Annotated in this window: 49 protein-coding genes and 1 pseudogene; 28 read left to right on the forward strand and 22 right to left on the reverse strand. The window is 73.1% G+C overall.

All coding sequences use genetic code 11. From position 1 onward, the window contains the following. Positions 1-79 precede the first annotated feature (79 nt). Together ADL22_RS25670 and ADL22_RS25675 are read left to right on the forward strand one after the other, a co-directional pair. Entirely contained in the window at positions 80-1,078 is a 999-nt protein-coding gene (locus ADL22_RS25670) for a hypothetical protein (protein ID WP_079064419.1), read from the forward strand. A gap of 10 nt (positions 1,079-1,088) precedes the next feature. Beyond that, positions 1,089-1,433 carry a rhodanese-like domain-containing protein gene (locus ADL22_RS25675; RefSeq protein WP_066984465.1) on the forward strand — a complete coding sequence of 115 codons (345 nt, stop codon included), beginning with the start codon at positions 1,089-1,091 and terminating at the stop codon, positions 1,431-1,433. A gap of 212 nt (positions 1,434-1,645) precedes the next feature. Here the strand turns inward: ADL22_RS25675 and ADL22_RS25680 are convergent, their stop codons facing one another. From ADL22_RS25680 to paaA, 6 genes are all read right to left on the reverse strand, one after another. Next, positions 1,646-2,779 (reverse strand): acyl-CoA dehydrogenase family protein, encoded by a 1,134-nt coding sequence (locus ADL22_RS25680; protein ID WP_066984468.1) that lies wholly within the window; start codon positions 2,777-2,779, stop codon positions 1,646-1,648. Positions 2,780-2,948: 169 nt separating this feature from the next. Beyond that, entirely contained in the window at positions 2,949-3,995 is a 1,047-nt protein-coding gene (gene paaE, locus ADL22_RS25685; RefSeq protein WP_066984471.1) for a 1,2-phenylacetyl-CoA epoxidase subunit PaaE, read from the reverse strand. Then, the gene (paaD, locus tag ADL22_RS25690) at positions 3,995-4,489 is read right to left on the reverse strand and encodes a 1,2-phenylacetyl-CoA epoxidase subunit PaaD (protein WP_066984474.1); all 495 of its coding nucleotides are present in this window, start codon (positions 4,487-4,489) and stop codon (positions 3,995-3,997) included. The genes paaE and paaD overlap by 1 nt, the downstream gene beginning before the upstream one ends. Then, the gene (gene paaC / locus ADL22_RS25695; RefSeq protein WP_066984477.1) at positions 4,483-5,202 is read right to left on the reverse strand and encodes a 1,2-phenylacetyl-CoA epoxidase subunit PaaC; all 720 of its coding nucleotides are present in this window, start codon (positions 5,200-5,202) and stop codon (positions 4,483-4,485) included. The genes paaD and paaC overlap by 7 nt, the downstream gene beginning before the upstream one ends. Beyond that, positions 5,199-5,528 (reverse strand): 1,2-phenylacetyl-CoA epoxidase subunit PaaB, encoded by a 330-nt coding sequence (gene paaB / locus ADL22_RS25700; protein WP_066984480.1) that lies wholly within the window; start codon positions 5,526-5,528, stop codon positions 5,199-5,201. The genes paaC and paaB overlap by 4 nt, the downstream gene beginning before the upstream one ends. Continuing rightward, on the reverse strand, positions 5,525-6,511 hold the full coding sequence (paaA, locus tag ADL22_RS25705; protein WP_066984483.1) for a 1,2-phenylacetyl-CoA epoxidase subunit PaaA: 987 nt from the start codon (positions 6,509-6,511) through the stop codon (positions 5,525-5,527). Before paaA ends, paaB begins: the two co-directional genes overlap by 4 nt. Positions 6,512-6,676: 165 nt before the next feature. Between paaA and ADL22_RS25710 the strand changes: the two genes are divergently transcribed. Genes ADL22_RS25710 through ADL22_RS25720 form a run of 3 tightly spaced genes read left to right on the forward strand, consistent with a single transcriptional unit; the run spans position 6,677 to position 9,353 of the window. Continuing rightward, positions 6,677-7,348, forward strand: coding sequence for a DUF5819 family protein (locus ADL22_RS25710; RefSeq protein ID WP_066984486.1), 672 nt, complete (start codon positions 6,677-6,679; stop codon positions 7,346-7,348). Between the two features lie 8 nt (positions 7,349-7,356). Next, positions 7,357-8,691: an HTTM domain-containing protein gene (locus ADL22_RS25715; RefSeq protein ID WP_420711600.1), complete on the forward strand. Its 1,335-nt coding sequence runs from the start codon at positions 7,357-7,359 to the stop codon at positions 8,689-8,691. Next, positions 8,688-9,353 carry a TrmH family RNA methyltransferase gene (locus ADL22_RS25720; protein WP_066984492.1) on the forward strand — a complete coding sequence of 222 codons (666 nt, stop codon included), beginning with the start codon at positions 8,688-8,690 and terminating at the stop codon, positions 9,351-9,353. The genes ADL22_RS25715 and ADL22_RS25720 overlap by 4 nt, the downstream gene beginning before the upstream one ends. 38 nt (positions 9,354-9,391) lie before the next feature. Here ADL22_RS25720 and paaN read toward each other — a convergent pair whose 3' ends face one another. Beyond that, positions 9,392-11,074, reverse strand: a complete 1,683-nt coding sequence (gene paaN, locus ADL22_RS25725) for a phenylacetic acid degradation protein PaaN (RefSeq protein WP_066984495.1) — start codon at positions 11,072-11,074, stop codon at positions 9,392-9,394. A 148-nt stretch (positions 11,075-11,222) separates the two neighbouring features. On the opposite strand from paaN, the gene ADL22_RS25730 reads away from it, so the two are divergent. Both ADL22_RS25730 and ADL22_RS25735 read left to right on the forward strand, forming a co-directional pair. Continuing rightward, positions 11,223-12,743, forward strand: coding sequence for a 3-hydroxyacyl-CoA dehydrogenase (locus ADL22_RS25730; protein WP_066984498.1), 1,521 nt, complete (start codon positions 11,223-11,225; stop codon positions 12,741-12,743). Between the two features lie 2 nt (positions 12,744-12,745). Then, positions 12,746-13,336, forward strand: a complete 591-nt coding sequence (locus ADL22_RS25735; RefSeq protein WP_066984501.1) for a TetR/AcrR family transcriptional regulator — start codon at positions 12,746-12,748, stop codon at positions 13,334-13,336. Positions 13,337-13,394: 58 nt separating this feature from the next. Here the strand turns inward: ADL22_RS25735 and ADL22_RS25740 are convergent, their stop codons facing one another. Then, positions 13,395-13,931, reverse strand: a complete 537-nt coding sequence (locus ADL22_RS25740) for an Lrp/AsnC family transcriptional regulator (protein ID WP_066984503.1) — start codon at positions 13,929-13,931, stop codon at positions 13,395-13,397. Positions 13,932-14,156: 225 nt separating this feature from the next. Here ADL22_RS25740 and pdhA (ADL22_RS25745) point away from each other — a divergent pair, with 225 nt between their 5' ends. The 5 genes from pdhA (ADL22_RS25745) to ADL22_RS25765 are packed head-to-tail and all read left to right on the forward strand — an operon-like array spanning position 14,157 to position 20,397. Next, positions 14,157-15,332, forward strand: a complete 1,176-nt coding sequence (gene pdhA / locus ADL22_RS25745; RefSeq protein WP_066984506.1) for a pyruvate dehydrogenase (acetyl-transferring) E1 component subunit alpha — start codon at positions 14,157-14,159, stop codon at positions 15,330-15,332. Further along, the gene (locus ADL22_RS25750) at positions 15,329-16,363 is read left to right on the forward strand and encodes an alpha-ketoacid dehydrogenase subunit beta (RefSeq protein ID WP_066984509.1); all 1,035 of its coding nucleotides are present in this window, start codon (positions 15,329-15,331) and stop codon (positions 16,361-16,363) included. Before pdhA (ADL22_RS25745) ends, ADL22_RS25750 begins: the two co-directional genes overlap by 4 nt. Further along, positions 16,363-17,760 carry a dihydrolipoamide acetyltransferase family protein gene (locus ADL22_RS25755; protein WP_066984511.1) on the forward strand — a complete coding sequence of 466 codons (1,398 nt, stop codon included), beginning with the start codon at positions 16,363-16,365 and terminating at the stop codon, positions 17,758-17,760. The genes ADL22_RS25750 and ADL22_RS25755 overlap by 1 nt, the downstream gene beginning before the upstream one ends. 46 nt (positions 17,761-17,806) lie before the next feature. Beyond that, on the forward strand, positions 17,807-18,766 hold the full coding sequence (locus tag ADL22_RS25760) for an NTP transferase domain-containing protein (RefSeq protein WP_066984514.1): 960 nt from the start codon (positions 17,807-17,809) through the stop codon (positions 18,764-18,766). Further along, on the forward strand, positions 18,763-20,397 hold the full coding sequence (locus ADL22_RS25765; RefSeq protein WP_066984517.1) for a molybdopterin molybdotransferase MoeA: 1,635 nt from the start codon (positions 18,763-18,765) through the stop codon (positions 20,395-20,397). Before ADL22_RS25760 ends, ADL22_RS25765 begins: the two co-directional genes overlap by 4 nt. Positions 20,398-20,439: 42 nt before the next feature. Here ADL22_RS25765 and ADL22_RS25770 read toward each other — a convergent pair whose 3' ends face one another. Next, entirely contained in the window at positions 20,440-21,561 is a 1,122-nt protein-coding gene (locus tag ADL22_RS25770) for a potassium channel family protein (protein WP_066984520.1), read from the reverse strand. Between the two features lie 230 nt (positions 21,562-21,791). Between ADL22_RS25770 and ADL22_RS25775 the strand changes: the two are divergent. The 4 genes and pseudogenes from ADL22_RS25775 to ADL22_RS25790 form a co-directional block, all read left to right on the forward strand. After that, positions 21,792-22,529 (forward strand): annotated as a pseudogene (locus ADL22_RS25775) (potassium channel family protein); the annotation flags it as partial. 108 nt (positions 22,530-22,637) lie between these two features. Then, positions 22,638-23,615 carry an NAD(P)H-quinone oxidoreductase gene (locus tag ADL22_RS25780; RefSeq protein WP_066984523.1) on the forward strand — a complete coding sequence of 326 codons (978 nt, stop codon included), beginning with the start codon at positions 22,638-22,640 and terminating at the stop codon, positions 23,613-23,615. Positions 23,616-23,764: 149 nt separating this feature from the next. Further along, positions 23,765-24,595: a hypothetical protein gene (locus tag ADL22_RS25785; protein WP_159048722.1), complete on the forward strand. Its 831-nt coding sequence runs from the start codon at positions 23,765-23,767 to the stop codon at positions 24,593-24,595. Positions 24,596-24,918: 323 nt separating this feature from the next. Then, a complete protein-coding gene (locus ADL22_RS25790) occupies positions 24,919-25,476 on the forward strand; it encodes a bacterial proteasome activator family protein (protein WP_199836371.1) in 558 nt (185 codons plus the stop codon). 95 nt (positions 25,477-25,571) lie between these two features. Here the strand turns inward: ADL22_RS25790 and ADL22_RS25795 are convergent, their stop codons facing one another. Then, complete coding sequence (locus ADL22_RS25795; RefSeq protein ID WP_066984531.1) at positions 25,572-27,230, reverse strand: protein kinase domain-containing protein; 1,659 nt, start codon at positions 27,228-27,230, stop codon at positions 25,572-25,574. Positions 27,231-27,543: 313 nt separating this feature from the next. Here ADL22_RS25795 and ADL22_RS25800 point away from each other — a divergent pair, with 313 nt between their 5' ends. After that, entirely contained in the window at positions 27,544-29,214 is a 1,671-nt protein-coding gene (locus tag ADL22_RS25800) for a protein kinase domain-containing protein (protein ID WP_199836372.1), read from the forward strand. A gap of 41 nt (positions 29,215-29,255) precedes the next feature. Here the strand turns inward: ADL22_RS25800 and ADL22_RS25805 are convergent, their stop codons facing one another. The 3 genes from ADL22_RS25805 to ADL22_RS25815 all read right to left on the reverse strand — a co-directional run bounded on the left by ADL22_RS25805 (position 29,256) and on the right by ADL22_RS25815 (position 31,577). Beyond that, a complete protein-coding gene (locus ADL22_RS25805; protein WP_066984534.1) occupies positions 29,256-30,299 on the reverse strand; it encodes a phosphotransferase in 1,044 nt (347 codons plus the stop codon). 52 nt (positions 30,300-30,351) lie between these two features. After that, complete coding sequence (locus tag ADL22_RS25810; protein ID WP_066984538.1) at positions 30,352-30,768, reverse strand: pyridoxamine 5'-phosphate oxidase family protein; 417 nt, start codon at positions 30,766-30,768, stop codon at positions 30,352-30,354. 149 nt (positions 30,769-30,917) lie between these two features. After that, positions 30,918-31,577 carry a response regulator gene (locus ADL22_RS25815; protein WP_066984541.1) on the reverse strand — a complete coding sequence of 220 codons (660 nt, stop codon included), beginning with the start codon at positions 31,575-31,577 and terminating at the stop codon, positions 30,918-30,920. 324 nt (positions 31,578-31,901) lie between these two features. On the opposite strand from ADL22_RS25815, the gene pdhA (ADL22_RS25820) reads away from it, so the two are divergent. The 3 genes from pdhA (ADL22_RS25820) to ADL22_RS25830 are packed head-to-tail and all read left to right on the forward strand — an operon-like array spanning position 31,902 to position 35,602. Further along, a complete protein-coding gene (pdhA, locus tag ADL22_RS25820; protein WP_066984544.1) occupies positions 31,902-33,119 on the forward strand; it encodes a pyruvate dehydrogenase (acetyl-transferring) E1 component subunit alpha in 1,218 nt (405 codons plus the stop codon). A gap of 2 nt (positions 33,120-33,121) precedes the next feature. Beyond that, entirely contained in the window at positions 33,122-34,105 is a 984-nt protein-coding gene (locus ADL22_RS25825) for an alpha-ketoacid dehydrogenase subunit beta (protein ID WP_066984547.1), read from the forward strand. A 21-nt stretch (positions 34,106-34,126) separates the two neighbouring features. Next, entirely contained in the window at positions 34,127-35,602 is a 1,476-nt protein-coding gene (locus ADL22_RS25830) for a dihydrolipoamide acetyltransferase family protein (protein ID WP_066984753.1), read from the forward strand. Positions 35,603-35,707: 105 nt separating this feature from the next. Here the strand turns inward: ADL22_RS25830 and ADL22_RS35825 are convergent, their stop codons facing one another. Then, positions 35,708-35,884, reverse strand: coding sequence for a hypothetical protein (locus tag ADL22_RS35825; protein ID WP_199836374.1), 177 nt, complete (start codon positions 35,882-35,884; stop codon positions 35,708-35,710). A gap of 204 nt (positions 35,885-36,088) precedes the next feature. Here ADL22_RS35825 and ADL22_RS36880 point away from each other — a divergent pair, with 204 nt between their 5' ends. The 3 genes from ADL22_RS36880 (at position 36,089) to ADL22_RS25845 (ending at position 39,119) form a co-directional block, all read left to right on the forward strand. Next, positions 36,089-36,946 (forward strand): GNAT family N-acetyltransferase, encoded by an 858-nt coding sequence (locus ADL22_RS36880; protein WP_066984550.1) that lies wholly within the window; start codon positions 36,089-36,091, stop codon positions 36,944-36,946. Positions 36,947-37,080: 134 nt separating this feature from the next. After that, a complete protein-coding gene (locus ADL22_RS25840; protein WP_066984758.1) occupies positions 37,081-37,773 on the forward strand; it encodes a GntR family transcriptional regulator in 693 nt (230 codons plus the stop codon). A 92-nt stretch (positions 37,774-37,865) separates the two neighbouring features. Continuing rightward, the gene (locus tag ADL22_RS25845; RefSeq protein WP_066984756.1) at positions 37,866-39,119 is read left to right on the forward strand and encodes an MFS transporter; all 1,254 of its coding nucleotides are present in this window, start codon (positions 37,866-37,868) and stop codon (positions 39,117-39,119) included. A gap of 158 nt (positions 39,120-39,277) precedes the next feature. Here the strand turns inward: ADL22_RS25845 and ADL22_RS25850 are convergent, their stop codons facing one another. Next, on the reverse strand, positions 39,278-40,102 hold the full coding sequence (locus tag ADL22_RS25850; RefSeq protein ID WP_066984553.1) for a maleylpyruvate isomerase family mycothiol-dependent enzyme: 825 nt from the start codon (positions 40,100-40,102) through the stop codon (positions 39,278-39,280). 240 nt (positions 40,103-40,342) lie between these two features. Beyond that, on the reverse strand, positions 40,343-40,873 hold the full coding sequence (locus ADL22_RS25855) for an LURP-one-related/scramblase family protein (protein WP_066984556.1): 531 nt from the start codon (positions 40,871-40,873) through the stop codon (positions 40,343-40,345). Between the two features lie 64 nt (positions 40,874-40,937). On the opposite strand from ADL22_RS25855, the gene ADL22_RS25860 reads away from it, so the two are divergent. After that, a complete protein-coding gene (locus tag ADL22_RS25860) occupies positions 40,938-42,740 on the forward strand; it encodes an NHL domain-containing thioredoxin family protein (RefSeq protein WP_066984560.1) in 1,803 nt (600 codons plus the stop codon). Positions 42,741-42,791: 51 nt separating this feature from the next. On the opposite strand, the gene ADL22_RS25865 is transcribed toward ADL22_RS25860, so the two are convergent. The 6 genes from ADL22_RS25865 to ADL22_RS25890 all read right to left on the reverse strand — a co-directional run bounded on the left by ADL22_RS25865 (position 42,792) and on the right by ADL22_RS25890 (position 51,347). Continuing rightward, positions 42,792-43,439: a DUF4232 domain-containing protein gene (locus tag ADL22_RS25865; protein ID WP_066984563.1), complete on the reverse strand. Its 648-nt coding sequence runs from the start codon at positions 43,437-43,439 to the stop codon at positions 42,792-42,794. Positions 43,440-43,592: 153 nt separating this feature from the next. Further along, a complete protein-coding gene (locus ADL22_RS25870) occupies positions 43,593-44,456 on the reverse strand; it encodes a helix-turn-helix domain-containing protein (RefSeq protein ID WP_066984566.1) in 864 nt (287 codons plus the stop codon). 496 nt (positions 44,457-44,952) lie between these two features. Further along, positions 44,953-45,750 carry a DUF4232 domain-containing protein gene (locus tag ADL22_RS25875; protein WP_066984569.1) on the reverse strand — a complete coding sequence of 266 codons (798 nt, stop codon included), beginning with the start codon at positions 45,748-45,750 and terminating at the stop codon, positions 44,953-44,955. Positions 45,751-45,950: 200 nt separating this feature from the next. Then, a complete protein-coding gene (locus tag ADL22_RS25880) occupies positions 45,951-47,915 on the reverse strand; it encodes an AfsR/SARP family transcriptional regulator (RefSeq protein ID WP_066984572.1) in 1,965 nt (654 codons plus the stop codon). Position 47,916: 1 nt separating this feature from the next. Further along, the gene (locus ADL22_RS25885) at positions 47,917-49,212 is read right to left on the reverse strand and encodes a M18 family aminopeptidase (protein ID WP_066984575.1); all 1,296 of its coding nucleotides are present in this window, start codon (positions 49,210-49,212) and stop codon (positions 47,917-47,919) included. Positions 49,213-49,520: 308 nt separating this feature from the next. Further along, positions 49,521-51,347: an acyl-CoA dehydrogenase gene (locus tag ADL22_RS25890; protein ID WP_066984578.1), complete on the reverse strand. Its 1,827-nt coding sequence runs from the start codon at positions 51,345-51,347 to the stop codon at positions 49,521-49,523. 189 nt (positions 51,348-51,536) lie between these two features. Between ADL22_RS25890 and ADL22_RS25895 the strand changes: the two genes are divergently transcribed. The 4 genes from ADL22_RS25895 to aspS all read left to right on the forward strand — a co-directional run bounded on the left by ADL22_RS25895 (position 51,537) and on the right by aspS (position 56,484). Continuing rightward, positions 51,537-52,007 carry an SseB family protein gene (locus ADL22_RS25895; protein WP_016571781.1) on the forward strand — a complete coding sequence of 157 codons (471 nt, stop codon included), beginning with the start codon at positions 51,537-51,539 and terminating at the stop codon, positions 52,005-52,007. 150 nt (positions 52,008-52,157) lie between these two features. Further along, entirely contained in the window at positions 52,158-53,111 is a 954-nt protein-coding gene (locus ADL22_RS25900; RefSeq protein WP_066984581.1) for a pirin family protein, read from the forward strand. 158 nt (positions 53,112-53,269) lie between these two features. After that, on the forward strand, positions 53,270-54,409 hold the full coding sequence (locus ADL22_RS25905; protein WP_066984584.1) for an AI-2E family transporter: 1,140 nt from the start codon (positions 53,270-53,272) through the stop codon (positions 54,407-54,409). 287 nt (positions 54,410-54,696) lie between these two features. After that, positions 54,697-56,484 (forward strand): aspartate--tRNA ligase, encoded by a 1,788-nt coding sequence (gene aspS, locus ADL22_RS25910; protein ID WP_066984587.1) that lies wholly within the window; start codon positions 54,697-54,699, stop codon positions 56,482-56,484. Positions 56,485-56,579: the final 95 nt, after the last annotated feature.

Below are 56,579 nucleotides of genomic sequence, written 5' to 3' on the forward strand. Positions count from 1 at the left end.
GGCCGGGGGGGGGAGGGGGCCCCGGGGGCCCTGGAGGTGGGGCGGTGGCCCGGTCCGCTGCGCCCCGTACGCTGACCGGGTGACGAACTCGCACGCGGAGAACGCGCAGGACGGCCAGGACCGACCGGACGTACCGGGGGCACCCGGCGAGCCGGCCGCACCGCGGGCGGCGGAGGCCCGCGGGGAGGCGGCGGGCGCGGGCTGGAGCGGCGGGGATGCCGACGTTCCGGATAGCGCCTCGGACGGTGGCCCGGGTGGCGTTCCGAGCAGCGGCCCGCAGGGGGCCGGTGGTGGCGGTGCCGGGGACGAGGCGACGCGGCGGCTGGCGAAGGCGGTGCTGGCGGCGGAGCAGGCGCTGATCGAGTTCGAGATCGCGGTGGAGACCTTCCGGATCGAGGTGGAGAACTTCTCCCGGCTGCACCACCAGCGGCTCGGCCCGATGTACGCGCGGCTGGACGAGCTGGACGCGCAGATCGCGGAGGCCGTGGCCAGGCGTACCGGCGATCCCGAGGACATCCGCAAGGCGCGGGAGGCGCGCGCCTCGGTGCTGCCGATGCCGGAGGTGGAGGAGCTGTTCCACGGCTGGCTCGGGTCGGAGGGGCTGTTCCCGGAGGCGCAGGCGATGCTGACGGACCAGCCGGTGCGGCCGCCGACGAAGGTGCGGCCCAGCGAGGAGGCCCGCAAGGTCTACCGCGATCTGGTGCGCCGGGCGCATCCGGACCTGGCGCGGGACGACGCGGAGCGGGCCCGGCGGGACGGTTTCATCGCGCGGGTCAACGCCGCCTACGGGCGGGGGGACGAGGCCGAGCTGCGGGAGCTGGTGCGGGAGTGGGAGGCCGGTCCGGTGCCCGCCGAGCGGCAGCCGTCCGAGGCGGAGGAGCTGTACGCGCGGCTGGAGTGGCTGGCCGAACGGAAGGAGCTGCTGGCGTCGGTCGCGGCCGATCTGGAGGCGAGCGCCATCGGTGCGATGATCAAGATGGCGCCGGATGATCCGGACCGGCTGCTGGACGAGATCGCCGAGAAGCTGCTGGCCGATGTGCGGGAACGCGAGGAGCACCTCGCGCGGCTGGTCGGGTAGCGTCGGGGCCATGCAATTCGGTTCTGTGCCCACGGTCGGTGTCGACGCTCTCGCGCCCGGGGACTTCCTGCTGGACGTACGCGAGGACGACGAGTGGGAGGCCGGCCACGCCGAGGGCGCGCTGCACATCCCGATGAGTGAATTCGTCGCGCGTTACGGGGAGTTCACCGAGGCCGCGCCCGAGGGCGGCAAGGTCTACGTGCTGTGCCGGGTCGGCGGGCGGTCGGCCCAGGTGGCGCAGTATCTGCTCCAGCGGGGCATCGACGCGGTGAACGTCGCGGGCGGTATGCAGGCGTGGGAGGCCGCCGGGCGCCCGGTGTCGGACGGCAAGGGCGGCGCGGGGACGGTCATCTAGCCGTCGCCCCCGGCCGCCGGGGCCCGGCCGCCGGGCCCCGGCCGCCGGGGCCCGGTGCGAACGCCACACTCGGCCCCGGTACGAACGGCACGTCGGCCCCCGGCGCGAACGGCACAGCCGTCCCGGTGCGCCCCGCCGCCCGCGCCCACCCGCCCGCCTTGATCACCCCAGCCCAGCGCACCCCGCCGGCCCCCCGCGCCCCCGCGCCAACCTCACCCCGGCGCATGCGCCGCCAGCAGGTCGCCGAGCGCTTCCTCGTGAGCGGCGGCCGGCCCGAGGGAGAGTTCGAGGTGCTTGGCCCAGGCGTGGTAGCGGTGCAGCGCGTAGTCGGTGTCGGCGCCGAAGCCGCCGTGCAGGTGCTGGGCGGTCTGGACGATGCGGCGGACGCCTTCGGAGGCCCAGATCTTGGCGACCGCGATGTCCGCCGCGCGCGGCAGGGGGCCCGCCGCGCCGGGGGTGAGGCGCCAGGCGGCCTGCCAGAGGGTGGCTTCCATGGCGCGCAGGTCGATGTAGCGGTCGGCGGTCTGGACGGCGACGGCCTGGAAGGTGGCCAGGGGGTGGCCGAACTGCTCGCGGGTGGCGGTGTAGCGGCTGGTCATCTCCAGGACGCGGTCGCCGAGGCCGAGGGCGAGGGCGCAGGTGCCGGTGGTCAGCAGGTCGCGGAGGGTGTCCCAGGCGGCGGGGTCGGTGAGGACCTCGGGGGCCTCGGCGGGGACGGCGTCGAGGCGTATCTCGGCGTGGCGTTCGCCGGTGGTGGAGATCTGGTCGGCGAGGGCGATGCCGGTGCGGGTCCGGGGGACGAGGGCGAGGACGGGCTGCCCGGCGGGGGTGTGGGCGGGGAGCAGGACGCGGTCCGCGGTGGCGGCCCAGGGGACGGCGGTGTGGGTGCCGTCGAGGGTCCAGCCGGTGCCGTTCCGGTGGGCGGTGACGGCGAGCGGCGCGGGGGCGTGGCCGGTGCGGCCGGCGGACGCGGCGGTCAGCACGAGGTCGCCGGTCGCGATCCGGGGCAGGACGTCGGCGCGCAGGTCGTCGGTGGCGTGCTGCTGGAGGGTGTGCGCGGCGGCGTAGGTCTCCAGGAGGGGGACGCGGGCGAGGGCGGCGGCGGATTCCCGCAGGACGAGGCAGAGGGCGAGGGGGTCCAGGCCGGCGCCGCCGTGTTCGGGGGCGACGGGGAGGCCCAGCAGGTCGGCCCGGGCGAGGGTGCGCCAGAGGGGGCGGTCGAAGTCGTCGGCGACGGGGCCGTGGGTGAGGGCGGGGCTGGGGACGGTGTCGGGGGCGACCGCCGCGAAGACGGTGTGTGCCGCTTCGGCGGCGGCTCGCTGTTCGTCGGTGAAGGTGAAGTCCACTGGTCCGTCCTCCCGCGCGCCGGATTCCGCCGGGCACCGTTCCGTGACGGGGCGCCGAGTCACGGTCCCCGACGGATCGTTTCTGACGGTTCGTCAAGTTAGAGCAGGCGGCGGGAATTGGGAACGGTGCGAACGGCAGCGGGCGGCCGCGAACGGTGCCGGGCCCTCCTCAGCGGTCGAAGTCCAGCTCGACCTTCTCCGTGGCGGGGTGGGACTGGCAGGCCAGGACGTACCCGGCGTCGACCTCGTCGGATTCCAGGGCGAAGTTGCGGTCCATGCGGATCTCGCCATCGACGAGGAAGGCGCGGCAGGTGCCGCAGACGCCGCCCTTGCAGGCGTAGGGGGCGTCGGGGCGGTTGCGGAGCACGGCTTCCAGGAGGGATTCGCCGTCGTGGACGGGCCAGGTGCCGGAGCGGCCGTCGAGGGTGGCGGTGACCGTGCTGTGCGCGGGTGCGGGGCCTGCGGGGGCGGGGGCCGCCGCGCCGTTGGCTATGTGGAAGATCTCTTCGTGGATGCGGGCGCGGGGGACGCCGAGGGCGCGCAGGGCCCGTTCGGCGCCCTGGACGAGGCCGTGGGGGCCGCAGAGGAACCAGCCGTCGACGGCGGCGGTGGGCAGCAGCGCGGGTACGAGGGTGCGCAGGCGGTTCTCGTCGAGGCGGCCGGAGGGCAGGCCGGTCTGCCGTTCCTCGCGGGAGAGGACGGTGACGAGCTGGAAGCGCTGCGGGTAGCGGTCCTTGAGGTCGGCGACCTCCTCCAGGAACATCGTGGAGGCGGTGGTGCGGTCGCTGCGGATGAGGCAGAACTGGGCGTCCGGTTCCTCGGCGAGGAGGGTGGCGGCGATGGAGAGTACGGGGGTGATGCCGCTGCCGCCGACGATGGCCGCGAAGTGGCCGGGGCGCGGGGTGAGGGTGAAGCGGCCGGCGGGGGCCATGACGTCGACGGTGTCGCCGGGGGCGAGTTCCTTGAGGGCGTACGGGGAGAACGCGCCGTGCTCGACGAGGCGGATGCCGACGCGGAGGACGGGGTCGCCGGTGGCGGGGGTGCAGACGGAGTAGGTGCGGCGGATCTCCTGGCCGTCGATCGTCGCGCGGAGGGTGATGTGCTGCCCGGGGGTGTGGCGGAAGGCCGTGCGGAGTGCGGGCGGGACGGTGAAGGTGACGGCCACCGCGTCGTCCGTGAGCCGCTCGATCTCCTTCACCCGGAGCGGGTGGAACATCACAACTCCTTGAAGTGGTCGAAGGGTTCGCGGCAGGTCTCGCAGCGGCGCAGGGCCTTGCAGGCGGTGGAGGAGAAGCGGCTGAGCAGGGTGGTGTCGGTGGATCCGCAGTGCGGGCAGCGGAGGGTGAGGTCGACGGGGACCGGTCCGGTGCCGGTGGTGGGGCGGGGCGGGGCGATGCCGAACGCGGCGAGCTTGCGGCGGCCCTCGTCGGTGATGGCGTCCGTGGTCCAGGGCGGGCTGAGGACGGTGCGGACCTCGACGCGGGGGATGCCGTGGCCGGTCAGGGCGCGCCGTATGTCGGCGGCCATCGCGTCGAGGGCGGGGCAGCCGGTGTAGGTGGGGGTGAGGGTGACCTCGACGCGGTCGGGGCCGGTGAGGCGTACGTCGCGGAGGACGCCGAGCTCGGCGAGGGTGAGGACGGGCAGCTCGGGGTCGGGGACGGCGCCGGCCAGTTCCCGGAGTTCGGCTTCGAGGGCGGTGTCGGTCACCATGTCGCCCCCGGGTGGCTGCGGTGGAGGTGCTGCATTTCGGCGAGGAGCCGGCCGAAGGGCTCGGTGTGGATTCCCTGCCGTCCGCCGCCGGCGGTCCAGCCGCTGCGCTGAGGGCCTTCGGGGAGGGTGAGGGTGGCCCGTTCCAGGGTGGCGGTGATGCGGGTGGCCCAGGTGGCGCGAAGGTCCTGCCAGGGGACGGTGTCCAGTCCTTCGACGGGGTCGAAGAGTTCGCCGGTGAAGCGCCAGAGGGCGTCCAGGGCGCGCTGCATGCGGGTGCGGCTCTCGTCGGTGCCGTCGCCGAGGCGGACGGTCCACTGCTCGGCGTGGTCGCGGTGGTACGCGGTTTCTTTGACGGCTTTGGCGGCGAGGGGGGCGAGCTCGGTGTCCCCGGTGGCGAGGTGGGTGTGGAGGAGTTCTTGGTAGGTGGAGAAGTACAGCTGGCGGGCGATGGTGTGGGCGAAGTCGCCGTTGGGCTGCTCGACGAGCTGGACGTTGCGGAACTGCCGTTCCTCGCGGAGGTAGGCGAGGTCGTCCTCGTCGCCGGCGAGGGAGAGCAGGACCCGGGCCTGGCCGAGGAGGTCGAGGGCGATGTTGGCGAGGGCGACCTCTTCCTCCAGGACGGGGGCGTTGCCGGCCCATTCGCCGAGGCGGTGGGAGAGGATCAGCGCGTCGTCGCCGAGGGGGAGGGCGGGGGTGGCGGTGCGCGGCGTCACAGGTGCTGCACCCCCTCGGGGATGTCGTAGAAGGTGGGGTGGCGGTAGGGCTTGTCGCCGGCCGGTGCGAAGAAGGGGTCCTTCTCGTCGGGGGAGGAGGCGGTGATCTGGTCGGAGGGGACGACCCAGAGGGAGACGCCTTCGGAGCGGCGGGTGTAGAGGTCGCGGGCGTTGCGCAGCGCGAGCTGGGCGTCGGGGGCGTGCAGGCTGCCGGCGTGGGTGTGGGAGAGGCCGCGGCGGCTGCGGACGAAGACTTCCCACAGGGGCCAGTCGGCCGGGCCGGCGGGTGCGGCGCCGGTGGGCTCGGTGGGGTGCGCGGTGGTCATCGGGCCGCCTCCTGCTGGTGGGTGCCGGTGCGGGGTGTGCGGGCGGCGTGCTTGGCGGCGTGGGCGGCGGCCGCTTCGCGGACCCAGGCGCCGTCCTCGTGGGCGCGGCGGCGGCGGCCGATGCGTTCGTCGTTGCAGGGACCGTTGCCCTTGAGGACTTCGTGGAATTCGGTCCAGTCGATGGGGCCGAAGTCCCAGTGGCCGCGGTCGTCGTTCCACCGCAGGGCGGGGTCGGGGAGGGTGAGGCCGAGGGCTTCGGCCTGGGGGACGCAGATGTCGACGAAGCGCTGGCGGAGTTCGTCGTTGGAGTGGCGCTTGATCTTCCAGGCCATGGACTGGGCGGAGTGCGCGGACTCGTCGTCGGGCGGTCCGAACATCATCAGGGAGGGCCACCACCAGCGGTTGACGGCGTCCTGGGCCATGGCGTGCTGGGCTTCGGTGCCGCGGCTGAGGGTGAGGAGGAGTTCGTAGCCCTGGCGCTGGTGGAAGGACTCCTCCTTGCAGACGCGGACCATGGCGCGGGCGTAGGGGCCGTAGGAGCAGCGGCACAGGGGGACTTGGTTGGTGATCGCGGCGCCGTCCACGAGCCAGCCGATGGCGCCGACGTCGGCCCAGGTGAGGGTGGGGTAGTTGAAGATCGAGGAGTATTTCTGGCGGCCGGTGTGGAGCTTGTCGAGGAGTTCGTCGCGGCCGGTGCCGAGGGTTTCGGCGGCGCTGTAGAGGTAGAGGCCGTGGCCGGCCTCGTCCTGGACCTTGGCCATGAGGATCGCTTTGCGGCGCAGGGACGGTGCGCGGGTGATCCAGTTGGCTTCCGGCTGCATGCCGATGATCTCGGAGTGGGCGTGCTGGGCGATCTGGCGGACCAGTGAGGCGCGGTAGTCGTCCGGCATCCAGTCGCGTGGTTCGATCCGCTCGTCCGCGGCGATGGTGGCGTCGAACAGGGCTTGCCGTTGGCCCGTGTCCTCCGGCGCGATCGTCGTCATGTGGTGCCCCCTCCTCCCGACCGACCGATCGTTCGGTTCAATGGTGAGTGGCCGGACCGCGGGTGTCAAGCCTGTGGATAACCGGCGGAAGGTGTGCGGGGAGCGGCACCCTAGGTACCGTTCCGGGGCGGAATGGTCCGCACGAGGACTCGAAACGGGGCGGGAATGCAGTCATACGGGGACGAATCGCGGCCACTGTCCGCGCTGTCGCTGCCCTCGCGCATCGTCATAGGAACGGCGGCCGGCGGTATCGCGGTGGCCGTCCTGATCCATCTCGCGATGGTGTTCCTGCACGTCGCGCCGTCGAACACGGTCAGCAGGCAGCAGTCCGCGCTGATCAGCGACTACATCTACCCGGAGTACGAGCAGAACTGGAAGCTGTTCGCACCCAACCCGCTCCAGCAGAACATCGCCGTCCAGGTCCGCGCCCGCCTGACCGAGGGCGACGGCACGTCCCGGACCACCGGCTGGACCGACCTGACCGCCCGCGACGGCCGGGCCGTCCGCCACAACCCGCTGCCCAGCCACACCCAGCAGAACGAGCTCCGCCGCGGCTGGGAGCTGCTCTCCGGCACGCTGGACGCCAAGAACCGCACGACCGGCGAGCGCGGCGGGATGTTCGCGCGCTACTTCCGCCGGATCGTGATGCTCCGGATGTCCGGGGAGTGGACCCGCGGCGGCGCCCGGGTCGAGGAGATCCAGCTCCGCTCGCGGACGACTCCGGTGGTGCCGCCGCCGTGGTCCGCCGAGAAGGTCAGCGACAAGCCCGCCTACCGCGTCCTGCCCTGGTGGCCGATCACCGCGGGCGACCTCCCCGAGGGAGCGACGAACCAGTGACGTCACCGATGCCGCAGCAGCCGCCCGCCGCCCCTCGGGACACCGGCGCCCCCGCCGCCCCCGGGGAGCCCTCGGCCTACCAGGAGACCCGCATGGAACGCGTCATCGGGCGCGGCTTCGCCCGGGTCACCGCGCGGGCCCTGGCCCCGTACCAGACCGCGGTCATACGGATCGGCTTCGCCGGCACCTGGCTGCTGTTCCTGCTCCGCGAATGGCCGCACCGCCAGGAGCTCTACGGGCCCGCCGGCCCCTTCGACTTCACCATGGTCCGCCAGCTGCTCACCGGCAACCACGGCTTCTCGGTGCTGCTGTGGTCCGGCAGCGGCGGATGGTTCCAGCTGGTCTACGTCCTCGCCATCGCCGCCGCCGCGCTGCTGATGCTCGGCTGGCGCACCCGCACCATGTCGGTGCTGTTCATGGTGGGCGTGATCTCGCTCCAGAACCGCAGCGTCTTCCTCGGGGACGGCGGCGACAACGTCCTCCACCTGATGTCGATGTACCTCGTCCTGACCCGGTGCGGGCAGGTGTGGTCGCTGGACGCCCGCCGGGCCCGCCGGGCGGCCGCCGCCGGCATCCCGCAGAGCGGCCCGGACAGCCCCCGCGACCTGCCCGGCATCGTGCTGTGGGCGGTGCTCGGCCTCGCCCTCGCCGCGGCCCAGCTGGCCGGCGCCCCCGGGCTGACGTGGTTCGGCCACGGCCCGTTCCCGCACTTCGGCTGGAGCCTGGCCCTGTGGGGGCTGTGGGCGGCCCACGGCCTGTGGTGGGCGGTGCGCCGCTTCGCCCCCGGGGAGCCCCGGACGGTCCTGGACACCCTCGCCGTCCTCGCCCACAACGCCGGCCTGCTGGTGATCATGGTCGAGGTGTGCCTCGTCTACGCCACCGCCGGCTGGTACAAGATCCAGGGCACCCGCTGGCAGGACGGCACCGCCGTCTACTACCCGCTGCGCCTGGACTACTTCTCGCCCTGGCCGGACCTCTCCCACCTGCTCGGCGGCAACGGCCTGATCGTCATGCTGATCACCTACGGCACGGTGATCGTGCAGGTCGCCTTCCCGTTCACCGTCTTCAACCGGCGGCTGAAGAACGTCCTGCTGGCCGCGATGGTCTGCGAGCACCTCTCGATCGCGTTCCTGCTGGGCCTGCCGTTCTTCTCCCTGGCGATGATCACCGCGGACCTCGTCTTCCTGCCGACCGGCTTCCTGACGTGGTGCGAACGGCGCGGCTCCGCCCTGCGCCGCCGCCTCTTCCCGCCCCGCGCCGCCGCCCCGGACCGGGCGCCCGCCGGCCCCGCGCCGGAGGCCGCCGCCCGCTCCGCCGGCGAGGGCCCTACGCTCGTGGGGTGAGCAGCGAGAACACCGCCCCCGCCGAGCCCCTCCAGTACGACGAGGGGTACGGGCCCGCGATCGGCGTCGGCCCGCACCCCGAGCCCTGGCCGCGGGACGCCCGCTACGACCCCGAACTGCTCGCCCACGGCGACCGCCGCAACGTCGTCGACCGCTACCGCTACTGGACCCGCGAGGCGATCGTCGCCGACCTCGACACCCGCCGCCACGACTTCCACGTGGCCGTCGAGAACTGGAGCCACGACTTCAACATCGGCTCGGTCGTCCGGACCGCCAACGCTTTCCTCGCCAAGGAGGTGCACATCGTCGGGCAGCGCCGCTGGAACCGCCGCGGCGCCATGGTCACCGACCGCTACCAGCACCTGCGCCACCACCCGGACACCGCGGCGCTCACCACCTGGGCCGCCGCCGAGGACCTGCCGATCATCGGGATCGACAACCTTCCCGGCTCCGTGCCCCTGGAGACCACCGCGCTGCCGCGCCGCTGCGTCCTGCTCTTCGGGCAGGAGGGCCCGGGCCTGACCGAACAGGCCCGGGAGCACGCCTCGATGGTCTGCTCCATCGCGCAGTTCGGCTCGACCCGCTCGATCAACGCCGGGGCCGCCGCGGCCATCGCCATGCACGCCTGGATCACCCGGCACGCCCGGCTCCAGGACCTCTGAGCGGACGGCCCGGGCCGCCGGAGCCCGGGCCGGGAGCCTCACCCCTCGCGCCGCACCTCCACCGTCCGGAAGCGGTTCGCCACGAACGCGCCGTCGCACAGCACCGCGTTGGCCGCCGGATTGCCGCCCGAGCCGTGGAAGTCCGAGAACGCCGCCGTCTGGTTCACGTACACCCCGCCGGTCAGATTCAGCGACAGCTGGGCGCACTCCTCCAGGCAGGCGTCCTCGACCAGCCGCTCCACCTCCGGGGAGGTGGTGTACGCGCCGACCGTCATGGCGCCCTTCTCCCGGACCGTGCGGCGCAGCAGCGCCACCGCGTCGGCCACCGCGTCCACCGCCACCGCGAACGCCACCGGGCCGAAGCACTCCGACAGATACGCCGCCTCGGCCTCCGGATCCGACCCGTCCAGCTTGACGATCACCGGCGTGCGGACCGTGGCCTCGGGGAACTCCGGGTTCTTCACCTCGCGGGAGGCCAGCGCCACCTCGCCGAACCCGGCGGCCTCCTCGATCCGCGCCGCGACCTGCGGATTGACGATCGCGCCGAGCAGGGCGTTGGCCCGCGCGTCATCGCCCAGCAGACCGCTGACCGCGCCCGCCAGATCGCTGACCACCTCGTCGTACGACTTCGGGCCGGCGTCCGTGGCGATGCCGCCCCGGGGGATCAGCAGATTCTGCGGGGTGGTGCACATCTGGCCGCTGTAGAGCGACAGGGAGAACGCGAGGTTGGCGAGCATGCCCTTGTAGTCGCCGGTGGACTCGATGACGACGGTGTTGACCCCCGCCTTCTCGGTGTACACCTGGGCCTGGCGGGCGTGCTCCTCCAGCCAGTCGCCGAACGCGGTCGAGCCGGTGTAGTCGATGATCCGGACCTCGGGGCGGAGCGCCAGGGTCTTGGCCAGGCCCTCGCCCGGCCGGTCCACCGCCAGGCACACCAGGTCGGCGGGGAAACCGGCCTCGGCCAGCACCTCCCGGGCCACCTGAACCGTCAGCGCCAGCGGCAGCACCGCCCGCGGATGCGGCTTGACCAGCACGGGATTGCCGGTCGCCAGGGAGGCGAACAGGCCCGGATAGCCGTTCCACGTCGGGAAGGTGTTGCAGCCGATCACCAGGGCCACCCCGCGCGGCACGGGCGTGAACGTCTTGGCCAGCTCCAGCGGATCCCGCTTGCCCTGCGGCTTGGTCCAGGCCGCCTGCCGGGGGGTGCGGGTCTGCTCCTCGTAGGCGTACGCCACCGCCTCCAGGCCGCGGTCCTGGGCGTGCGGCCCGCCGGCCTGGAACGCCATCATGAACGCCTGGCCGCTGGTGTGCATCACGGCCTGCGCGAACTCATGGGTGCGCGCGCTGATCCGCGCCAGGATCTCCAGGCACACCGCCGCCCGCACCTCCGGCCCCGCCTCCCGCCACACCGGCAGCGCGGCCCGCATCGCCGGCAGCAGCACCGAGACGTCCGGATGCGGATAGGTGATGCCCAGCTCCGGGCCGTACGGCGAGACTTCCTCGCCCACCCAGTCGTCCGTACCGGGCTGGTCGAGGGCGAACCGCGTACCGCGCAGCGCCTCGAAGGCGGCCAGTCCGTCCTGCGGCGCGGTCTCGCCGTACGCCTTGGGGTGCTCGGGGTGGGGGGACCAGTACGCGCGGGTGCGGATCGCGTCCAGCGCCTTGTCGAGGGTCGGGCGGTGCTTCTCGACCAGCTGCGCTGCGGTCATTTCGGCGGTCATCGGTGACCAACTCCTCGTCGGCTGCGCGGAAAGAGAGAGAGGGAGGACTGGGAGTGACACGGCAACGGAGTTAGAGTAACCGAACGATCGGTCGGGGCAAGGGGGCCCGGCCAACCTGTGGAAAACTCGCTCGGGGAGGACGGCCGGCATGACGGCACTCGGCAGCGGCGACACCGTGGCAGTGGTGGGCACCGGCACGATGGGACAGGGAATCGCGCAGGTCGCGCTGGTCGCCGGCCACCGCGTACGGCTCCACGACAGCGTCCCCGGCCGGGCCGAGCAGGCCGCCGGCGCCATCCTGGGACGGCTGGACCGGCTCGTGGAGAAAGGCCGGATTCCGGCGGCCGCGCGGGACGCCGCCCGCGACCGCCTCTCCCCCGCCGCCGCCCTCACCGAACTCGCCGGCGCCGCCCTCGTCATCGAGGCGATCCTGGAGGAACTCCCCGCCAAACAGGAGCTCTTCCGCGCCCTGGAGGACATCGTCCCGGCCGACTGCCTGCTGGCCACCAACACCTCCTCGCTGCCCGTCACCGCCGTCGCCGGCGCGCTCCGCCGCCCCGGCCGCTGCCTGGGCCTGCACTTCTTCAACCCCGCCCCGCTGCTGCCCCTGGTCGAGGTCGTCAGCGGCGCCGCCACCGACCCCGAGGCGGCCGCCACCGCGTACGACACCGCCGCGGCCTGGGGCAAGACCCCCGTGCGCTGCGCCGACACCCCCGGCTTCCTCGTCAACCGCATCGCCCGCCCCTTCTACGCCGAGGCCCTGCGCCTCTACGAGGAGCGGGCCGCCGACCCCGCCACCCTGGACGCGGTCCTCCGCGAGGGCTGCGGCTTCCGGATGGGCCCGTTCGAGCTCACCGACCTCATCGGCCAGGACGTGAACGAAGCGGTCACCCGCTCGGTGTGGCACGCCTTCTTCCAGGACCCGAAGTTCACCCCCTCCCTGGCCCAGCGCCGCCTGGTGGAGGCCGGCCTGCTCGGCCGCAAGACGGGACGCGGCTGGTACGACCACTCCGAGGGCGCCGAGCCGCCCCGGCCGGCCACCGCCGCCCCCTGCCCGGCGCCCGCCGCGGTCACCCTCCACGGCGAGCTGCCCCGGCCCGCCGCCGTCCTGCCCGCGCTGCTCGCGGAAGCCGGTATCGAGGTCGTCCGCGCCACCGCCCCCGAGGGGCGCGCGGGCTTCCTCCGGCTGCCCGGCGGCGCCGCGCTGGCCCTGACCGACGGCGGCCCCGCCACCCGCCGCGAGGACGGCCGCGCCGTCCGCTTCGACCTCGCGCTCGACTACCGGGCCGCCACCCGGATCGCCCTCGCCCCCTCCGCCGCGGCCTCCGGGGCGGACGTGGCCGAGGCCACCGGCCTCTTCCAGGCGCTGGGCAAAGAGGTCAGCGTGCTCGACGACGTCCCCGGCATGCTCGCCGCCCGCACCATCGCGATGATCATCGACTTCGCCGTGGACGCCGCGGCCCGGGGCGTCGCCACCCCCGAGGACATCGACACCGCGATGCGCCTGGGGGTGAACTACCCCGGCGGCCCCCTGGAATGGGCCGAACGGCTCGGTGCCCCCTGGGTCCGCGATCTGCTGGACTCCCTGCACCGCCACAATGCCGGGGGGCGGTACGCGCCGTCCCGGGCGCTGCGGCGCCGTGCGGACCTCGAGGAATGGGTGCTCTAATCATGACCATGGCCAAGCGCGACGCCTACACACCCGATTCGCTGCTCGCGGTCTCCGTCGAGGTGTTCATCGAGCGCGGCTACGACGGCACGTCCATGGAGCACCTCTCCAAAGCGGCCGGCATCTCGAAGTCCTCGATCTACCACCACGTCCGCAGCAAGGAGGAGCTGCTCCGGCGCGCGATAAGCCGCGCCCTGGACGGGCTCTTCGGCGTCCTCGCGGAGCCCGGCGCCCAGGAGGGCCGGGCCATCGAGCGGCTGGAATACGTCACCCGGCGCGTCGCCGAGGTCCTGATGGACGAACTCCCCTACGTCACGCTCCTGTTGCGCGTGCGGGGCAACACCGACACCGAGCGCTGGGCCATGGAGCGCCGCCGCGAATTCGACCACCGGGTCGCCGGGCTCCTGAAGGAGGCCGCCGCCGACGGCGACCTCCGGGACGACGTGGACGTGCGGCTGGCCACCCGCCTGCTCTTCGGAATGATCAATTCCATCGTGGAGTGGTACCGCCCCGGGCGCGGCGACGCCGCCGGCCGCGACGAGGTCGCCGAGGCCGTGGTCCGGACGGCGTTCGCGGGGCTGCGGCGGGCTTGACGGGCCCTGGGCGCCTGCGGGCCGTACGGGCGCGCGAGCGGGCCGCGCGCGGCCGCCGCTAGCCCGTGCCCTCGCCCCACCCCTCCTCCAGCCCCAGGTCGGTCTCCTCGAAGACCAGCAGGGTGCGGGTGCTCAGCACCTCCGGGATGGACTGGATCCGGGTCAGGACCAGTTCCCGCAGTTCCCGGTTGTCCTTGGTGTGGACCAGCAGCAGCACGTCGAAATCGCCGCTGACCAGCGCGATGTGGGCGGCTCCGGGCAGCGCGGTCAGCTGCTTGCGCACGGTCCGCCAGGAATTCTGGACGATCTTCAGGGTGATGTACGCGGAGGCGCCCTGGCCTGCCCGTTCCTGGTCCACCAGGGCGCTGAAGCCGCGGATCACGCCGTCGTCGAGCAGCCGGTTGATGCGCGCGTAGGCGTTCGCGCGGGAGACGTGCACCTGCTCGGCGACAGAGCGTATCGAGGCCCGGCCGTCGGTGCGGAGCAGGCGCAGGATGGCGCGGTCGATGGTGTCCAGCGGGCGGGCGGCCGGAGGGGGCGGGGCGGGTGGTGCCGGCGGCTGCGCCCCCGGATTGGCCATCTGTTCCTCCGGCATGTGCTCCCGCCTCCCCTGGGTGGACTCCCTGCCTTCATCACAAGCTGTGGAGAACCGTTTGTCCACAGGCTGAACCCGCCTGTAGCCAAAATGCATCAGCGACCGAACAATCGGTAGGGAAGGGCGCACCCGCCCCGACCCGTTTCATCCTGCCCGCCCGTCGCCCGCCCCCCACCCCCATGAGGCGCATCGCGCCACCCCTTCGATGACGAGGAGGTGCCCGTCATGACGGTCCTTGAGCAGCCCGGCAGCCCCCGGCACACCAGTGGCCCGGCCGGCCCGCCACCCGCCTGGCGCCCGCGCGTCGACCCCGCGCCTCTCCTGCCCGACGCGGAGCCGTACCGCCTCCTGGGGACGGACGCCGCCCGCCGGCTCGACACCGGGCTCCTGAAGCGGCTCTACGCCGAGCTGGTCCGCGGCCGGCGCTACAACACCCAGGCCACCGCGCTGACCCGCCAGGGCCGGCTCGCGGTCTACCCCTCCTCCACCGGCCAGGAAGCCTGCCAGGTCGCCGCCGCCCTGGCCCTCCAGGAGCAGGACTGGCTCTTCCCCAGCTACCGCGACACCCTCGCCGCCGTGGCCCGCGGCCTCGACCCCGTCCAGGCCCTGACCCTCCTGCGCGGCGACTGGCACACCGGCTACGACCCGTACGAGCACCGCGTCGCGCCCCTGTGCACCCCCCTGGCCACCCAGCTCCCGCACGCCGTGGGCCTGGCGCACGCCGCCCGCCTCAAGGGCGACGACGTGGTCGCCCTGGCCATGGTCGGTGACGGCGGCACCAGCGAGGGCGACTTCCACGAGGCGCTGAACTTCGCCGCCGTCTGGCAGGCGCCGGTCGTTTTCCTCGTCCAGAACAACGGCTTCGCGATCTCCGTCCCGCTCGCCAAGCAGACCGCCGCCCCCTCCCTCGCCCACAAGGCGGTCGGCTACGGCATGCCCGGCCGCCTGGTGGACGGCAACGACGCGCCCGCGATGCACGAGGTCCTCACCGACGCGGTACGGCGCGCCCGCGAGGGCGGCGGCCCCACCCTCGTCGAGGCCGTCACCTACCGCCTCGACGCCCACACCAACGCCGACGACGCCACCCGCTACCGCACCGAGGCCGAGGTCGAGACCTGGCGGGCGCACGACCCGATAGCCCTCATGGAGCGCGAGCTGACCGACCGCGGCCTGCTCACCGACGCGTTCGCCGCCGCCACCCGGGAGAGCGCCGAGCAGCTCGCCGCCGCCCTCCGGGACCGCATGCACACCGACCCCCCGCTGGACCCGATGGCCCTGTTCGACCACGTCTTCGCCCGGCAGACCGGCCAACTGCGCGACCAGGCCGACCGGTTGCGCGCCGAGCTGGACGCCGAGGCCGAAGCGGCCACCCCCGCGCCCGCCCAGGAGGCCCGGCCATGACGACCACCGCCCGGCCCACCGCGCGCAAGCCGGCCACCATGGCCCAGGCGCTCACCCGCGCGCTGCGCGACGCCATGGCCGAGGACCCCGCCGTCCACGTGATGGGCGAGGACGTCGGCACCCTGGGCGGCGTCTTCCGGATCACCGACGGCCTGGCCGCCGAGTTCGGCCCGGACCGGTGCAGCGACACCCCGCTCGCCGAGGCCGGCATCCTCGGCACCGCCGTCGGCATGGCGATGTACGGGCTCCGCCCGGTGGTGGAGATGCAGTTCGACGCGTTCGCCTACCCCGCGTTCGAGCAACTGGTCAGCCACGTCGCCCGGATGCGCAACCGCACCCGCGGCGCGGTCCCCATGCCGCTGACCATCCGCATCCCCTACGGCGGCGGCATCGGCGGCGTCGAGCACCACAGCGACTCCTCCGAGGCGTACTACCTCGCCACCCCCGGCCTCCAGGTCGTCACCCCGGCGACCGTCGAGGACGCCTACGGCCTGCTGCGCGCGGCCATCGCCTCCGACGACCCGGTGGTCTTCCTCGAACCGAAGCGGCTCTACTGGTCCCGGGCCGACTGGTCCCCGGACGCGCCCGCCCCGGTCGCGCCCATAGGCCGCGCCGAGATCCGCCGCCCCGGCAGCAGCGCCACCCTCCTGACCTACGGCCCGTCCCTGCCCGTCTGCCTGGAGGCCGCCGAGGCCGCCCGCGCCGAGGGCTGGGATCTGGAGGTCGTCGACCTCCGCTCGCTCGTGCCGTTCGACGACGAGACGGTCTGCGCGTCCGTGCGGCGCACCGGGCGGGCCGTGGTCGTCCACGAGGCGAGCGGGTTCGGCGGCCCCGGCGGCGAGATCGCCGCCCGGGTCACCGAGCGCTGCTTCCACTACCTGGAGGCGCCGGTGCTGCGCGTCACCGGATTCGACATCCCCTATCCGCCGCCCATGCTGGAGCGCCACCATCTGCCCGGCGTGGACCGGATCCTGGACACCGTCGCCCGCCTCCAGTGGGAGTCGCGCTGGGCGGAAGGGCGTGGTGCGTGATGGCCGTGGTGCGCGAGTTCACCCTCCCCGACCTGGGCGAGGGCCTGACCGAAGCGGTGATCGTGCGCTGGCTGGTCGAGGTCGGCGAGGTGGTGGCCGTCGACCAGCCGGTCGTGGAGGTGGAGACCGCCAAGGCGATGGTCGAGGTGCCCTGTCCGTACGGCGGGGTGGTCACCGCCCGGTTCGGCGAGGAGGGCGCCGAGGTGCCGGTCGGCGCGCCGCTGGTGACGGTCGCGGTCGGCGCCGCGCCGGACGCCCTGCCGGATGGCGGCACGGTGCCCGGCGGCCCGTCCGCCGCCCCGGTTCCGGCCCCCGCCGCGCAGGCGCCGGAGGCCGCGGAGTCCGGGTCGGGGAACGTCCTGGTCGGCTACGGCACGAGCGGTGCCGCAGCCCGGCGCCGCAGGATCCTGCCGCCCGCCCCGGAGCCCGCCGCGACCCCCGGGTCGGCCGGTCATGTGCCGGACGCGCGCGGCCCCGCCCGCCCGGTCGCGGACGGCGGCGGCACGGTTGCTGTGATCTCCCCCCTGGTGCGCCGCCTCGCCCGGGAGCACGGCCTGGATCTGCGGGACGTCCGGGGCACCGGGCGCGACGGCCTGATCCTCCGGACGGACGTCGAGTCCGCGGTCCGCGCGCTGGCCGGGGCGGCACCCGGCGCCGCGCCCGCCGCCCCCGGGACCCGTACGGCAGCGTCCGCCGCCCCCGCCCCGGGGGAGGAGCGGATTCCGCTGAAGGGCGTGCGCGGCGCCGCGGCAGAGAAGTTCAGCCGCAGCCGCCGCGAGATCCCGGACGCCACCTGCTGGGTGGACGCCGACGCCACCGAACTCCTCGCCGCCCGCGCGGCGATGAACGTCCCCGGCGCCCCCAAGGTGTCACTGCTGGCGCTGCTGGCCCGGATCTGCACGGCCGCCCTGGCCCGCTATCCGGAGCTGAACGCCACCGTCGACACCGCGGCCCAGGAGATCGTCCGGCTGCCCGCCGTCCACCTCGGCTTCGCGGCGCAGACCGACCGCGGACTGGTGGTGCCCGTCGTCCGGGACGCCCAGGACCGCACGGCCGAGCAGCTGTCCGCCGAGATGGCCCGGCTCACCGAGGCCGCCCGCGCCGGGAAGCTCACGCCCGCCGAGCTGTCGCACGGCACGTTCACCCTCAACAACTACGGCGTCTTCGGCGTCGACGGCTCCACCCCGATCCTCAACCACCCGGAGGCGGCGATGCTAGGCGTCGGCCGGATATCGCCCAAGCCGTGGGTGCACGAGGGCGAGTTGGCGGTGCGGCAGGTGGTCCAGCTGTCGTTCACCTTCGACCACCGGGTGTGCGACGGCGGCACCGCGGGCGGCTTCCTGCGCCACGTGGCCGACTGCGTGGAACGGCCCGCGCTGCTGCTGCGCACCTTGTGACGGCCGCCGGCGGCGTTCCGGCGGCGCGCCCGGAGATACTCAAGGGGTGAGCGAGCACACCGACTACGACGCGATCGTGCTGGCCGGCGGGGCCGCCCGGCGGCTCGGCGGGGCGGACAAACCCGCCCTGCGCGTCGGCGGCCGGACCCTCCTGGACCGGGTGCTGGCCGCCTGCGCCGGCGCCGCGGTCACCGTCGTCGTCGGCCCCGCCCGCCCGACCGCCCGCCCGGTGGTCCGGGCCCGGGAGGACCCGCCCGGCGGCGGCCCGCTCGCCGCGCTCGACGCCGGACTGCGGCACACCACCGCGCCCACGGTGCTGCTGCTCTCCGCCGACCTGCCGTTCCTGACGCCCGCCACCGTCCGCGGCCTCCTCGCCGCGGCGGCCGGGCCCGGTGGGCCGGCCCGGGACGGCGCGCTGCTGTGCGACCGGGACGGCCGCGACCAGCCGCTGGTCGCCGCGTACCGCTCCGCACCGCTGCGCCGCGCCCTGGACGAGCTGCGGGCCGGCCACGGCGGCCTCGCCGGCCTGCCGCTGCGCCCCCTGCTGTCCGCGCTGGACCTCGCCCGGGTCCGGGACGCCCCGGCCGCCGCGTCGTTCGACTGCGACACCTGGGAGGACCTCGGCACGGCGCGCGCCCGGATCAGGGAGCATGGACACGTGTTGGACGAATGGATCACCGCAGTCAAGGCCGAACTCGGCATCGACCTCGATGTTGACACGGCGGCACTCCTCGACCTCGCGCGGGACGCGGCCCACGGAGTGGCCCGCCCCGCCGCGCCCCTGACGACGTTCCTGGTGGGCTACGCGGCGGCCCGGCAGGGCGGCGACGTGGCCGAACTCTCCCGGCGGGCCGCCGCCCTGGCCGACCGCTGGGCGGCGGAGGCCGCGGCCGAGGAAGCCGCGGCGGCGCGCGCGGCGGGCGGCGGCACGCCCGGCGGGGGCACCCCTGGCGGCAACGCTTCGGGCGGCGGCGCCTCGGGCGGCGAAGCGAAGTCCGCGGAATGACCGACGGGGAGCACGGCGACCGGTTCGGCGACGAGTTCGCCGACGCCCTCGCGCTGGCCAACGACACCGCGCCCCGCCGGGCGCCCGGCGCCACCGCGGCCGGCACGGACGGCACGACCGCGACCGGCACGTACGCCGCGTACGGCGCCGGCCCGGACGACCCGCACGACCCGCACCCGTCCGGCGGCCCCGCGCCCGGCGGCCCCACCCCGGAGCACCCGGCGGGCCCGGCGGCCGGGGCCTCGGACGGCACCGGCCGCCAGGCCCGCGCCGGCCACCGGGCCACCGCCCCGTCCGCGGCCGCCCCTGCCTCTGCCCGCACCGGCGCCCCGCACCACCGCACCACACCCTGGCCCGCCGCCCGGGACCTGGCCGCGCACGCCGTGGACGGGCCGCCCGGCCCCGGCACGGCCCCGCTCGGCGAGGCGCTCGGCCGTACCCTCGCCGCTCCCCTGACCGCCCTCACCGACCTGCCGTCGTTCGACACCTCGGCGATGGACGGCTGGGCGGTCGCCGGCCCCGGCCCCTGGCGCGTCGACCGGGTCGCCGCGGACGACGACGCCACCGGTCCCGACCACGGCCTGCTCGCCGGCCACAGCGCCGACGCGGCGCTCGTCGACGGCCACGCGGTGCCCATCGCCACCGGCGCCCGCGTCCCGCCCGGCGCCACCGCGGTGCTGCGCAGCGAGCACGGCGAGATCCTCGAACTCCCCGACGGCCGCGCCCGGTTGTACACGCCGCGGCCGGTCTCCCCCGGCCAGGACATCCGCCCGCGCGGCCAGGAGTGCCGCACCGGCGACCACCTGCTGCCGGCCGACGCGCTGGTCACCCCCGCGGTCCTCGGCCTGGCCGCGGCGGCCGGCTACGACGAGCTGTCCGTCCACCCCCGCCCGCGCGTCGAGGTCTTCGTCCTCGGCGACGAACTGCTGCGCAGCGGCCGGCCCGAGGGCGGCCGGATCCGCGACGCGCTCGGCCCGATGCTGGTCCCCTGGCTGCGCGCCCTGGGCGCCGAGATGGCACCGCCCCGGCACCTCGCCGACGACGCCGAGCTGCTCCACGAGGCCCTGGCCGGCTCCACCGCCGACCTGGTCGTCACCACCGGCGGCACCGCGGCCGGCCCGGTCGACCACCTCCACCCGACCCTCCGCCGGATGGGCGCGGAGCTGCTGGTGGACGGGGTGGCGGTGCGCCCCGGCCACCCCATGCTGCTGGCCCGCCTGGCGCCCCGCCGGCACCTCGTCGGCCTCCCGGGCAATCCGCTCGCCGCCGTCTCCGGTCTGCTCACCCTGGCCGAACCGCTCCTCCGCACCCTCGCCGCCCGCCGCCCGGCCGAGCCGTACCGCGTCCCGCTGGCCGCCGCCGTCCAGGGGCATCCGCGCGACACCCGGCTCGTCCCGGTCGCCTACCGCGACGACGACCGGCACGGCCTGATCGCCGCCCCGCTGCGCTTCCACGGGCCCGCGATGCTGCGCGGGATCGCCGCCGCGGACGCGCTGGCGGTCGTCCCGCCGGGCGGCGCGGAACGCGGCACCGAGGCCGAACTCCTCGAACTCCCCTGGCCCGCCGGCTGGTCGGCGGGCTGGCCCGCCCCCGGCACGGGCTACGACTCCGCGTCCGGCGGCCCCGCCTGACACCGCCGCCCGCCGGCCCGGCGCTCCCGGCCGACCGGGCCGTCAGCCCGCCGCGGGCTCCCCGGCCGGCACCCGCTGCACGGTGATCAGCCGATCCCCGGCCCGCAGAGTCCCGGCCTCCGGCTGCGTGTAGTCCAGCAGCCTGCCGCCGCGCACCACGGCCACCACCAGGTCGCCGCACGTGCGCGGGGAGCGCCCCACCTCGCCTGCCACCACCGGGCGTTCGGTCAGGTCCAGGCCGCTGCCGAAGGTCATCAGGCGCTCCAGGACGGCCCCCGCGCTGGGGCTGGCCATCGCCACGCCCAGCAGCCGGCCCGCCGAGCTGGAGCTCGTGACGACGGTGTCGGCGCCGCTCTGCTTCAGCAGCGGCAGGTTCTCGTCCTCCCGGACCGCCACCACGATGGTGGCGTGCTTGTTGAGCTGGCGGGCGGTGAGCGTCACCAGCGCGGCGGTCTCGTCGCGGTGGGTGGCGACGACCACCTTCGCGGCCCGGGGGAGTTCGGCCCGGCGCAGCGCGTCGGACCGGGTGGCGTCCCCGATGACCCCCACCAGCCCGTCGTTGCTCGCCGCGTCCACGGTCGGCTTCTTGGGGTCCACCACCACGATCTTCTGCTTCGGCACGCCCTGCCCGACCAGCGTCTGCACGGCGTGCCGGCCCTTCGTCCCGTAGCCGATGACGACGACGTGATCGCGCATGCGCGACCGCCAGCGGTGCACCCGCACCTGGTGCCGGGTGCGCTCGGTGAGCACTTCCAGCGTGGTGCCGACCAGGATGATCAGGAACAGCACGCGCAACGGTGTGATGACGAAGATGTTGGTCAGCCGCGCGCTGTCGCTGATCGGCGTGATGTCGCCGTAACCGGTGGTGGAGAGCGTCACCGTCGCGTAGTACGCCGCGTCGAGCAGCCCGACGTCGCCGCCCGCGTTGTCGTGGTACCCGTCGCCGTCCATCCACACCACGAACGTCGTCAGGGCCAGCACCACCAGCGCCATCACGAGCCGCCGCAGGACCTGCTGAAGCGGCGGTTTCACGCCCTGCGCGGGCATCACGACGGCCCGCCCGGCCTCCCCCTGCTCCTCGGCCTGGGACCGCGAACGCGACCACAGCGCCCGGAGGACGGAGACCTTGCCGGGCGCGCGGGGCGGCGTGTGCTCGTCGTTCATGCGGCCGGCTCCTCGGGTGCGGCCTGCGCGGTGAACGTCGCTGGATACGGCATACCGGTCATCCTCCGGGTTTCGGGCGCCCATGGTCTCCCGCCGGAAGTGTGTCAGGAGCCGGCGCCCGGTCCGGCCGGGACAGCGCGGGCCGGCCCGGTGCGCCGGAAAACCGCCTCCGGCGCTCCGGGATCGGTAGCGTCGGAACAGCCCCGTTCCCCGCACCCCGATCACGCCACCGCTGGAGAACCGCCTTGCGCGACCACACCGTCATCGTCGGCTACGGAACCAAGGGCCGGTCCGCCGTCCAGACCCTGTGCGCCACCGGCCTGCCCCGCGACCGCGTCGTCATCGTCGACACCGGCTCCAAGGTGATCGAGGCCGCGGTGGCCGAGGGGTTCGCGGGCGTGGTCGGCGACGGGACGCGCAGCGATGTGCTGCTCCGCGCCGAGATCCAGCGCGCGCACCAGGTCGTCATCGCCACCCAGCGCGACGACACCGCCGTCCTGGTCTCCTTGACCGCCCGTCAGCTCAACAAGGACGCCACCATCGTCGCCGCGGTGCGGGAGGAGGAGAACGCCCCGCTGCTGCGGCAGTCCGGCGCCGACGCGGTCATCACCTCGGCCAGCGCCGCCGGCCGGCTGCTGGGGCTCTCGGTGCACAGCCCCAGCGCGGGCGCCGTCATGGAGGACCTGATCCAGCAGGGCAGCGGCCTGGACCTGGTGGAACGGCCGGTGGTGAAGTCCGAGGTCGGCACGTCCGTCCGGGACGCCCGCGACCTGGTCGTCTCCGTCCTGCGCGGCCACCGGCTGCTGAGCTTCGACGACCCGGAGGCGAGCCCGCTCCAGACCGCGGACCGCCTGATCACCATCGTCCGGGCCGCGCCGGCCGGCGAACCGGACCCCGCCGGGCGGCCGTCCGCCAAGCCGACGCTGCCCGGTACGGCGGTGTCCGCCATGCGCCCCGCGGACGAATGACCGGGCGGGCGAGCGCGGCGCCACCGCCCGCTCCCGGCGCGCCGCCCGGTCCGCCGGCCGCGTACCGCCCTTTCGCCCCGCGGCCTGACGGCGAGTAGCCTCGCGCCCATGCGAGCGATCACCATCCCCGAACCCGGAGGCCCCGAAGCCCTCGTGTGGGCCGACGTGCCCGATCCGCAGCCCGCCGAGGGCGAGGTCCTGATCGAGGTCGCGGCCAGCGCCGTGAACCGCGCCGACCTCCTCCAGCGCCAGGGCTTCTACGACCCGCCGCCCGGCGCCTCCCCGTACCCGGGCCTGGAGTGCTCGGGGCGGATCGCCGCGGTCGGGCCCGGCGTGCACGGCTGGGCGGTCGGCGACGAGGTCTGCGCGCTGCTGGCGGGCGGCGGCTACGCCGAGAAGGTCGCCGTCCCGGCCGGCCAGGTGCTGCCGCTGCCGCCCGGCGTCGACCTCGTCACGGCCGCCTCGCTCCCCGAGGTCGCCTGCACCGTCTGGTCGAACGTCTTCATGATCGCGCACCTGCGGCCCGGCGAGACGCTGCTGGTCCACGGCGGCGCCAGCGGCATCGGCACCATGGCCATCCAGCTCGCCAAGGCGGTCGGCGCGCGGGTCGCGGTCACCGCCGGCGGCCCCGAAAAGCTGGCCCGCTGCGCCGAGTTGGGCGCCGACCTGCTCATCGACTACCGCGAACAGGACTTCGTCCAGGAGATCCGCAAGGCCACCGGCGGCCAGGGCGCGGACGTCATCCTCGACATCATCGGCGCCAAGTACCTCCAGCGGAACATCAAGGCGCTGGCGGTCGCCGGCCGCCTGGCGATCATCGGGCTGCAGGGCGGGGTGAAGGCGGAGCTGAACCTCGCCGCGCTGATCTCCAAGCGCGCCGCGATCACCGGCACCGGTCTGCGGGCCCGCCCGGTGAGCGAGAAGTCGGCCATCGTCGCCGCCGTCCGCGAGCACGTCTGGCCGCTGATCGGCAACGGCCAGGTCCGCCCGATCGTGGACCGGACGCTGCCGATGGCCCAGGCCGCCGAGGCGCACCGCGTACTGGACTCCAGCACCCACTTCGGCAAGGTCATCCTGACCGTCTGAGCCGCCGACCAGGCGCTTTCCGGGGCCTTGACGGCCCCCGCCCCTCTCCGTGCCGGCGGGTCACCCGGCCGACCTGCCCGAGATGCCGCGGTCATGCCGCCGTGTGACGCTGGGCACGTCACTCGACGGCTCGGCACGGGAGGGGCACCGTGGTCGCTCCAGGATTCCGTACGCGCATTGCCACAAGTCTGCTGGTGGTCGCCGCCGCCCTGCCCGTCTCCCTGATGTCCGGCACCGCGCTGGCCGTGGACCACCGGGCCACCCCGGCCGCCCGGCCCGGCGAACCGATGGACGACTACGCGGCGGACCCCCTGCTGACCGCGGACCGCTTCGGGGAGATGTACCCGGCCCGTCCCGGCGCGCCGGAGGGCCTCCCGGACTACCCCGGCACCACCGACTTCCGGGACCTCCCGGATCGCTTCCCCGGCTTCTCCGGCACCCTGCCGGCCTTCCCGCACCACCCCGGCGGGCCGTTCCCGCACGGGCGCCACCACCACCGGCACCATCCGTTCGGCCCGCGCTTCCCCTGGTCAGGGGCGTCCGCTCCGGACTTCGGTACCACCATCGCGGACGACGCCTCGGACGGGGACCCCGCCGTACCGTCCGCCCCACCGCGCACGCCGTCCGCCGACCCCGTCCAGCTGCCGTCCAGCCGGCCCGCCCCCGCGCCGCACGACAGCGCCCCGCGGCCGTCCCCGCCCGAGGTCCCGGACGCCGCCGATACGGAGCTTCCCTCCCCGGCCGCCCCCCGCGATCTCGCCGACCCCGCCGCCCCGAGCCCGTACCGGCAGGTGCCGTCGCCCGCACCCGAACAGCACCCCGGAACCACCGAGAACGAAGCCGGCCCGGACCCGTCGGCCGGCCCCTACTCCCTCGAAACCTCGGGCGACCACGTCGAACGGGTCCTGCCGATGGGCGCGGGGATGGCCCTCACCGGCCTGGGGCTCGCCTTCCTCGGCCTGCGGCTGCGGCGGCGCTGAGGGGCCGGAGACCATGTTTCACGTGAAACACGCGCGCACGGTTTCACGTGAAACACGGTGTGGCGGCCATGCGTGGTTTCACGTGAAACGCGCCCCGGCCTCGTGGTTTCCCGTGAAACACCGTGCGCCCGGGCCGGTGTTTCACGTGAAACATCGAGCGCCGAGCGACTGGTTTCACGTGAAACATCGCGGTACCGCCCCCGTGGTTTCACGTGAAACACGGGAAGGGCGCGGTTTCACGTGAAACATGCCCTCAACCTGGGTGGATCACCTTCTGTCAGGGGCACCACCGTTCTGGACCTGTCGTACGAGAGAATGGCGGCATGGATATGCCGATGAACGAACGGTCGCAGGAGAACCAGCACGTCCTGGTCGTCGGCCCGGACGGCATGGCGCTCGGCAGCGCCGGCTCCGGTGGCGGGGGAGAGGGCGAGGAGCCCCGTGAGGTTCCGGTCACGGACATGGTCGAGCAGCCTGCGAAGGTCATGCGCATCGGCAGCATGATCAAGCAGCTGCTGGAAGAGGTGAAGGCGGCTCCGCTCGACGAAGCGAGCCGGGTGCGCCTGAAGGAGATCCACGCCAGCTCGGTCAAGGAGCTGGAGGACGGGCTGGCGCCCGAGCTGGTCGAGGAGCTGGAGCGGCTCTCGCTGCCCTTCACCGATGAGTCGGTGCCGACCGAGGCGGAGCTGCGGATCGCCCAGGCGCAGCTGGTGGGGTGGCTGGAGGGACTCTTCCACGGCATCCAGACCGCGCTCTTCGCCCAGCAGATGGCCGCCCGGGCGCAGCTGGAGCAGATGCGCCGCGCCCTGCCGCCCGGCATCACCGCGGAAGGCCAGGAGCAGCCCGGCCACGGAGGCGCCCGCTCGGGCCCGTACCTCTGATCCCCAGGCGCCCGGCGCCTGCGAAACGGCCGGAGGGGCCGGCACGCTCGGTGCGTGCCGGCCCCTCCGCTGTCAGGTGCCGCGGTCGGCCGAGGTCAGTTGCTGCGGCCGGTGGAGATCGTCAGCTGGATGGTGTCGTTGCTGCTCGGGTTCCACCAGCTGATGGCGTCCGGGGTCTGGTTCGTGACGGTGTTCTTGCCCCAGATCGCGTCGTTCTCCTCCTTGACGATCTTGTACTTCCAGCCGGCCGCCCTGATGCACTGCTCGACCGACTCCAGGTTCTTGAACTTGAACGACGGGAACAGGATCTTGCGCGGGTCCACGGCGCTCTTGGCCGGGCTGGTGCACTCGGAGGTCTGGATCGTCGCCGTCTTGTCCTCCGGCCGGACGCTGGCCGTGGGCGACGGGCTGTAGGAGTACGCCCGCGTCGGGGTGTCGCTGCCGCCGCCACCGGTGTCGCCGCCGGCGCTCAGGCCGATGCCGATGGCGATCGCGGTGACCACCACGACACCCACCACCGCCGCGACGATGATCACCGGGCTGTTGTTCTTGCGCGGGCTCGCGGACGGCATCGGGCCGGTCACCGGGGGCGCCGGCGGGCCGGGGAACGGCGGCGGGGCCTGGAAGCCGACGTTGGCGAACGGCGCCGGGGTCGGGGCCGGCCCCGGCGCGGGCGTGGGATAGGCGTTGTTCGCCGGCGGCGGCGTCGGCGGTGCGAACGCCGCCTGCGTCGGCTGGTACGGCTGCTGGACGTTCGGCGGCGCCGGGGTGTGCGGGTTGCCGGCGGCGGTGGGGAAGACCGCGGAGGAGACCGAGGCGCCGCTGGTGCGGGCGCGCGGACCCTCGCTGATGATCAGCGGCGTCGCCCCGGACTGCCCGGAACCGGCGATCCGCAGGCATTCGTCCCGCATCGCCTCGGCGGTGGGGAAGCGTTCGTTGGGGTTCTTCCGCAGCGCCCGGGCGACCAGCGCGTCGACGGCCGGCGGCAGCGAGCGGTTGATGCTCGACGGGACCGGCGGCTCTTCCTGGACGTGCGCGTAGGCGATGGCCAGCGGCGAGTCCGCGTCGAACGGCAGCTGGCCGGTGAGCAGCTCGAAGAGCATGATGCCGACCGAGTACAGGTCGGAGCGGGCGTCCACCGCGCGGCCCAGCGCCTGCTCGGGCGAGAGGTACTGCGGCGTGCCGACGACCATGCCGGTCTGCGTCATCGACGTCACCCCGGACTGCATGGCGCGGGCGATGCCGAAGTCCATCACCTTCACGACACTGCGCTTGGTGATCATGACGTTGCCCGGCTTGATGTCCCGGTGGACCAGGCCCATCTCGTGGCTCGCCTCCAGCGCGGCGAGCACGTCGGCGGTGATTTTCAGCGCCTTTTCGGTCGGCATCGCGCCGTGCTGGGCGATATCGCTGTCGAGCACGGACCGCAGCGGCTGGCCGGCGACGTACTCCATGATGATGTACGGCACCATGCCGCCATCGAGCTCGTCCTCGCCGGAGTCGAAGACCGAGACGATGTTGGTGTGCGTGAGCTTCGCCACGGACTGCGCCTCGCGCCGGAAGCGCTCGCGGAACGCCTGCTCGCGGCCGAGCTCGGTGTGCAGGGTCTTGATCGCCACCTCGCGGTCCAGCACGCTGTCGTAGGCGAGGTGCACGGAGGCCATCCCGCCGGCGCCCAGAAGATCACGGAGCTGGTAACGTCCACCGCCGACCGAACGGCCCTCGAATTGGCCCTGAGCGCCGTCCTGGCTCATCGTTCCGCTTCCCCCTGGGGCGCACTGCCCGTATGTCTGGCGATCAGATCTGGAATTCCGCAGCCAAGTCTGCCCCAGGCCACCGGCACGTCAAGCTGTGTGCCCGTTCCGTGACCAGATGTGCAAGATCCGGGCACGGTCTGCCCGCGGCCCGGGCCGCGGCCGGGGGGTGGTGGACTTGCGACACTTGGTTCGCGGAAGGTTTGATGGCCGGTCCACGACGGACCGGCGGGTGCCGCGGAACCTGTAGCGTGCTCTAGCGAAGACCGAGACCTTACCGCTGCAACGCGGATCGATTCGACGGCGAGGACCGATGGCACCGACGCAGCGCCCCCAGGGGCCGTCCGATCCTGACGCCACCGGCTCCAACGTCCCCGACGCACCGGAGATGTGGGGCAACGGCGGACTGGTCGGCGACGGCCGCTACCGGCTCACGCGCCGGCTGGGCCGGGGCGGTATGGCGGAGGTGTTCGCCGCCGAGGACGTCCGCCTGGGCCGCACCGTCGCCGTGAAGCTGCTGCGCGCCGACCTCGCCGAGGACCCGGTGTCCAAGGCCCGCTTCACGCGCGAGGCGCAGTCGGTGGCCGGGCTGAACCACCACGCGGTGGTCGCGGTGTACGACTCCGGCGAGGACTACGTCGGCGGCAGCACCGTCCCGTACATCGTGATGGAGCTGGTCGAGGGCCACACCATCCGCGATCTGCTGCTCAACGCCGACGCCCCGCCGCCGGACCAGGCGCTGATCATCGTCTCCGGGGTGCTGGAGGCGCTCGCCTACAGCCACCAGCACGGCATCGTGCACCGCGACATCAAGCCCGCGAACGTGATCATCACCAACAGCGGCGCCGTGAAGGTGATGGACTTCGGCATCGCCCGCGCGCTGCACGGCGCGCAGTCGACCATGACCCAGACCGGCATGGTCATGGGCACCCCGCAGTACCTCTCCCCGGAGCAGGCGCTCGGCAAGACCGTCGACACCCGTTCCGACCTGTACGCCACCGGCTGCCTGCTGTACGAACTCCTCACCCAGCGGCCGCCGTTCACCGGCGAGACCCCGCTCTCCGTCGTCTACCAGCACGTCCAGGACATGCCGGTGCCGCCCTCCCAGGTCGCCGAGTCGGTGCCGCCGGAGCTGGACGGCCTGGTCATGCGGTCGCTGGCCAAGGACCCCGACGACCGGTTCCAGACCGCCGAGGAGATGCGCGGGCTGGTCCAGTACTCGCTGCAGATGCTGCACGAGCAGGGCGGCCACACCGGCACATGGAACACCGGCCCGGTCGCGCTGCCCGAGGGCGGCCACACCATGGCGCTGCGCGGTGGCGGCGCCGCCGAGACCACCGCGCTGCCCCACCCCGGCGCCGGGCAGACCACGGCGCAGCCGATCCTCACGCCCGGGATGCGGGACGACGACGGCGGTTACGAGGGCGGGTACCGCCAGTCCCGGAGCGGCCGCGGCAAGGTCTGGCTGATCGCGCTGCTGGCGCTGATCGCCATCGGCGTGGGCGTCGCCTTCGCGCTCCAGAACACCAATGGCCCGGGCCACAAGAAGCAGACCCCGGTCACCCAGTCCCCGTCGCCCTCGCAGTCCGACGAGACCACCGAGCCGCCGACGGACGAGCCGAGCAGCCCCGAGACGTACCCGGGCGGCAGCACCGGCGGCGGGAACACCTACACCCACCGGCCGAGCCACCAGCCCAGCACCCCGCCCTCGTCCGAGCCGCCCACCTCGCAGCCCCCGACCTCGGAGCCGCCGACCGGCACCACCGGCGGCACGACGACCGGCGGCACGGACACCGGCGGCGGCACGAACACCGGCGGCACGTCGGACGGCGGGACGAACACCGGCGGGACGAACACCGGTGGGACCAACAGCGGTGGCACGAATACCGGCGGCACGAACACCGGTGGCACGAACACCGGCGGCACGAGCAGCGGCGGCTCCACCAACGGCGGGACGCCGCTGGGCGGCACCACCGGCGGCTGACCGGCAGCGGGCCGGCCGCCGAAGGCCGCCGGCCCGGGCGGTCAGCCCGTGAACGCCTTCCGCACGGCCGGATAGGCGCGGGTCCACCACACCGCCAGCGCCGCCGCCGCGGGGAACTGCGGATCGGTGCGGCGGTCGCCGAGCCGGTAGCGCCAGGTCAGCATCCAGAAGTCGTTCAGCCGCTCCCACCACACCCGGTGCACGGCGGCGGCCAGCTCCTCGGCACCCGCGCCGCACACGCTGCGGTAGGCGCTCGCGTACGCGGCGACCTTGGCCAGGTCCAGGGTCCCGCAGGGGCGGACGAAGAAGATCGCGGCGGCGCGCACCGCCTCCTCGGCGCGGGGCTGGACGCCCAGCCGGTCCCAGTCGACGATCGCGGCCGGTTCGGTGCCGCGGTAGAGCACGTTCAGCGGGTGGAAGTCCCCGTGCACCCACCCCGCGGCCGGTTCCGCGCCGGGCGCCGGACGGCGGTGCGCCTGCCGCTCCAGCAGCGTCCGCCGCTCCAGGAGGCGGTGCTCGGCCAGCTCGTCGAAGCTGGTGCGCGGGCGGGCCTCGCGCGCCAGCACCAGCAGCTCCTCGATCGTCTCGAAGGTCCGCTCGGGGTCGGCGGCGGCGTCGGTGCCGGGCGGCCGCGGCGGGGCCGGCTCGTCGGCCATGACCTCCGCCAGTGTGGTGTGGACGAGCCCGAGCAGGGCGCCGAGCCGGCGCGACTGGCCCTCGGTGAGCTCGGTGCCGGTCAGGTGCCGGCCCTCGATCCAGGGGTGCAGGGCGTAGTACCGGCCGTCCAGCACGGTGACGGTCCGCCCGTCGTCGCCCGTCACGGGCGGGACGACCGGCAGGCCGAGCCCGGCGAGCCGGCGGGTGGCGCGGTGCTGGCGGGTGAGGGCGGCGCGGTCCCCGTCGAGGTGGTGCTTGAGGAAGTAGCGGCCGCGGGTGGTGGCGAGGAAGTAGCCGTGGTTGAGCAGGCCCTCGGCGACCGGCTCGCAGGACAGCGGCGCCCCGGCACGGCCGTAGTGGCGCAGCAGGGATCCGAGGGTGTCGCGGTCGGGCGTCACCGCCGACCGGACTACAGATGAGCGCAGCACGCGCCAGATGTTAGATCAACTTCGCCCAGTGGAGTGGGTGTGGCGGAAAGCCTTACAGAGGGTGCGCATAGGCGGCGACCGGTACGTCCGTGAGGTGGTGCAGGGTCACGAATTCCGGGTCGATCCGCAGGAAGACCGGGTCGAACGGGTCCCCGTCGGCCAGCCGCGGGGTGCGGCCGAACAGCTCCCGCTCGGCCGCGGCCGGTTCGGTGGTCCGGGCGGTGCCGGTGACCTGCACCGACCAGGTGTCGGGGGCCCCGCTGTTGGCGTTGTCGGCCTCGTAGGCGACCACGCTGCCGTCCAGCGCCCGGTGGTAGCCGTAGCCGCGGTGCAGCCGCAGGACCACCCGGCCGCCGGTGACGATGTGCCGGGTGACGGCGGTGAAGGGCAGGGCCCGCCGGCTGGCCGACACCCGGCCGTAGGGCGTGCGGCTCAGCAGCGCAAGGGCGCGGGAGTCGTCGCTGGGCATGGAGCCAGCCTGCCCGGCCGGCCGCGCGGGGAGTAGGGGCGGCGGCCCCGGACCGGCGGGACGTTGGTCCCGGCCGCGGCACCGTGGAATTGCCGATTCCGCGTTCGCGTCACGCCTATTCCGCCTGGTCAGCGCCGCTTATGGGCCGCTCAGCGCCGTTCGGCCTGCATCCGGGCGACATAGGCGGCGGCCTGCGAGCGGCGTTCCATGCCGAGTTTCGACAGCAGGCTGGAAACGTAATTCTTGATCGTTTTCTCGGCGAGGTGGAGCCGTTCGCCGATCGCGCGATTGGTCAGTCCCTCGCCGATCAGATCGAGGATCCTGCGCTCCTGGTCGGTGAGGTTCGCCAGCCGGTCGTCGCCCTTGGCGGCGTTGCCGTCGCGGAGCCGCTCCAGGAGGCGGGCGGTGGCCACCGGGTCGAGCAGCGACTTCCCGGCCGCCACGTCCCGTACGGCGGAGAGGAGTTCGTTGCCGCGGATGGCCTTGAGGACATAACCGGACGCACCGGCCATGATCGCGTCGAAGAGGGCCTCGTCGTCGGCGAACGAGGTGAGCATCAGGCAGCGGATGTCCTCGTTCTGCGACCGGACTTCGCGGCAGACCTCCACACCGCTGCCGTCCGGGAGCCGGACGTCGAGCACGGCCACGTCCGGACGGGTCGCGGGGATCCTGACCAGCGCGTCGGCCGCGGTGCCGGCCTCGCCGACCACCTCGATGTCGTCCTCGACCGAGAGCATTTCGTGGACGCCCCGCCGGACCACTTCGTGGTCATCGAGCAGGAAAACCGTGATTTTTCCGTCTTCGCGCACCTTCCCAGTCTCACACATCGACTCTTCCCGTGCTCCAGGTCACCGATATAACGTGCCGTTGTCCCGGCGGCCTGCAACGCTGTGACCAGGAGTTGTTCCCAGCCTTCGCGATTTACTTGGAAATCCAAGCAAAATCGCAGGTCAGCGCCATTTCCACTTCGGCTTTGACAATGGGTAACGTGCAATGAGCAGGCCACTCCGGGGCGCTTTGTTCCACCCGGATCCGGCCGCGTTCGCACACACCCCGTGCGCCGTATCGGATACCGGGTGAGCCGCAACGGCCACCGGCGGACCCCGGGGGCCGGACAGACGGAGGAGCAGCACGTGACCGTGGAAGGCACTGCCGAGCGGAAAACCGCCCGCGGCGGCAGCAAGCGCACCACCGCCAAAAAGGCGGCGCCGGCGAAAAAGGCGTCGCCGTCCAAGGACCGGAACGGCGTCCGGCCGGACGAGGCGGAGCACGACCAGCTCGTACAACTGCTGACCCCGGAAGGGAAGCGGGTCGAGCACCCGGACTACGCGATCGACCTCACCCCCGGGGAACTGCGCGGTCTGTACCGCGACATGGTGCTGACCCGGCGGTTCGACGCCGAGGCGACCACCCTCCAGCGCCAGGGGGAACTGGGCCTGTGGGCCTCGCTGCTGGGCCAGGAAGCCGCGCAGATCGGCTCCGGCCGGGCGCTGCGCGACGACGACTACGTGTTCCCCACCTACCGGGAGCACGGCGTGGCGTGGTGCCGCGGCGTCGACCCGACGAACCTGCTGGGGATGTTCCGCGGCGTCAACAACGGCGGCTGGGACCCCAACAGCAACAACTTCCACCTCTACACCATCGTCATCGGGTCGCAGACGCTGCACGCGACCGGCTACGCGATGGGCGTGCAGAAGGACGGCGCGGATTCCGCGGTCATCGCGTATTTCGGTGACGGCGCCTCCAGCCAGGGCGATGTCGCCGAATCCTTCACCTTCTCCGCGGTCTACAACGCCCCGGTCGTCTTCTTCTGCCAGAACAACCAGTGGGCGATTTCCGAGCCCACCGAGAAGCAGACCCGCGTCCCCCTCTACCAGCGCGCCCGGGGCTACGGCTTCCCCGGCGTACGCGTCGACGGCAACGACGTGCTGGCCTGCCTGGCGGTGACCAAGGCGGCGCTGGACCGGGCGCGCTCCGGCGAGGGCCCGATGCTCATCGAGGCGTTCACCTACCGCATGGGCGCCCACACCACCTCCGACGACCCGACGCGGTACCGCGCCGACGAGGAGACCCTGGCCTGGGAGGCCAAGGACCCGATCCTGCGGCTGCGGCGGTATCTGGAGGCCGAGGGCCTGGCCGACGAGGGGTACTTCACGGCGGTCGACGAGGAGAGCGAGGCCCTGGGCAAGCGGGTCCGCGAGGCCGTCCGGTCGATGCCCGACCCGGACCCCATGTCGATCTTCGACAATGTCTATGCCGACGGGCACGCGCTCGTCGACGAGGAGCGCGCGCAGTTCGCCGCGTACCAGGCGTCGTTCGCCGACGCCGATGCCGCCGCGGAGGGGAACTGACCATGGCCGTCCACGAAAAGATCACCATCGCCAAGGCGATCAACGCGTCGCTGCGGGCCTCCATGGAGGCCGACCCCAAGGTCCTCGTCATGGGCGAGGACGTCGGCAAGCTCGGCGGCGTCTTCCGCGTCACCGACGGGCTGCAGAAGGACTTCGGCGAGGAGCGGGTGATCGACACCCCGCTGGCCGAGTCCGGGATCATCGGCACCGCGATCGGCCTGGCCCTGCGCGGCTACCGCCCGGTCGCCGAGATCCAGTTCGACGGCTTCGTCTTCCCCGCCTACGACCAGATCGTCACCCAGCTCGCGAAGATGCACGCCCGGGCGCTCGGCAAGGTCAAGGTGCCGGTCGTCATCCGCATCCCGTACGCGGGCGGCATCGGCGCGGTCGAGCACCACTCCGAGTCCCCCGAGGCGCTGTTCGCGCACGTCGCGGGCCTGAAGGTCGTCTCGCCGTCGAACTCCTCGGACGCCTACTGGATGCTCCAGCAGGCCATCGCCGGGGACGACCCGGTCATCTACTTCGAGCCCAAGCGCCGCTACCACGACAAGTCGCGCCTGGACACCGAGTCGATCCCGGACCCGCTGCACAAGGCCCGGATCACCCGGCCCGGTTCGGACCTCACGCTGGCCGCCTACGGCCCGATGGTGAAGGTCTGCGAGGACGTCGCCAAGGTCGCGGCCGAGGAGGGCAAGTCGGTCGAGGTCGTGGACCTGCGCTCGATCTCCCCGATCGACTTCGACACCGTGCAGTCCTCGGTCGAGAAGACCGGCCGGCTGGTCGTGGTCCACGAGGCCCCGGTCTTCCTCGGCTCGGGTGCGGAGATCGCCGCCCGGATCACCGAGCGCTGCTTCTACCACCTGGAGGCACCGGTGCTGCGGGTCGGCGGCTTCCACGCCCCCTACCCGCCGTCCAGGGTGGAGGACGAGTACCTTCCGGGACTGGACCGGGTGCTCGACGCCGTTGACCGCGCGCTGGCGTACTGAGGGCTGAGGAGAGTCGTGACCATGACTGCAGGGACCGCCGGCGCGGCGAACACGCAGCGCATCCGCGAGTTCAAGATGCCCGATGTGGGCGAGGGCCTCACCGAGGCAGAGATCCTCAAGTGGTACGTCCGGCCCGGTGACACCGTCACCGACGGCCAGGTCGTCTGCGAGGTCGAGACCGCCAAGGCCGCCGTCGAACTCCCCATCCCCTACGACGGGGTGGTGCACACGCTGAACTTCGACGAGGGCACCACCGTCGACGTCGGCACGGTCATCATCTCGGTCGACACCGACCCGGGTGCCGGACCCGTCCAGGAGGGGGCCGCCGCGGCGGCGCCCGCCGGACCGGCCGAGGAGGACGCCGAGCCGCAGGGCCGGCAGGCGGTGCTGGTCGGCTACGGCGCCGCGCCGTCCTCGACCAAGCGCCGGGCGCGCAAGCCGCAGCCGGCGGTGGCCGCGGGCCTCCAGGCGGAGCTGAACGGGCGGACCGCGCCGGCCCCGGCGGCCGCTCCGGTGGCGCCCGCCGTGCCCGCCGTCTCCGTACCCGCCCCGGCCGCGCCCACCGCGCCGACCCCGCCGGCCGCCGGACGGCCGCTGGCCAAGCCCCCGGTCCGCAAGCTCGCCAAGGACCTGGGCATCGACCTGGCGACGGTCGCCCCGACCGGGCCGGACGGCACCATCACCCGCGACGACGTGTACGCGGCCGCTGCGCCGGCCGAGGCCGTGCCGGCCACCGCTCCCGCCGGAGCGCCCGCTCCGGCCGGAACCGCCGCACCCGCGGGCGGCTTCGACGCGTCCCGCGAGCGGCGGGTGCCGGTCAAGGGCGTCCGCAAGGCCACCGCTCAGGCGATGGTCGCCAGCGCCTTCACCGCGCCGCACGTCACGGAGTTCCTCACCGTCGACGTGACCCGCACCATGAAGCTCGTCCAGGAGCTGAAGCAGGACCCGGACCTGGCCGGGCTGCGGGTCAACCCGCTGCTGCTGGTCGCCAAGGCGTTCCTGGTCGCCCTCAAGCGCCACCCGGAGGCCAACGCCGCCTGGGACGAGGCCGCTCAGGAGATCGTCTACAAGGACTACATCAACCTCGGCATCGCGGCGGCCACTCCGCGCGGCCTGATCGTCCCGAACATCAAGGACGCCGGGGTCAAGACGCTGCCGCAGCTCGCCGCGGAGCTGGGCGAGCTGGTGGCCACCGCGCGCGAGGGCAAGACCTCTCCGGCGGCGATGTCCGGCGGCACGGTCACCATCACCAACGTCGGCGTCTTCGGGGTCGACACCGGCACGCCGATCCTCAACCCGGGGGAGTCGGCGATCCTCGCCTTCGGCGGGATCAAGCTCCAGCCGTGGGTCCACAAGGGCAAGGTCAAGCCGCGCCAGGTCACCACCCTCGCGCTCTCCTTCGACCACCGCCTGATCGACGGTGAGCTGGGGTCCAAGCTGCTCGCGGACATCGGGGCGATCCTGGAGCGGCCCAAGCGGCTGATCACCTGGGGCTGAGCCGCCCGGGCCGGCCGATGAGGCCGGCCCGCGACGGCAGCGGGGGCGATGTTTCACGTGAAACGGTCGGTGCGTTTCACGTGAAACATCGCCCCTCGCCGTTGCTCAGCCCCGGATGAGATCGACCACGCGGCTCAGATGCGCCACCGGGCCGGTCGGCGCGGACGGATCGGGCTGCCCGGCGCCGCGGATGACGGCGGCGCCCGCCCAGACGGTCGCGGCGATCAGGGCCAGTACGACGGCGTGGCGGGTGCGGCGGCCGGTGTTCGTCCTGGTCTGCATGGTCAACTCCCCTAGTCCTGCTGGCGCTCACGGCTCCCTGGCTCCATTCACCCATGGAATTCCGGGCGTTCCCTACGCGTCAGGTACGGACTCGGGTCCACCTTGAGTCGGACCGCGACTCCCTCTCGGGTCCCCCTTTCGTCAGAGGGGCACCACCCGGCAAAGGGTTTGCCGCCGCCGTCCCGGCTGCTTACGGTCGGCGGAATGAGCAGCGAAACGATCATCCGGCGGTACCACGAAGCCGACCGGGACGCGGTGTGCGACCTGTGGTCCAGGGCGTCGAAGCAGGCCCATCCCTTCATCGAGGGTGAGGGCGAGGGAGAGCGGGCCCGGGTCCTCCGCGAGGTCTACCTCGTCCAGGCGGAGAACTGGGTCGCCGAATGCGAGGGGGCCGTCGTCGGGCTGCTGGGGATGCTGGACGGGCGGGAACCCGACGGCGGGGTCGAGATCGGCGGGCTGTTCGTGGCGCCGGAGGCGCAGGGCGCGGGCATCGGCCGGCAACTGGTGGAGCACGCGGCCGCGCGGTACGGCGCGCTGCGGCTGGAGGTCTTCGAGGAGAACGACCGCGCCCGCCGCTTCTACGCCCGTCTCGGCTTCACCGGATCCGGGCGGCGGATCGACGAGCAGACCGGCCGGCCGCTGCTCGCCGTGGAGCGGGAGGCGCCGCTGCGGTCGGTGGCCTGGCTGCATGTGCGCGACGGGCGGCTGCTGAGCGTGCGGACGCGGGGCAACGACACCTTCTACCTCCCGGGCGGCAAGTACGAGGCGGGGGAGACCGCGCGGGAGGCGCTGTCCCGTGAGCTGTCCGAGGAGCTGGGGCTGCGGATCCCTGCCGGGGACTTCACCGAGGCGTTCGTCGTCCACGACGTGGCGCACGGCAAGAACGGCCGGCGGCTGCACATGACGTGCTTCACCGGCGGCCCCCAGGACATCGACCCCGTTCCCGGCCGGGAGATCGCCGAGTACGCCTGGTTCGACCGCGAGGAATGCCGTACGCGCTGCGCGCCCGCCCACCGCCAGGTGGCCGACCGGCTGGTCGCCCAGGGCCGGATGCGCGGCTGACCACGGGCCGGCCGTGCCCCGCCGGGGCCTCGGTCGGCCCCCAAAACGTCTCTACCAGGACAAACGCACCTGTTGATCGTCCGCATCCCGGAATGACGTGTCGGTCGCATACCTGTTGTATCTATCCTGTGCGCATGCCATCAGCGTCCCTGCCCGCCGTCCCCACAAGGGAGACCGGTACCGTCCCCGCCAAACAGCCGCCCGCCGCCGAGCGGGTCTACACCCACATCAAGGACGCCGTCCTCCAGCGTCGCTACGAGGGCGGCATGCTGCTCACCGAAGGCGAGCTCGCCGACGCCGTGGGCGTCTCCCGCACCCCGGTGCGCGAGGCGCTGCTGCGGCTGGAGGTCGAAGGGCTGATCAAGCTCTACCCCAAGAAGGGCGCCCTGGTCCTGCCGGTATCCGCGCAGGAGATCGCGGATGTCGTCGAGACCCGGCTGCTGGTCGAGAAGCACGCGGCGGCCAAGGCCGTCCCCGCGCCGGAGGCGCTGATCGGCGAGCTGAGCCGCCTGGTGGAGACCATGCGGGAGCAGGCCGAGGCGGGCGATCTGGCCGCCGTGTCGGTCACCGACCGCGCGTTCCACGCCGCCATCGTGCGCAGCGCCGGCAACCAGATCCTGGACCGGCTCTACGAGCAGCTGCGCGACCGCCAGCTGCGGATGGGCGTCGCGGTCATGCACGCCCACCCCGACCGGATCGCCAAGAACATCGCCGAGCACACCGAGATCCTGGAGGCGCTCCGGGCCGGTGACGCCGAGGCGGCCACCGAGGCCGTGCACCGCCACGTCAGCTGGGTCCGCCACCTGGCACAGGGGGATGAGCGATGAGCGGCAGTGCCGAGCGCGCCGCCGGGAGCGGCGGCATAGGCGGGGGCGGCGCCCGGCTGCTGCCCTCGGATCCGCCCGGTGGCCGCAAGGCCATGGCGGTCTGGGGCATCGGCGTCGCCGTCTACTTCGTCGCGATCACCTACCGCACCAGTCTCGGCGTGGCCGGCCTGGACGCCGCGCACCGCTTCCACATCAACGCCTCCGCGCTGTCCACCTTCTCGATCCTGCAGCTGCTGGTCTACGCGGGGATGCAGATACCCGTCGGCCTGCTGGTCGACCGGCTGGGCGCAAAGAAGGTCCTGACCCTCGGCGTGGTCCTCTACACCGCCGGCCAGTTCGGCTTCGCGTTCTCCGAGTCGTACGCCATGGCGCTCGGCTCACGCGCGCTGCTCGGCTGCGGTGACGCCATGACCTTCATCAGCGTGCTGCGGCTGGGCGCCCGCTGGTTCCCTGCCCGCCGCGGGCCGATGATCGCGCAGATCGCCGCCCTGGTCGGGATGGCCGGCAACCTGATCTCCACGCTGGTCCTCGCCCGGCTGCTGCACACCTTCGGCTGGACGACGACCTTCGCCGGCAGCGCCCTGGGCGGTATCGCTGTCCTGGTCCTGCTGCTGCTCTTCCTCAAGGACCACCCCGAGGGCTTCGCCCCGCCGCCCGCGCCGCGCGAGCACAGCGGCGCCGGCTTCGTCCGCCGACAGATCGCCGACGCCTGGCGCGAGCCCGGGACGCGGCTGGGCATGTGGGTGCACTTCACCACGCAGTTCCCGGCGATGGTCTTCCTGCTGCTGTGGGGGCTGCCGTTCCTCGTCGAGGCGCAGGGACTCTCCCGGGGTACGGCCGGTGAGCTGCTGACCCTCGTGGTCCTCTCCAACATGGCCGTGGGCCTGGTCTACGGGCAGGTCATCGCCCGCCACCACGCGGCCCGCATGCCGCTGGCGCTGGGCACCGTCGTGGCGACCGCCCTGCTGTGGGCGCTCACCCTGTGCTGGCCGGCCGCGCACGCGCCGATGGGGCTGCTGATCGCGCTCTGCCTGGTGCTGGGCGCCTGCGGCCCCGCGTCGATGATCGGCTTCGACTTCGCCCGGCCGGCCAACCCGCCGGAGCGCCAGGGCACCGCCTCCGGCATCGTCAACATGGGCGGCTTCACCGCCTCGATGACCACCCTGCTCGCCGTCGGCGTCCTGCTCGACGCGACCGGCGACAACTACCGGATCGCCTTCGCCTCGGTCTTCGTGCTGGAGGTGCTCGGCGTCTCGCAGATCCTGCGGTTGCGCCGGCGCGCGGCGCGGCGTGAGCGTGAGCGGCTGATCGTCAGCAGGGTCGAGGCGGTTCACGTCCCGGCCTGACGCGCCGAAGAGGGCGGGCCGAGCGATGGTTTCACGTGAAACAGGGGGCGATGTTTCACGTGAAACCACGGCACATGTTTCACGTGAAACCAAGGATCGATCCCGTTTCACGTGAAACAGGGAACTCCTCGGCTCACCGTCCGGCCCGGCGGCTGCCGTTACGGCGTCACCGCGAGGTTGTCGAGGATCGCCTGGGCCAGCTCCTGGTCACCGTCGATCTTGATCTGCTCGGCAAGGGCCGCCGGGCGGATCCGGCCGCAGGCCAGCCGGTGGAAGGCGTCCCAGTCCATCGCGAGCGTCACCGTCGGGCCCAGGGACACGCTGCCGTCGATGGTGGCCTTCCCCTCGGCGTCGATCCGGACCGTGCGCATGAACTCCACCGGGCCGCTGATGTCGAAGACCACCGTCGAACGGGCCGGTGCCTTCGCCCTGTTGGCGACGACGCCGGGCAGCAGCCGCACCAGCAGATCGCGGGTCACCAGCGCGCCGGGCGAGTCGAGGTTGCCGGGCTTGCCGAGCGCCCGGCGCAGGTCCTGCTCATGCACCCAGACGTCGAACGCCCGCAGGTCCAGGACGAATTCGAGGGTGCGGTCCTCATCGAGCGGGCTGCGGATGATGGTGTCCGGCTGCCGGGTTTCGTTCCGCAGCTGCCGGGAGCGGCGGATGATGGTGTATTCGAGCTCGCTGAGCATCTCCGGCGCGGTGTGGTGCCGGCGGACGTCGACCTGGACCTCCATCCGCCGGGCCGACTCGCTGCGTACGTGGTAGAGGTCGCGCGGCAGCGTGTGGATCGGCCGAGGGTCGCCCAGCATCTCGCATTCCAGACCGATGACATGGGAGACGATGTCGCGCACGGACCATCCTGGCAGGTCCGTCGCCCTGTTCCACTCGCCCTCGACGAGCGGCGTCACCAGCTCGGTTATCGCTTCTATGGAATGCGTCCAGGCGTCGATGGAGGACTGAAGGCTGGGATGGACGGTCACGGGACCCCTCGAACGGTTCGTACGCGGGCTGCTGTCTGTGCAGTTAAGTTACGCTGCGCACGGGCACCCCGGCAGTGCTTTCGGGTGACCATCGTAGGCGGATGTTCGACGGCCGAGCCGTTCGAAAGCGCTGCCGGTGGTAGTGTGCGCGATTCGCCGCCACCGATTGGTGCGGAGCCGGTGAAACCGGTCAAATTCCGCTGTCCGCAAGGCGTTTGGCGGCCCTCTCCGGAGCCTGCCTCAGTCGCCCTCGCGCTCCCGCTCCGCCATCCGGATCACCGAGACCGCCACGGCGATCAGCAGCGCCGGGTCCGCGTCGTCCCGGATGACATTGACGCCGTAGGTGTCGCGGACGGTCAGCCAGCGCCGCGAGATCTCGGCGAGCAGTTCGCCGTCGTACTCGACCGCGAACTCGCGGTCCAGGATCTTGCCGCTCACGTCCAGCTCGGTGCCGTCGACCAGCTCGACGCGGTAGTGGTGGCGCAGCAGCGACAGCCGCTTGCGCCGGATGACGGCCAGCGGCGCATCGTCCCGCTCGATGGTCATCGCGTCGCGCAGGCTGAACATCTTCTTGCGGATGGTGATCAGCACCCGCCGCTCGGTGTCCTTGAGCTCGAAGGTCTCCCGCAGGCGCAGCGCCTTCCCGTCCACGAGGAACGCGTGCCGCCCGTGCTCGTCGTCCACCCAGTAGTCCTCGCCGATGCCGAAGATCCGGTCGTGCACGACGTACTTGCGGGAGCGGGGAGGGGCGTCCCCGTGGGTTTGCAGCATGGGTGACGTGTTCCCCGTGACCCCTGTGGAATGCGTGCGCACCGGAGTGACGTTGAATGTCCACATGGCTTCACGTGCGCGCGTCCGGGCCCCCGAGCTGATCGGCAAGGGCGGCTGGCTCAACACCGGCGGAACTGACCTCACCCTCTCCGACCTGCGAGGACGCATTGTCATCCTCGATTTCTGGACGTTCTGCTGTGTGAACTGCCTGCACGTCCTGGACGAGCTGCGGGAGCTGGAGGAGCGCCACCGCGACACCGTCGTGATCATCGGTGTGCACTCCCCGAAGTTCGTCCACGAGGCCGATCACCAGGCGGTCGTGGACGCCGTCGAGCGGTACGGCGTCGAGCACCCGGTCCTCGACGACCCCGAGCTGGCGACCTGGAAGCAGTACGCGGTCCGCGCCTGGCCGACCCTGGTGGTGATCGACCCCGAGGGGTATGTCGTCGCCCAGCACGCGGGCGAGGGCCATGCGCACGCCCTCGGCACGCTCGTCGAGGAGCTGATCACCGAGCACACCGCGAAGGGCACCCTGCGCCGCGGCGACGGCCCGTACGTCCCGCCGGAGCCGGTCGCCACCGACCTGCGCTTCCCCGGCAAGGCGGTGCGGCTGCCCGGCGGCACCTTCCTGGTCTCCGACACCACCCGGCACCAGCTGGTGGAGCTGGCCGACGACGGCGAGCGCGTGCTCCGCCGCATCGGGACCGGCGAGCGCGGCCTGGGCCCCGACACGTTCAACGAACCGCAGGGCCTGGCGCTGCTGCCGGACGGCCGGGTCGCCGTCGCGGACACCGTCAACCACGCCATCCGCGTCGTCGACCCGGCGACCGGCGCCCTGGAAACCGTGGCCGGCACCGGCAAGCAGTGGTGGCAGGGCTCGCCGACCGCCGGCCCGGCGCGCGAGGTCGACCTCTCGTCCCCGTGGGATCTCGCCTGGTGGCAGGACCGGCTGTGGATCGCGATGGCCGGTGTGCACCAGATCTGGACCTACGACCCGGCCGACGGCACGGTTGCGGTGGCGGCCGGCACCACCAACGAGGGCCTGGTCGACGGCCCCGCCGCCGAGGCGTGGTTCGCCCAGCCCTCCGGGCTCGCGGCGGCCGGCGACCGGCTGTGGATCGCCGACTCCGAGACCAGCGCGGTCCGCTGGATCGAGCGCGCCGAGGACGGCGGCTATGCGGTCCGTACGGCCGTCGGCACCGGCCTCTTCGACTTCGGGCACCGCGACGGCGCCGCTGAGCAGGCCCTGCTCCAGCACCCGCTGGGCGTGACCGCCCTGCCCGATGGCTCGGTCGCCGTCGCCGACACCTACAACCACGCCCTGCGCCGTTTCGACCCGGCGAGCGGCGAGGTGACCACGCTCGCCACGGACCTGCGGGAGCCGTCCGCGGCGGTGCTCGCCGACGACGACATCGTGGTGGTGGAGTCCGCCCGGCACCGGCTGACCCGGCTGCGGCTTCCCGAGGAGGCGGTCCGCGTCGAGGCGGTGGCCCACCGCACCCAGCGCGCCGCCACCGATATCGCCCCCGGCACCCTCCGCCTGGACGTGGTCTTCCAGGCCCCTGCGGGCCAGAAGCTCGACACCCGCTACGGCCCCTCGACCCGGCTGCTGGTCAGCGCCACCCCGCCGGAACTCCTCGCCGGGGGCGCGGGTGCCGGCACGGATCTGGCGCGGGACCTGGTCCTCGCGGACGGGGTGGCCGAAGGCGTGCTGCACGTCTCGGCGATGGCCGCGTCCTGCGACGACGACCCGGACATCGAGTACCCGGCCTGCCATGTCCACCAGCAGGACTGGGGCGTCCCGGTCCGGATCACCGAGGACGGCACGGCCCGGCTGGGCCTGGTGCTGGCGGGTCTGGACGCGTAGCCGCGCCCAGCGGTGCCGGCCCCCGCGCCAGGCGAGGGGCCGGCACCGGGGTCAGTTGCCGACGCCGGCCTGCCTCTTGGCCGTGGAGAGCAGGCCGTACCAGTAGGTGATCTGGCTCTGCCCGACCGAGACCGTGGAGTACTTCTTCGCCAAGTCGTAGGGCAGCGGCTGATCGGGCGTCCGGCTCCCCAGGTGCCCGCCCGGGAACTGCACGCCGACCTCCTTGTGCTCGGTGCCCCTGGCGGCCGGGGTGGTGGTCGGGATGACCGCGTACGCGACGCCCTTGGGCCGGAGCGTGAGGACGTTGCCGCCCTCCCCCTTCATGAGCGGCACCGGGGACTTGGACTTGCTGAAGTACAGCAGCGGGCCGTCGTAGAGCACGCAGCTGAGCGTGCTGGACGCGTTCCTGTACCGCACGCTGACGTAGCCCTTCGGCCCGGAAGGCTGGGAGAAGCTGAGCCGGGTCGTGCTGACGGGGCAGGGCGGTGTCCGGCGGGTGGCCGCCGCGCCCGCACCGGCCCCCGCCGCCGCGGTCCCACCGCCGATGATCTTCCGCTTTGTGCTCTTGGACGACGAGGAGGACGAACTCTTCTTCGACTTGGCGGAGCCGTTGCAGCCGGTCAGAGCCAGCGATCCGGCCAGGCCGAGGGCCAGCGCTGCATACGCGGCGGAGCGGCGTCGGGTGCGGCGTGCGGTCATGGAAGGCTCCCCCAGTAGGTCCTGCGGTCAGTGCGGTGGTTCTGTCATGGCGCGGCCACCCTAGCGACTGCCGCTCCGGGCACCGCCGCCGGTGCGCGGGCCCGCGCGGCCCCGGTCGTCTTTCCGCGGCCCGCGCGGTCAAACCCGGCCCGGTCACATCCGGCATCGGGGCAGCGGCGCGTCGAGCTGTTCCGGGCGGACGCGGATGCCCGGCATCCAGGCCGGCCCGCCGGGGTGCTCGACCCGGAACCAGATGCTGCTGTGGCCGCCCGCCTCGTCCGTGAGGGAGACCCCGTCAGCGATCTTGCAGACCGCGCGCAGCACCTCGCCGTGCCAGACCCGGCCCACGACATTGGGCCGCAGATACGGCGCATAGGGGTCGCGCGCCAGGCCGAGCGCGCAGTAGTCGGTACGGCTGTGCCGGCAGACCTGTTCCACGTTGTTCACGGTGATCCGGATGGATCCGGTGGCCGCGCCCGCGCGCGAGGCGACCGCCTCCCGGCCGCCGCCGTCCCCGTGGCCCTTTGAGGTGTCCGGGCCGGTCAGCGCCAGGGCGGCGAACGCGGCTCCGGTGAGCACGGCGGTGGTGCCGGCCCCGGCGAGCAGCAGCCGCAGCCGGCGCCGTGCGGGCGGCGGGGCGTCCGGCGCCATGGCCACGGGGCCCGGTCCGTCCTCCGTACGGGATTGCGGTGCGGGTGCCGGGGCTTCGTCCGCTGCCTCCTGGGCGCGGTGCAGCAGCTCCACCAGCGCGGGCAGCCGGTCCTCGCCCGTGAGCGAGAGCGTGCACCACTGCACCAGCAGCCGTTCGTCCGGCAGGCTCTGGCCGCGCAGATAGCGGGAGAGGGATGAGCGGCTGGCGGGCAGTCTGCCCGCCAGCTCCTGGAGGCTGTAGCCCAGTTCTCCGTGCATACGGCGCAGCGCGGTGGTGAAGTCCCGTACCGGGCCCGACAGTTCGGCGGGGAGCGGGGCCAGAGGTTTGCGGCGGATGTTGGTGGCGCGGTGTTCATGGCCAGGCACATGCCGATTGCAGCACAGCGGACCGGCCCGCGGCGAGAGGCACTTCCGCTCCCCTGCGACGGAAGTGCCTCTCGTGACGTGATCCGGAACGAACGCGGATCCTTCGGTGATGTTTCACGTGAAACAACCGACCGATGTTTCACGTGAAACATCGCCGGGCGGGTGCTGTCCACCCGCTCCGGCGGCCATGGAGACCATGGTGGGGCACACTGCGGGAGCCGGGCCGCCGTTCCCCGCTCCGTGGGATGCGGCTGCCGTCCCGCAGAGCGCTGACCTGCGGCGTTGGTCCGGTCGGCGGAGGATCGCGGGACACCGGCAGGGGGCCGGTGGGACGTGACGGGACAGCGGCGGCCGGGTCGTGGCGCGCTGGCCCTGCCCGGGGCGGTGGCGGACGGATGCCGGGCAGACGAAAGGGCGCCCGCTGGGGGAGTCGCGGGCGCCCTGCTTCAGGGGCGGTCGTCAACCGGGCCGCCGCCGGGATCACCCGGCGGGCGGACTACCAGGACGCCGCCGTGTTCGGGTCCGTCTGCCAGTACGTCACCCGCGCGCTGTCATCCAGGTAGGCCGACCCGCCCGGCAGGGCCACCTTCGCCGACCCGTCGGTGCTGCCCTGCCCGTCGCGGCGGGCGAGGTAGACGGTCAGCGAGGTCACCGTGCGGCCGTTCTCGGCGCCGTCCGCGCCGGACAGCAGCACCCCTGCGTAACCCGACTCCCCCGGCTCCAGGCTCACCACCGCCTGCGGCTTGCTGTCCGGCAGCTCGGCCACCGGCGACTGGGCCTCGTCGAACCGCAGGGCCGGCGCGGCGTACAGGTCGCAGCGGACGCCGGAGGTGTTGGTGGCCACCAGCATCAGGTGGTTGATCGGCCGGGTCAGCGGCTTCGCCGTGATCCGGATCTTTGTGACGTCGCAGGCCGTCTGCCGGGCCCCGGTCCCCTTGCCGCGGCCGGTGGCGGCCGGCGCCGCGCCGCCCTGCTTGCCCGCGACCGGCGCGCCGTCCGCGACCGGCGCCGAGCCCGTGCCGCCGCTCTTCCCGGCCGTTCCGCCGCTGCCCTGGTCCGCCGAGGAGGCGCCGCCCTTGCCGTCGCGCAGGGCGTTGGCGGCCGGGTCGTTGGCGTCCTGGGGCGCGGGGTTGAACGGCTTGGCGTCGCTGGTCTTCAGCGGGTCGCTCTGGCCGCCGCACGCGGTCAGCGTGAGCGCGGCGACCGCGGTCAGCCCGGCCGCGGCGATCCGCAGCGTACGGCGGCGAACGGCACGGGACGAGGTGCGGGCGGTGGCGGCGTCGGTGCGCGGCATGTCGGGTCCCCCGGTCTGACGGGCGCTGGGTGCGCTCTCCGGCCCGGGTACGGCTTCGGCCGGCCCGGTCTGTCCTGCGGTACGTCCACCAGACTGCCGACCGCCGCTGCCGTGCGGCTAACGCTTGCCTAACGCCCGTCCGTTGCCCGTCCCCCGCGTCCGTCCCGGCCCGTCGCCCGCCGGCTCATCTGCCCGCCCGGTCAGCCACCGCCCGGGCGCCCGCCCGGCTCGCCGGACTCCGCCGCGTCCCCGCTCTCCCGGCGTGGTCCCGCGCCGTCCTGGTCCCGGGCGAACAGCTGGGTCAGGGCGCTGATCGTGTAGACGTCGGTGGCCTCCTCGTCCACCAAGTGCATCTCCGCGAGCCGTTCGAGCCCGTCCTGGGTGCGCTCCTGGTCGTATCCGGCGAGCGCCGCCGCGGCCGACGCGTTGAGATGCCCGTCCGGACTGTTCGCCAGCGCGCGGAGCAGCCGGGCGTCGTCCGCGGACAGCCGGGCCACGGACATCCGCAGCGCCGCCGCGATGCCGGTGTCCTCCGCCGACAGCAGCGCCAGCCGCCGCCGCTCGTCGCGCAGCGCGGAGGCCAGCCGGGCCAGCCGCCAGCGCGGCCGGGCGGTCAGCTGGGCGGCCGCGGCCCGCAGCGCCAGCGGCAACCCGTCGCACAGATCCACCAGTTCGCGGGCGGCGGCCGGATCCTCCGCGACCCGGTCGGGCCCGAGCATCGCCCCGAGCAAGGCGGTGCCCTCGTCGTGGCCCAGCGCCTGGAGCCCGACCGGACGGGCGCAATCGGTGGCGACCAGCCCGTCGAGCCGGCTGCGGCTGGTGACGACCGTGGCGCAGTGCGGGCCGCCGGGCAGCAGCGGCCGCACCTGCGCCGAACTCCGCGCGTTGTCCAGCACGACCAGCAGGCGCCGTTCGGCGACCAGCGAGCGGAACAGCGCGGAGGCGGCCTGCGCGGAGCCGGGCACCCGGTCCGGGGGCGTGCCGAGCGCCTGGAGGAAGTCGCGCAGGATCTCGGCCGGCGCCGCCTCGTCGCCCTCGCCGAAACCGCGCAGATCCGCGAAGAGCTGCCCGTCCGGAAACGCCCCGGCCCGCAGGTGCGCCCACTGCACGGCGCACGCGGTCTTGCCGACCCCGGCCGGGCCCGCCACCACCGCCAGCGGGCTCTCCCCGGTCGTACGGTCCAGCAACGCCTCGGTCAGCGCGGCCAGTTGGCCCTCCCGGCCCAGGAAGCGGGCGGGCGGCCTCGGCAGCAGCCGCGGCGCCGCACCGGCCCGGGGCCGACCGGATCGCGCGCCGGCCTCCGCGCCGGACGGTCCCGGCTGCCCGGCACCGGACGGCTCCCCGGCGCGATGTTTCACGTGAAACGTCTGCCCGTCCGCCGGCCCGCCCCGGCCCCCGCGCCCGGACGCCGGACCGCCGTCCGTGGCCTCCGCCCGCAGGATCTCCTCGTACGCCGCGCGCAGCCGCTCGCCGGGGTCGACGCCCAGTTCCTCGCTGAGCAGCCGCCGGGTGCGGTGGTACCACTCCAGCGCGTCGGACTGCCGCCCGGTCCGGAACAGCGCCCGCATCAGCGCGGCGATCAGCCCTTCCCGCAGCGGATGGCTGACCGCCGCCGAGTAGAGCACCGTCGCGGCCTGCTCGTGCTCGCCGAGCGCGCCGTACGCCCGGGCCAGCGCCTCGACGGCGGTCAGCCGGCGCTCCTCCAGGGCGTGCGCGGCGGCGGCGAACGGCGGGCTGGTGACCGTGCCGGTCAGCGCCGGCCCGCGCCACAGCCCCAGCGCCTCCCGCAGCAGCGGTACGGCGTCGGCCGGCGCGGCCTCCGGCCGGGCCAGCGCCACCAGTTCACCGAACCGGTGGGCGTCGATCAGTTCTTCCGGCAGCCGCAGCAGATAGGCCGAGCCGTGGGTGGCCAGCTCGATTCCGTACGCCTCGGCGCCGCCCGCGGCGAGGGTGGCGCGCAGCCGCGAGACATGCCCCTGGACGACCGTGCGGGCGTGCTCGGGCGGCTCGTCCTCCCACAGGGAGTCGATCAACTGCTCCAGTGGAACGGTGGTGTTGGGCTGCAGGAGCAGCAGTGCCAGCACACTGCGCCGTTTGGCGGGCCCGAGCGACAGCTCCTGCGAGCCGTTCGTCACGCAGATCGGGCCGAGCAGCGAGAAGTCCAACTCAGCTCTCCAGGAAGGCCGTCAGGGCGTTCGCGAGCAGATACGGGTCCTCGGCGCCGCACAGCTCGCGGGCCGAGTGCATGGACAGGATCGCGACGCCGATGTCCACCGTCCGGATGCCGTGCCGGGCGGCGGTGATCGGACCGATCGTGGTGCCGCACGGCATGGCGTTGTGGGACACGAAGGACTGCCACGGCACCCCGGCCCGCTCGCAGGCCGCGGCGAAGACCGCCCGGCCGCTGCCGTCCGTCGCGTACCGCTGGTTGACGTTCACCTTCAGGATCGGCCCGCCGTTGGGCATCGGGTGGTGCCCCGGCTCGTGCCGCTCGCTGTAGTTGGGGTGCACGGCGTGGCCGGTGTCCGACGACAGGCAGATGGTGCCCGCGAAGGCCCGCGCCCGGTCCTCGTACGTCCCGCCGCGGGCGAAGACCGAACGCTCCAGCACCGTGCCGAGCAGCGGGCCGTCCGCGCCGGTGTCCGACTGGCTGCCGTTCTCCTCGTGGTCGAACGCGGCGAGCACCGGGATGGCGGCCGGCCGCGTGTCGGAGGTGGCCGCCGCGGCGAGCGCGGCCGTACCGGCGTGCACGGACAGGAGGTTGTCCATCCGCGGCCCGGCGAGCAGCTCACGGTCGCGTCCGAGATAGGCGGGCGGCTCCACGCTGTGCACCATCAGGTCCCAGCCCTTGACGTCCTCGGCGGGGACCCCGGCCTCCTCCGCCACGAACGCGATCAGATCGCCCTCGGCGACCTCGCCCAGGCCCCAGATCGGCGTCATATGGCGCTGCTTGTCGAGCTTGAGGCCCTCGGAGTTCACCGAGCGGTCCAGGTGCACGGCCAGCTGCGGGACGCGCAGCAGCGCCCGGTCCACGTGGACCAGCCGGTCGCTGCCGTCGGCGAGCGTGATCCGGCCGCTGAGCCCGAGGTCGCGGTCGAGCCAGGTGTTGAGCAGCGTGCCGCCGTAGATTTCCACGGCGATCTGCCGCCAGCCGCGGGAGCCGGTGTCCGGGATCGGTTTGACGCGGAGGTTGGGGGAGTCGGTGTGTGCCCCCACGATGCGGAAGGGGGTCGACGGTTCCGCGCCTTCGGGGACGTACCAGGCGATGATCGCGCCGCCGCGGAGGACGTACCGGCCGCCGCTCCGGCCGTCCCACTCGTCGGTCTCCGCGACCTGCCGGAAACCGGCCTTCTCCAGCCGCTCCGCCGCGTTCGCCACCGCGTGGTACGGCGAGGGGCTGGCGGCGAGGAAGGACATCAGGTCGTCGGTGTGGCCGCGGTCGAAGCGGGCGGAGTTGGTCATGGATTCAGCATAAGGAGCCAACTCCGTTCCACCGTGTGCCCCCGGGGCGCGACTGCATTGCCTTCCGGCCACGATTTCCGCATTTCCGGGGCGGTGGCGCGGCCGGCGCGCCGTGCCGTCGGCCCGGGCCGGCCGCGGCGGCACCAGGGGCCCGTCCGTGCCGTCCGGCACGGGAAAAGAGGGAGGCCCGCCTCGCCGGGGGAAGAGAGGCGGGCCCCCACAGTGTCCTCAGTGATTCTGAGAGCTTTCTGAGAAGCCGGTGACGGTCCGGGAACAGCTTCCCGGACCGGCCGCTTCCGGCGCGTCCCTTAGAACGCGGCCTCGTCCAGCTCCATCAGGGACTGGTCGACGGACTCGGCGAGCGCCCGCTGCACCGCGACACCCGGCAGGACGTTGTGCGCGAAGAACTTCGCGGCCGCGATCTTGCCCTGGTAGAACGGCTTGTCCTTGGACGACGCGCCCTCCAGCTTCCCGGCCGCCACCGCGGCGCCCTTGAGGAGGAGGTAGCCCACGACGACGTCACCGGAGGCCATCAGCAGGCGGGTGGTGTTCAGCCCGACCTTGTAGATGGACTTGACGTCCTTCTCGGTGGCGGCGAGGTCGGTCAGCATGGCGCCGACGATCGCCTCCAGGTCGCCGGCGGCCTTGGCCAGCTCGCCGCGGGCCTGCTCCAGCTCCGCGCCGCCCTCGGCGTCGGCCAGGAACTTCTTGATCGTCTCGGAGAGCCTGGTCAGCGCGGCACCCTGGTTGCGGACGATCTTCCGGAAGAAGAAGTCCTGGCCCTGGATGGCGGTGGTGCCCTCGTAGAGGGTGTCGATCTTGGAGTCCCGGATGTACTGCTCGATCGGGTACTCCTGGAGGTAGCCGGAGCCGCCGAAGGTCTGCAGCGACTGGGCCAGCTGCTCGTAGGACTTCTCCGAGCCGTAGCCCTTGACGATCGGCAGCAGGAGGTCGTTGAGCGCGTGCTCGGCGGAGGCGTCCTCGCCCGCGGCCTCCTTGACCAGGATCTCGTCCTGGATCGTGGCGGTGTAGAGCACCAGGGCGCGCATGCCCTCGGCGTACGCCTTCTGCGTCATCAGCGAGCGGCGGACGTCGGGGTGGTGGGTGATCGTCACACGCGGGGCGGTCTTGTCGGTGAACGCCGCCAGGTCCGGGCCCTGCACGCGCTCCTTGGCGTACTCCAGGGCGTTGAGGTAACCGGTCGAGAGGGTGGCTATCGCCTTCGTGCCGACCATCATCCGGGCGAACTCGATGATCCGGAACATCTGGCGGATGCCGTCGTGCTTGTCGCCGATCAGCCAGCCCTTGGCGGGGTGGCGGTCGCCGAAGGTCATCTCGCAGGTGTTGGACGCCTTCAGGCCCATCTTGTGCTCGACGTTGGTGGCGTAGACGCCGTTGCGCTCGCCCAGCTCACCGGTCTCGAAGTCGAACTCGTACTTCGGCACCAGGAAGAGCGACAGGCCCTTGGTGCCGGGGCCGTGGCCCTCGGGGCGGGCGAGGACGTAGTGGAGGATGTTCTCCGCCATGTCGTGCTCACCGGAGGTGATGAAGCGCTTCACGCCCTCGATGTGCCAGGAGCCGTCCTCCTGCTGGACCGCCTTGGTGCGGCCGGCGCCGACGTCCGAGCCGGCGTCGGGCTCGGTCAGCACCATGGTGGAGCCCCAGCCCTTCTCCACCGCGATCTTGGCGATGTGCTTCTGCTGGTCGGTGCCCTCCTCGAAGAGGACGCCGGCGAAGGCGGGGCCGGAGGCATACATCCACACGGCGGGGTTGGCGCCCAGGATCGTCTCGGCGAAGGCCCACAGGAGCGAGCGCGGCGAGGTGGTGCCGCCGATCTCCTCCGGGATGCCCAGCCGCCACCACTCGGCGTCCATGTACGCCTGGTAGCTCTTCTTGAACGTGTCCGGCACCGGCGCGGTGTTGGTGTCCGGGTCGAAGACCGGGGGGTTCCGGTCCGCGTCGACGAAGGAATCGGCCAGTTCGTTCTCCGACAGGCGGGCGATCTCGGAGAGCACGCTCTTGGCGGTGTCGACGTCCATCTCCGCGAACGGCCCGGTGCCGTACACGCTGTCGCGGCCGAACACCTCGAAGAGGTTGAACTCGATGTCGCGGAGATTCGACTTGTAGTGCCCCATGGGTACGGCTCCGTAAGGGTTCGGGAGGGCCTCGTACGAGGAAGACCTCGATGCGAGGTAGGGACCTCGATACGCAATACCAGCAAGTAGCTACGATGATGCTACCCACCGGTAATAAGAAGCAACCCCTTGCGGCCGATCTGTGACGAGCGTCCCCCGCCTCCGCCCCGAATCAGTACGCTGTGCCGCATGTACGGCTACGACCAGAACGCGGGTGCCGGGCAGCAGTACGGAGCGCCGCCCCCGCCGCAGCAACCGGCCCCCGGGGGCTATGGCGAGCAGCCGCTGTATCCGGAGCCGTCCCCGCCGTCCCTGGCCGACGCGGTGCGCGCCTTCACCACCGGGTCGATGTCCGCCGAGGACTTCCAGGGCATCTTCTCGACGTCCAAGGTCTACTGCCCGCGCGGTGACAACCCCGGCTTCCTGGCGCTGCACAACACCCAGCAGCCGGTGATCCCGATGTTCACCTCGCTCAAGGAGCTGCGGCGGTACGCGGGCAAGGAGTCCAAGTACTTCGTGATCACCGGCGCCGAGGTGCTCGACCTGCTGCCGACCGGCTACGGCTTCGTCCTCGACATGGAGGGCGACCACCGGATGGTCTTCGACGCCAAGGCCGTGGAGCAGATGGTCGACTTCGCGATGCGCCGGATGTACGGCTGACCGCCACCCCCGCGCGGCCCGCGCCGCCACCTTTCGCGCCCCGCTGACCTGCGGGAACGCCACCGCGTCTGACAACGGAATACCGCACGCCTTGCTGGTTGTTCATCTTTCAACTAAGTTATTGAAAAGCGAACGACCGAGGAGGCCGTCATGCCCGCTGTGACTGTGGAGAACCCGCTGACCCTGCCGAGGGTGGCCGCACCCGCCGGGGCGCGCACGCGGCCCGTGCTGGCCGTCAGCACCGCACCGACCGGTTTCGAGGGCGAGGGCTTCCCGGTGCGCCGCGCCTTCGCCGGCATCGCCTACGCGTACCTCGACCCGTTCATCATGATGGATCAGATGGGCGAGGTGGAGTACGCGCCCGGAGAGCCCAAGGGCACCCCCTGGCACCCGCACCGGGGCTTCGAGACCGTGACGTACCTGCTCGACGGCACCTTCGTGCACCGCGACTCGCACGGTGGCGGCGGGGTCATCAACGACGGCGACACCCAGTGGATGACGGCGGGCTCCGGTCTGCTGCACATCGAGGCGCCGCCGGAGTCGCTCGTCATGTCCGGCGGGCTCTTCCACGGCCTCCAGCTGTGGGTGAACCTCCCGAAGAGCGACAAGATGATGGCGCCGCGCTACCAGGACATCGGCGGCGGCCAGGTCAAGCTGCTGACCTCCACCGACGGCGGTGCGCTGCTGCGGCTGATCGCCGGCGACATCGACGGCCACCGCGGGCCGGGTATCACCCACACCCCGATCACGATGATGCACCTGACCGTGAACCCCGGGGCCGAGGTGACGCTCCCCTGGCGCACGGACTTCAACGGCCTCGCCTACGCCCTGTCCGGACGCGGCACGGCCGGTGCGGAAGGCCGCCCGTTCCACATGGGGCAGGCGGTCGTCTTCGGCGAGGGCGACGCCCTCACGATCCGGGCCGACGAGAGCCAGGAGTCGCGCAGCCCGAACTTCGAGGTGGTGCTGCTCGGCGGTCTGCCGATCCGCGAGCCGATGATGCACTACGGCCCGTTCGTCATGAACACCCACGCCGAACTGGCCCAGGCCTTCGAGGACTTCCAGGCCGGGCGGCTGGGCACGATTCCCGCCGACGAGGTTTGAGCGGCCGCCGGCGGCGGGACCGCGGGGGCGGTGTTTCACGTGAAACATCGCCCCCGCGCGCATGTTTCACGTGAAACACGGCCGTACGCGCCGCGGTCGGAGCCGCGACGAACCGGCCAAGCACGTCAACGGCCGCCGGGGCGTGGTGGACTGTCGGGGTGCGAAACGACTCGGATCAAGACCGGAGCGGTGCCGAGCCCGGACGGCCGCCGCACTCCCCGCCGCTGCTCCCGATCGAGGCCCGTCGTGCCGCCGCCTGGTGCGCGGCCGGACTGCTGGTCGCGGCGGTGGTGGCCGTCGGCGTCTGGCTCTGCGTCGAACTGAGCGCGGCGGTCACGCCCGTCCTGCTGGCGCTGCTGGGCAGTGCGCTGCTCGGGCCGCTGTACCGGCGGCTGGTGACGATGCGCCTCAACCGGTCGCTGGCGGCCGGCCTGACCTGCGCGGTGCTGGTGGTCGTCGTCGGCGGCGCCGGATACATCGTGGTCAGCGCGCTGGTGGAGACCGGTGACCAGATCATCGCCTCGCTCAAGCAGGCGGCGTCGGACCTCTCCCAGCGCTTCGGCACGGCCGGCCACTCGCTCAGCGACCTCGCCACCAACGCCAAGACGCTGGTCAGCAAGTTCGGCAGCACCGCGGCCTCGGGGCTGCTCGCCGGGGTGAGCATCGTCGGCCAGTTCATCGCCGCGGCGGTGCTGGCCCTGCTGCTGACGTTCTTCTTCCTGCGGGACTCGGACAAGGCGGTCCGCGCGCTGCACGAGTGGGCGCCCCGCAACGCGGGGCCGCAGCTGGAACGGATGGCCCGGCGCGGCTTCCAGTCCATCGAGGGCTTCATGCGCGGCACCACCTTCATCGCGCTGATCGACGCCCTCTGCATCACCGTCGGGCTGCTGATCCTGAAGGTGCCGGGCGCCTTCGGCCTGGGCGCGCTGGTCTTCGTCGGCGCCTACATCCCTTACCTCGGCGCCTTCATCTCCGGCGCGGTGGCGATCCTGGTGGCGTTCGCGGACCGCGGCGTCGTGATCGCGCTCTGGGCGCTCGGTGTGGTCGTCGCCGTGCAGGTGCTGGAGGGCCATGTGCTCCAGCCGATGATTCAGAGCCGCACCGTGCAGATGCATCCGGCGGTCGTGATGCTGGCGATCACCGCGGGAGCCAGCGTCGCCGGGATCCTCGGCATGCTGCTGTCCGTCCCGCTGACCGCGGCCGTCTCGGGAGTCCTCCACGAATTGCGCAAGCACTACGTGGTGGGCTCCGGCACCGAGGCGTCCGACGACTCCCCGGCCGGGCCGGCGTCCTCGTAGAGCGCGCTTGGTGCGTATTGCATCACTTTGGGGGAATTTGATGCCCTGCGGGTGGCGAGCCGGACGTGACCGCCGTCGCAGCCGAAAGGCCCGCCCTCACGCGCGGGGGACGCTGAGGGGGATATGTCAACCAGGACCCCGGGGCCGGACGGTAACCTGGAGCGGTTATGCCATTCCTGGGGTGGTCTTTCGGGTGGTCCACAAGGCGATCGATCGGGCGCGAGCCCCGCATCTCCCCCGGACGCCCGTCAGCTCCCCACCTCGACTCGCGACGACTTGGATGAGCGATGCATCGGTACCGGTCCCATAACTGCGGCGAGCTCCGAGCCGCGGACGTCAACACCGACGTCCGTCTCAGCGGCTGGCTGCACAATCGACGTGACCTGGGCGGCATCCTCTTCATCGATCTCCGCGACCACTACGGTCTCGTGCAGCTCGTCGCCCGCCCCGGCACCCCGGCCAACGAGGTCCTCGGTTCGCTGACCAAGGAGACCGTCGTCCGCGTCGACGGCAAGGTCAGCGCCCGCGGCGCCGAGAACGTCAACCCCGACCTGCCGACCGGCGAGATCGAGATCGAGGTCACCGAGGTCGAGGTGCTCGGCGCCGCCGAGCAGATCCCCTTCACGATCAACGCCGAGGACGGCGTCAACGAGGAGAAGCGCCTCGAATACCGCTTCCTCGACCTGCGCCGCGAGCGGATGCACCGCAACATCATGCTGCGCACCGCCGTGATCTCCGCGATCCGCCACAAGATGGTGGCCCTCGGCTTCAACGAGATGGCGACCCCGATCCTGTCCGCGACCTCCCCCGAGGGCGCCCGCGACTTCCTGGTCCCGTCCCGTCTGCACGCCGGCAAGTTCTACGCGCTGCCGCAGGCGCCGCAGCAGTTCAAGCAGCTGCTGATGATCGCCGGCTTCGACCGCTACTTCCAGATCGCGCCCTGCTTCCGCGACGAGGACGCCCGCGCCGACCGCTCGCCGGGCGAGTTCTACCAGCTCGACATCGAGATGAGCTTCGTCGAGCAGGAGGACGTCTTCCAGCCCGTCGAGAAGCTGATGACCGAGCTGTTCACCGAGTTCGGCAACGGCCGCGCGGTCACCTCGCCCTTCCCGCGCATCCCGTTCCGCGAGGCGATGCTGAAGTACGGCTCCGACAAGCCGGACCTGCGCGCCGAGCTGGAGCTGGTGGACGTCTCCGACGTCTTCGCCGGCTCCGGGTTCAAGGCGTTCGCCGGCAAGCACGTCCGCGCGCTCGCCGTGCCGGACACCGCCGACCAGCCGCGGAAGTTCTTCGACCAGCTCGGCGAGTTCGCCGTCGCGCAGGGCGCCAAGGGCCTGGCCTGGATTCGCGTCGGCGAGGGCCACGCCCTCAGCGGCCCGATCGCCAAGTTCCTCACCGACGACGACGTCAAGGCGCTGGTCGCGGCCCTCGACCTCAAGCCCGGCCACGCCGTCTTCTTCGGCGCGGGCGAGTTCGACGAGGTCTCCAAGATCATGGGCGCGGTCCGCGTCGAGGCCGCCAAGCGCGCCGGTCACTTCGTGGAGAACGAGTTCCGCTTCTGCTGGATCGTCGACTTCCCGATGTTCGAGCGGGACGCCGACACCGGCAAGATCGAGTTCTCGCACAACCCGTTCTCCATGCCGCAGGGCGGCCTGGAGGCGCTGGAGACCAAGGACCCGCTGGACATCCTCGCCTGGCAGTACGACATCGTCTGCAACGGCACCGAGCTGTCCTCCGGCGCCATCCGCAACCACGAGCCGGACGTCATGTACAAGGCGTTCGCGATCGCCGGTTACGACAAGGAGACCGTGGAGGCCGAGTTCGGCGGCATGCTCCGCGCCTTCAAGTTCGGCGCCCCGCCGCACGGTGGCATCGCCCCCGGCGTCGACCGCATCGTCATGCTGCTGGCCGACGAGCCGAACATCCGCGAGACCATCGCCTTCCCGCTCAACGGCAACGCCCAGGACCTCCTGATGGGCGCCCCGTCCGAGGTCGACGAGGCCCGTCTGAAGGAGCTCCACCTGAGCATCCGCACCGGCCCGGCGAAGCCGACGCCGTACAAGCCGACCAAGTAGGACGGCGCCGAGGGCCCGGAACCGCAGGCGGCGGTTCCGGGCCCTCGCGCATCCGCCCTCGGCAGCGCCGATAGACAAAGACGCCCCCGGACCGG

Source organism: Streptomyces sp. NRRL F-4489 (assembly GCF_001509485.1).
Lineage (GTDB): Bacteria > Actinomycetota > Actinomycetes > Streptomycetales > Streptomycetaceae > Streptomyces.

Excerpts from the sequence above, each read along its gene's own strand:
- ADL22_RS25730 (WP_066984498.1), top strand. The coding sequence starts at position 11,223 with ATGACGGCACTCGGCAGCGGCGACACCGTGGCAGTGGTGGGCACCGGC.
- ADL22_RS25860 (WP_066984560.1), top strand. The coding sequence starts at position 40,938 with ATGGCTTCACGTGCGCGCGTCCGGGCCCCCGAGCTGATCGGCAAGGGC.
- ADL22_RS25890 (WP_066984578.1), bottom strand. The coding sequence starts at position 51,347 with ATGGGGCACTACAAGTCGAATCTCCGCGACATCGAGTTCAACCTCTTC.
- ADL22_RS25830 (WP_066984753.1), top strand. The coding sequence starts at position 34,127 with ATGACTGCAGGGACCGCCGGCGCGGCGAACACGCAGCGCATCCGCGAG.
- ADL22_RS25895 (WP_016571781.1), top strand. The coding sequence starts at position 51,537 with ATGTACGGCTACGACCAGAACGCGGGTGCCGGGCAGCAGTACGGAGCG.
- paaB (WP_066984480.1), bottom strand. The coding sequence starts at position 5,528 with ATGACCACCGCGCACCCCACCGAGCCCACCGGCGCCGCACCCGCCGGC.
- ADL22_RS25795 (WP_066984531.1), bottom strand. The coding sequence starts at position 27,230 with ATGAGCCAGGACGGCGCTCAGGGCCAATTCGAGGGCCGTTCGGTCGGC.
- paaN (WP_066984495.1), bottom strand. The coding sequence starts at position 11,074 with ATGACCGCCGAAATGACCGCAGCGCAGCTGGTCGAGAAGCACCGCCCG.
- ADL22_RS25715 (WP_420711600.1), top strand. The coding sequence starts at position 7,357 with ATGCCGCAGCAGCCGCCCGCCGCCCCTCGGGACACCGGCGCCCCCGCC.
- ADL22_RS25885 (WP_066984575.1), bottom strand. The coding sequence starts at position 49,212 with ATGACCAACTCCGCCCGCTTCGACCGCGGCCACACCGACGACCTGATG.
- ADL22_RS25810 (WP_066984538.1), bottom strand. The coding sequence starts at position 30,768 with ATGCCCAGCGACGACTCCCGCGCCCTTGCGCTGCTGAGCCGCACGCCC.
- paaA (WP_066984483.1), bottom strand. The coding sequence starts at position 6,511 with ATGACGACGATCGCGCCGGAGGACACGGGCCAACGGCAAGCCCTGTTC.
- ADL22_RS25740 (WP_066984503.1), bottom strand. The coding sequence starts at position 13,931 with ATGCCGGAGGAACAGATGGCCAATCCGGGGGCGCAGCCGCCGGCACCA.
- ADL22_RS25765 (WP_066984517.1), top strand. The coding sequence starts at position 18,763 with ATGACCGACGGGGAGCACGGCGACCGGTTCGGCGACGAGTTCGCCGAC.
- paaD (WP_066984474.1), bottom strand. The coding sequence starts at position 4,489 with ATGGTGACCGACACCGCCCTCGAAGCCGAACTCCGGGAACTGGCCGGC.
- ADL22_RS25675 (WP_066984465.1), top strand. The coding sequence starts at position 1,089 with ATGCAATTCGGTTCTGTGCCCACGGTCGGTGTCGACGCTCTCGCGCCC.
- ADL22_RS25800 (WP_199836372.1), top strand. The coding sequence starts at position 27,544 with ATGGCACCGACGCAGCGCCCCCAGGGGCCGTCCGATCCTGACGCCACC.
- ADL22_RS25845 (WP_066984756.1), top strand. The coding sequence starts at position 37,866 with ATGGCGGTCTGGGGCATCGGCGTCGCCGTCTACTTCGTCGCGATCACC.
- ADL22_RS25825 (WP_066984547.1), top strand. The coding sequence starts at position 33,122 with ATGGCCGTCCACGAAAAGATCACCATCGCCAAGGCGATCAACGCGTCG.
- ADL22_RS25875 (WP_066984569.1), bottom strand. The coding sequence starts at position 45,750 with ATGCCGCGCACCGACGCCGCCACCGCCCGCACCTCGTCCCGTGCCGTT.
- ADL22_RS25780 (WP_066984523.1), top strand. The coding sequence starts at position 22,638 with ATGCGAGCGATCACCATCCCCGAACCCGGAGGCCCCGAAGCCCTCGTG.
- ADL22_RS25900 (WP_066984581.1), top strand. The coding sequence starts at position 52,158 with ATGCCCGCTGTGACTGTGGAGAACCCGCTGACCCTGCCGAGGGTGGCC.
- ADL22_RS25865 (WP_066984563.1), bottom strand. The coding sequence starts at position 43,439 with ATGACCGCACGCCGCACCCGACGCCGCTCCGCCGCGTATGCAGCGCTG.
- ADL22_RS25755 (WP_066984511.1), top strand. The coding sequence starts at position 16,363 with ATGGCCGTGGTGCGCGAGTTCACCCTCCCCGACCTGGGCGAGGGCCTG.
- ADL22_RS25770 (WP_066984520.1), bottom strand. The coding sequence starts at position 21,561 with ATGAACGACGAGCACACGCCGCCCCGCGCGCCCGGCAAGGTCTCCGTC.
- aspS (WP_066984587.1), top strand. The coding sequence starts at position 54,697 with ATGCATCGGTACCGGTCCCATAACTGCGGCGAGCTCCGAGCCGCGGAC.
- ADL22_RS25790 (WP_199836371.1), top strand. The coding sequence starts at position 24,919 with ATGGATATGCCGATGAACGAACGGTCGCAGGAGAACCAGCACGTCCTG.
- pdhA (WP_066984506.1), top strand. The coding sequence starts at position 14,157 with ATGACGGTCCTTGAGCAGCCCGGCAGCCCCCGGCACACCAGTGGCCCG.
- ADL22_RS25750 (WP_066984509.1), top strand. The coding sequence starts at position 15,329 with ATGACGACCACCGCCCGGCCCACCGCGCGCAAGCCGGCCACCATGGCC.
- paaE (WP_066984471.1), bottom strand. The coding sequence starts at position 3,995 with ATGTTCCACCCGCTCCGGGTGAAGGAGATCGAGCGGCTCACGGACGAC.
- ADL22_RS36880 (WP_066984550.1), top strand. The coding sequence starts at position 36,089 with ATGAGCAGCGAAACGATCATCCGGCGGTACCACGAAGCCGACCGGGAC.
- ADL22_RS25855 (WP_066984556.1), bottom strand. The coding sequence starts at position 40,873 with ATGCTGCAAACCCACGGGGACGCCCCTCCCCGCTCCCGCAAGTACGTC.
- ADL22_RS25840 (WP_066984758.1), top strand. The coding sequence starts at position 37,081 with ATGCCATCAGCGTCCCTGCCCGCCGTCCCCACAAGGGAGACCGGTACC.
- ADL22_RS35825 (WP_199836374.1), bottom strand. The coding sequence starts at position 35,884 with ATGCAGACCAGGACGAACACCGGCCGCCGCACCCGCCACGCCGTCGTA.
- ADL22_RS25710 (WP_066984486.1), top strand. The coding sequence starts at position 6,677 with ATGCAGTCATACGGGGACGAATCGCGGCCACTGTCCGCGCTGTCGCTG.
- ADL22_RS25735 (WP_066984501.1), top strand. The coding sequence starts at position 12,746 with ATGACCATGGCCAAGCGCGACGCCTACACACCCGATTCGCTGCTCGCG.